The organism is Thiohalocapsa marina, assembly GCF_008632335.1.
Taxonomy (GTDB): Bacteria; Pseudomonadota; Gammaproteobacteria; order Chromatiales; family Chromatiaceae; genus Thiohalocapsa; species Thiohalocapsa marina.
This window is the reverse complement of the sequence record NZ_VWXX01000027.1, coordinates 1-52,778: the sequence shown is the minus strand read 5'-3', so window position 1 is coordinate 52,778 and position 52,778 is coordinate 1. Positions and strand designations below refer to the sequence as shown.

Sequence of the window (52,778 nt, the reverse complement as noted above, 5' to 3'; positions counted from 1 at the left end):
TGAACGACCACATCGCCAAGCCCATCAATGTCGCCGAGCTGTTCTCGACCATGGCGCGCTGGATCAGGCCGTCTGCGTCGACCACCAGCGCACCGATCCAGCCCGCGCCCATCCAGCTCGTGGCGTCAGAGGCGCAGAAACCTGAGCCAGAGCTGCCTGCGCTGCCAGCGCTGGACGGCATCGACACCGCCGCCGGCCTCAAGCGCGTGCAGGGCAACAGTGCGCTGTATCTCAAACTGCTGCGCAAGACCGCCCAGAGCCAAGCGAATAGCCTCGAGCAGTACGACGCCGCCGTCGCCGCGGGCGACTGGACGGCGGCGCAACGCATCATCCACAGCCTCAAGGGCGTGGCGGGCAATATCGGCGCCGTCGACTTGCAGGAGGCCTGCGTCCGGCTCGAGGCGGCGGCCAAGTCACAACGACCCGAACCGCAGGCCAGGGCAGCGGTCCTGCAGGCACTCGGGCAGGTCCTCACGGCCATCGCCAGCCTGCCGCAGGCGCAGCCCCCGGCAAGGGCGCAGCAGGTGCGGACGGCGAAAGCGCAGCAGATCCAGCCCGAGCGTGTCGCGCAGGTGCTCGCCGAGCTCGCGCGCTTGATCGCCGACTCCAGCTTCGCCGCGGCCACCCGTCTTGCGGAGGAACGGGATCTATTCAGTGCGGCCGGACTCTCGGCCGAGCTGGAACAATTACAGGCGGCGCTCGAGGAGTACGATTTCAACGCCGCGGAGTCGCTGCTCGAGCAGCTCAGACAGAGAAGCGCCTTGCGCGAAACAGCGACATAATGATGGCGTCCCAACAGAAGAGCCTCCACCAGCGAGACGCGGACGGCATTTCAGCCCCACTTGAGGGTACCGACCTGTGCGCTCGATGCACACGTCGTCGTCGTTGAGCTGCAGCCACGCTGGACTTTTGGGAGATCCTTTGATGGCCGCGAAACAATCGATGTCGCCTGCCCCACAGGCTCAGCCGTCCAAGTCACGGCTGCTCGCTGAGACTAGGCTACTACGTGGCTGACTGCGGGGCTGACGGGCGTCGGGGCGATGCAGGCGCGCGCGTTCCGGGGTGCTGGCGCGTGCATTTGGGGCATTTGGGGCATTTGGGGCATTTGCGAGGCAGCGTGCCACCGGAGGATTGCCACCTGGCCGATTGAAATCGGCGCCGCGCTGACGTAGGCTCCGGACGTCAGCGGGCGACGCGGCGGTCTTCATCGAACGTACGCACCCCTGAGATAACAACCAGCACCACAAGAGGAGGAGTCGAATGAAACGCAAGATTGCAGCACTCGCGGCCTGTATCGGTGGCCTTAGCGTTAGCGCAGAGGCGGCCGTGTTCATGGATGCCGACTGGGCCGCCCAGGCCTGCAAGGCATGGAACGCCAATGCTACCCTGACCACCGAACTCGGCGGCGACCGCTGGGCCGCCAACGACGCCGGGCGCGGCTTCAAGACCATCCAGATGTACCGCGAGGCCTGCGGCCCCGACAGCAAGGTGGAGATCAGCATCACCAACCAGGACGGCAAGGCCATCTGCAGCCGTGGTGGTGCGGTGGAAAACAAGACCCCTAACTACAAGGTGGACTACCTGATGCATGCCACCGACGAGCACTGGGCCTGCATGGGCAAGGGCGGATTCGGCTGTGGTGCCATGGGGGCCATGATGAGCGGCAAGCTGAAGTTCAGCGGCCCGAAGGGCGAGGCCATGGGGGTCATGGGCCCGTTCAATGGCTTCCTCAAGCTCACGGGCGAGGTCCCTGGCGACATGGAGTCCTGTCCCTAAGGCCGGCCCCTGGCATCAACTGACGTCAGCCCCGCAGCACCCGACCGGTCTGGCCATCGCGGATGGTGGAGGGTCGGGCATCGCCGCCGCAGGCGCCGGTGACGATCAGGTCTGGCCCCGCATGAAGCCCCACATTCGCTCCCAGACACAGTCCTAGCCGTACCTTAAGCGCCCGGCGCGCCGGCGGATGACTGCTGCGGTTGGCGCTGGTGGACACCAGGGCACCGCCGTGTCCTGCGCAGGCCCGACACAAGGCTGCTGCAATCGGGTGTCCTGTGACGCGCACTGCCAGCGTGTCATGACGACCGGTGAGCCAGCGCGGCGTTTCCGCGCGCGCCGGCAGCAGCCAGGTGCTCGGCCCCGGCCAGCTGGCCAGGATCCGCCCCATGCGCACCGGATCCAGGGGCACCACGAACGGTAGCAAGGCCTCGAAGTCCGCGGCGATGACGATCAGCCCCTTGTCCTCGGTGCGCTGCTTCATGGCCAGGATCCGCCGCACCGCAGCCACATCCCGGGGATCGCAACCCAGGCCGTAGACCGCCTCGGTGGGGTAGGCGACGACTTGCCCCGCCCCCAAGGCACGCGCCGCCATGCGCAGGCCATGGGCCGAATGGCCGACGCTCGCGGGCAAGGCCCTGGCGGGCAACCCGGTGGCCGACAAGCAAGCGGCCGGCCGCTCAGCCCGCGGTTTCAACCTCAGCCTCGTCCTCGGCCGCCGCGGTATAGCCGCACTCTTTCTGCGGACAGACCTTCTGCGCCCCCTTGCTCTTGGTCACCTTCAGTGTCAGCACCGGCCAGCCACAGCTTGGACAGGGCTCGTTCAGTGGCTCGTTCCACAGGGCGTAGTCGCACTTGGGATAGGTGGAGCAGGAATAGAAGATCTTGCCGCGCCGCGACTTCTTCTTCTGCAGCGTGCCCTTGCCGCATTGTGGACAGGTCACGCCGGTGTCTTCGGGCTTTTCCAGCGGCTCGATGTACTTGCACTTGGGGTAGCCGGTGCAGCCGATGAACTTGCCGTAGCGGCCGCGTTTCACCGCCAGTTCGGAGTCGCACTCCGGACAACGGCGACCGGCAACGATATCCGGCTCCTCCGCGTCCGCCTTGTCCGCGTGCAGATCACGCGTGTAGTCGCACTCCGGATAATTGGTGCAGCCGATGAACAGCCCGTTTCGCCCCAGTCGCTTGGAGAGCTGCCCGCCACACTTGGGGCACTGCTCGTCGATCAGCTCCTGGGTCACGTCCTTGCGCTCGACATGCTCCTGGGTATGATCGATGCGCTCCTTGAACGGCCGCCAGAACTGCTCCAGCAGCGGGATCCAGTCCTCCTCGCCGCGGGAGACCGCGTCCAGCTCGTCCTCCAGGCGGGCGGTAAAGTCATAGTCCACGTAAGAGGTGAAGTGCTCGGTCAGGAACTTGTTCACCACCCGGCCGACGTCCGTGGGCATGAAACGCTTCTTGTCCAGCACCACGTACTCACGGTCCTGCAAGGTGGAGATGATGGAGGCATAGGTGGACGGCCGGCCGATGCCGAACTCCTCCAGCGCCTTCACCAGCGACGCCTCGCTGTAACGCGGCGGCGGCTCGGTGAAGTGCTGCTCCGGGCGGATCTCACGCAGCGTCACCTGATCGCCCTCCGCCAGCGGCGGCAGCATGCGCTCCTCGTCATCGTCCGCCGAGGTGGGATCGTCGCGCCCCTCCAGGTAGACCCGCATGAAGCCGGGCTCCGCCACTGTCGAACCCGTGGCGCGAAAGCGGTTGCCCGCGCCAGCGCCGAGGTCCACCGCCACCTGATCGATGACCGCGTGGGCCATCTGGCAGGCGATGGTGCGCTTCCAGATCAGCTCGTACAGGCGGAACTGGTCCTGGGTCAGATGCGCCCGGATGTCCGCCGGCAGATGGCGGATGGAGGTCGGGCGCACCGCCTCGTGCGCCTCCTGGGCGTTCTTCGACTTGGTCTTGAACAGCCGCGGCTGGGGCGGCAGGTGGTCGGCGCCGTAGCGCTCGGCGATATAGTCGCGCAGTTCCGCTAGGGCCTCCTGGGCCAGGTTGACCGAGTCGGTTCGCATGTAGGTGATCAGGCCGACGGCCCCGCCGCCGATGTCGACCCCCTCGTAGAGCTGCTGCGCCGTGCGCATGGTGCGCTGGGCGGTGAAACCCAGCTTGCGTGCCGCCTCCTGCTGCAGCGTCGAGGTGATGAAGGGTGGCGCCGGGTTGCGCTTTCGCTGCTTGCGCTCGACCCGGTCCACGCTGAGCCGACCGTCCGCGGCCTGCAGCAACGCCTGCTCCACGGCATGGGCGCGGGCCTCGTCGGTGATGCTGAACTGCTCCAGCTTGTCGCCCTCGAACTCCACCAGCCGGGCCACGAACGGCCGGTCGTCAGCGCTGACATCCGCCTCCACCGACCAGTACTCGCGCCGCTGGAAGGCCTCGATCTCCAGCTCCCGCTCGACGATCAGCCGCAACGCCGGACTCTGCACCCGCCCGGCGGACAGGCCCCGGCGCACCTTCTTCCACAGCAGCGGCGACAGGTTGAACCCCACCAAGTAGTCCAGCGCCCGGCGCGCCTGCTGGGCGTTGACCAGGTGCTGTGACAGCTCTCGCGGGTGGTCCACGGCATCCTTCACCGCGCGCTTGGTGATCTCGTTGAAGACCACCCGGTACACCGGCCGCTCGCCGATCTGCTTGCGCTTGTCCAGCAGCTCGTACAGGTGCCAGGAAATGGCCTCGCCCTCGCGGTCCGGGTCCGTTGCCAGGTACAGGGCATCGGCCTTCTTCAGCAACCGGGAGATCGCCTGCACGTGCTTTTCGTTGCGGTCGATGATCTGGTACTTCATCTCGAAGCCATGATCCGGATCGACCGCCCCCTCCTTCGGGACCAGATCGCGCACATGGCCATAGGACGCAACCACCTCGAACTCGGGTCCGAGATACTTCTTGATGGTCTTGGCCTTGGCAGGGGATTCGACGACGACGAGATTCATGGCACTCCTGGCTGACGCTGTTCCAAGGACCATCTAGGAGATACGAAGCGACCGGCTCGCGTCAAGTCCGTCCGCAGCCACTGCAACTGTGGAGCGGCCGCTCAGTGCAGCACGGCCTCCACGGATTCTGCTGTCAGGATGCGCTCGGACCAGAGCAATAACGTCTCGGCGTCTGCGCCCACAATGCGCGCGCGGACGGCCTCGCTCGGGGTGCCGAACTTGCGCTCGATCAGGCGCAGCAGCATCGCGGCCTCGCCTTGCTGGCGGCCCTGCTCACGGCCCTGCTCACGGCCTTGCTCACGGCCCTGCTCACGGCCCTGCTCGATGTAGCGGTCGATGAAGGTTTGCATGACGGGGTCTCCGGTCGATGTCTGTTGCAGCAGTTGCCGAACCTCGGGCTCATCGAGGCAGCCTGTCCCTTGGACGTAGTAGCGCAGCAATGATTCCAGGATCTCCACCGCCGTCTCGCGGTCTTCGATCCGTTCGATCAGCGCGAGCAGATCGCGCAAGCGTTCACTCGGCGTATCGCTGTAGATCCAGCGCAGTGCCAGTTGTACCAGTCGGCTGAGCACCGTGCCCTTGATCTCGGCATCGGTGCGCTCGGACAGGTCGACCAGATGGTAAGTGAAGCTCGGCACGAAAGGCGCGAGTGCAGCCGGCAGCGGGGCGATGATGTCATGAAACGCGGCCGGCGCCTTCCATGCGCGCTTGCCGTGGTAGATGACCATCGGGTAGACCGGCGGCAGCGTGCGCGCTTGCGGGTGCTGCTTGCGATATTGCTCGCCCTCGGCGCCGATATAGCGGTGCAGTTGCAGCAGCGTCCAGTATTCCGGAACGGACTTGTGCTCGAACAACAGGTAGACGGACAACTCGCCACCTGCCTGCCTGACCCGGTAGACCAGATCCGAGAAGCTCGCGCGAAGCTCCTTGGATACGTAGCTGTCCTTGGCGATCCTGAGGCTGTCCAGTTCGAGTTCGGCGAGCAGTCCCGGCGGTAGCTGCGCGCGCAGGAAATCCAGCGCGACCTCGCGACGGCTGAAACTCTCACGAAAATAGGTTTCGTGCGGCGTGGCGATGTCGTCCATGAGAAAATTTCGCTGCGCTGTTCGCGGCTCGGCTCGATAGAGCGGCCGAAAAGGCTTGCATGACCGCGGTTAACAGCTGGGAGCCGGAGGCTGGTAGCTCGCGGCTGGCCGCTCACTCAGTGCACATACACCGATTGATCGCCGTAGATCAGATCTTCCATCTGACTCAGCGCGGATTCCTTGCCGGGTCGGTTCAACAACACCATCAGCACGATCCACTTCAGCTCTTCCACCGACACCATGGTCTGGTCGATGGCCACCGCGCGGTCGATGACCAGCTCGCGGCTGAGGGGATCGAGGATGCCGCCCTGCTCCAGGAACAGCAGCAGGCCGCGGGCTTCGAGGTCGAGCTTTAGGCACTCGTCATCGGTGTAGATGCGCATGGCGGGCAGCCCGCGCGAGGAATACTCCGTGCTTTCCATGCGGCTGGCCAGTTCGTCCAGCCAGGTGAAGGCCTGGTCGATCTCGGCGCTGGTGAAACCGGCCTGGAACAACTCGTTCTCGAGGGCATCCTGATCCTCGGGGGGCGCACTCTCCCCGTCCATGTACGTCTCGTACAGATAGATCAGGACATCGACCATGTTCTCGTACATGCATCAACCTCGGGCGGCGAGCCTTGGCTGCAACGGCCCGACCGGCCGCTGCGGTGCGCACAGTATATACCCGTTGCCTACGGGATTGCGGTTTCGGCTAACCGCCGCGCAGGCTGTAGCGGCCGCCGGCATGGGCGCTGACCAGGCCCTGCAGCTCCAGCAAGAGCAGCATGGACGACACTGCCTGTGCGCTCAGGCCGGAGCGGGCGATCAGTTCGTCCGGCGCCCTCGGGTCGTACCCCATGCTGGCCAGCAAGCGCGCGTAGTCCGGGTCCAGCCCATCGGCCGCCGCGGGCCGGCTCGCCGCGGCCCCTGCTCCGGCCCCTGCTCCGGCCCCTGCTCCGGCCCCTGCTCCGGCCTCTGCTCCGGACCTGGCGCGGTCCGGCGCCGGCGGCTGCGCCTGGGTGAAGCGACGCAACTGGGGACTCAGCTCCTCCAGGATCTGGTCGGCGCTGTCCACCAGCTTCGCGCCCTGGCGGATCAGGCCGTGGCAGCCGCGCGCCAGGGGGTTGTGGATGGAGCCCGGCATGGCGAACACCTCGCGTCCCTGCTCGGCGGCAAAGCGCGCGGTGATCAGCGAGCCGCTCTTCGGCGCCGCCTCCACCACCAGCGTGCCCAGGCTGAGACCGCTGATGACCCGATTGCGCCGTGGAAAATGGCTGGCCTGGGGGCCGGTGCCGGGCGGAAACTCGGTGACCAGGGCGCCCTCGTCGGCGATCCGCCGTGCCAGCGCGCGGTTGGCGGCGGGATAGACGCGATCCGGGCCGGTGCCGAGCACAGCGATGGTGCAGCCGGAGCACAGCGCGCCCTGATGGGCCGCGGCATCGATGCCGATGGCCAGCCCGCTGGTCACGGTCAGCCCCAGTCCGCCCAGATAGCGGGCGTAGTCATGGGCCGCTTCGATACCGCCCGGCGTCGGATTGCGGCTGCCGACGATGGCCAGCTGCGGCTCCGCCAGCAGGTCCACCCGCCCGCGCACGAACAGCACCGGCGGCGCGGCATCCAGCGCTGCCAGCAATGGCGGATAGCGCGGGTCGTCGCAGGTCAGGATGCTCGCCCCCGGCTGTTCGGACCAGGCCAGCGCCGCTGCCACGGCGGCCTCGTCGGGGTGCAGGGCGGCGTCGATGGCGTCCTGGCCGAGTCCTGCCTCCCGCAAGGCGGCGCGCCCGGCAGACAACACCTGCCGCGGCGTGCCGAAGCGCTGCAGCAACAGGGCGATGGTGCGCGGACCTACCCCCGGCAGCCCGCTCAGCACGAGCCAGTCCTGGGTGTGCTGGCTGTCGGTCATGGCCACTTCAGGAGCCCCGCGGCGCCGACACGGTCTCGCCCACATGCATCGCCTGGGTAGCGCGCATGACCAGGGCGAAGCTCACCCGCGGAAACACCCGGAACACCATGATGTCGCCGGAGTACTGGTCCGGCGCCACATACGTTGCGTCTTCACGCAGCGTGCGCCGGTGCAGCGGCAGCGGCGCATTGGCATCCGGCCGGTCGCGGTTCCAGCCGTCGAACTCCCAGTCGCCGAGCCAGAACTCGGCGTCCAGCGGCGTCTGGTTGCGCCAGTTCCAGTCCGCCCGACGGCGCTTCACCTGGTCGCGTTGCAATTCGCCGCCGCGGTAGACCGACAGCACATGGCCTGGCTCCAGCGCGTCGCGACTGCCCCGGTTCAGCACCACCACGTCGTACTGCCCGATCTGGGTCACGCCATTGAGCACGGCAATGATGCGTCCCCTCAGGCCCCGCGGTGCCGGCCTGGGCGTGAAGCTGCGCAGGGGCTCGGCGTCGCGCGCCGAACGGATGCGATCGCCGATCTGCACCGCCCGCCGGGAGGCGGTCACCTGCAGGATGGCCGGATCACCCACCCGCTCGAGCCGCGCCGAGGCCACGAAGGCCTCCTCGAAGCCGAGCACTTCGCCGGTCTCCGGATCGCGGTAGGCCTGCCCCGGACGCAGCACCTCATAGCGATCACCGTCGGCCACCAGCAGCCTGCGCACATGGATCGCGTCGCCGGCCCCGGCGAGCAGACGACCGGACGGGAAGCCGACCACGTAGGGCGCATCATCGATGTCGCCAGGGTCCGTGACCACCGGCCGCTGCAGAAACGCAGCCACCGCATTCACCGGGATGGCCGGGATGGCGCGGTCCAGCTCCGTGACCCGCACCCGCGGCCGCAGCTTGACCGTGCGCAGTTCCCCGTCCTGGGGGGCAATACCCACCCGCGGGCGACCGTCGCGGTGGGACAGTTGCAGCACGTCGCCCGGATGCAGGCGATCCGGATCGGCGATGTCCGGGTTTCCATCCCAGACCTCGGGCCAGCGCCACGGTTCGCGCAGGAACCGGCCGGCTACGTCCCACAGGGTGTCGCCGGGCCGCACGACGTAGCGCGCCGGCGCATCCGGCGCCAGTTCCACCGCCGGGGCGGCCAATGCCAAGGACGGCACGGCAGACAGCAGCGACGCCAGAAGCAGGAAGGGCATGAGCAAGGGCAGGAGCATGGGCAGCAACGGCGAAAGAAACGGGTACGGTGACAACGCCGGCTCCGGGCGCAGAGCAAACTTGCATCATAGTGTATGATGCCGATATTAGCGCAGAGCACACCGTGCCTACCATACGCGAAACAGTCACACGCAAGATCATGGCCAAACTGGAAATCCTGACCTTCCCGGATCCCCGCCTGCGACGGCGGGCGGACCCCGTGTCGCGGGTCGACGATACCATTCGCCGGCTCGTCGACGACATGCTCGAGACCATGTACGCGGCACCCGGCATTGGGCTTGCCGCGATCCAGGTCAATGTCCCCAGGCGCGTGGTGGTCATCGACATCTCTGATGAGAAAGACCAGCCCCTGTGCCTGATCAACCCGGAGATCCTCGCCAGCGACGGCGAGGAACAAATGGACGAGGGCTGCCTGTCGGTGCCCGGATTCTACGAGACCGTCACCCGCGCCGAGCGCGTGCGGGTGCGCGCTCTGAACCGCGACGGCGAGGCGTTCGAGCTGGACGCCGACGGCCTGCTGGCCGTCTGCATCCAGCACGAGATCGATCACCTGGACGGTCGCCTGTTCGTCGATCACATCTCGTCGCTGAAGCGCCAGCGCATCCGGCGCAGGCTGGAAAAGGAGCAGCGCCACGCACCGCCGGTGGCGGCCGCCGGCGAGCGCAGGCGCGCCATCTGAGCCGGTACCGGCAGCCATATTCGCCAGCCGAACGGGCATCGCACCTGGCCCGCCCGGACGGCGGGCCGGGACCTGAGGAGACGCTGATTTATTGGCCATCCTGGCCAAATCAGAACGCGATTCGAAAACGCGGTTTCCGAATCGCTTCATTTTCAGCGGCTTGCGCCGCTAAAAATGGCGGGGCCTCCTGCCCCGCACGGGAAATGCTGAATAAATCAGCGTTTCCCTGAAGACCCGACTCCGTAAAAGCCGGACCGGACACTGGAATGGAAACTGGCAAACCCCGCATCATATTCGCCGGAACACCCGACTTCGCCGTGCCCGCCCTGACCGGGCTGATCGAGCACGGCCATGCCGTTGTCGCCGTCTACACCCAGCCGGACCGGCCCGCCGGACGCGGACGCAAGCTCACCCCATCGCCGGTGAAACAGGCCGCCCTGGCGGCGGACATCCCGGTGCAGCAACCCGCGACACTGCGCGACGACGACGCCCTGGCACAACTGGCCGCCCTCGACGCAGACCTGATGGTCGTTGCCGCCTACGGCTTGCTGCTGCCCCCGGCGGCGCTGCAGGCCCCCAGGCTCGGTTGCGTCAACATCCACGCCTCACTACTGCCGCGCTGGCGCGGCGCGGCCCCGATCCAGCGCGCCATCTTCGCCGGCGACCCGCAGAGCGGCATCAGCATCATGCAGATGGAGGCTGGCCTGGACACCGGCCCGGTCTACCTGCGGCGCAGCATCGACCTGGCCAAGGATGAGACCGGCGGCAGCCTGCATGATCGCCTCGCGGCCCTGGGCGCGGAGGCGCTGCTGGCCGCGCTGCCGGGCATCCTCGACCAGACCCTGCAGCCGACCCCGCAGGACGACGCCCTGGCCACCTATGCCCGCAAGCTCAGCAAGGACGAGGCCCGCATCGACTGGACTCGCCCCGCCATCGCGCTGGAGCGCCAGGTGCGCGCCTTCGACCCCTGGCCAGTGGCCCAGACCCGTCTCGGTGACGAGGTCCTGCGCATCTGGTCCGCCACCGCGTTGGGGCCGGAGGTCGACACCGCCGTGCCATCAGGAACAGCGCCAGAACCCGGCCGCGTACTGGCAACGGGCAGGGACGGCATCGACGTGGCCACCGGCGACGGCCGGCTGCGTATCACCCGGCTGCAGGCACCAGGCAAACGGCCGATGTCGGCGCTGGACTTCAGCAATGCACGCCACCTCGACGGCGCCCTGCTTGGCTAACGCGGGCAAAAAGGCCGGTGCCAGCGGCGCCGAGGTGCGCGCCGCGGCCGCCAGGGTGGTGCATGCGGTGCGTGTCGACGGACGCTCACTGACCCCGGCCCTTCAATCCGCAACCCGGCAATCCGCAGACGGCAAACCCCGGGCCGTCGGACTCGATCCCCGCGACGATGCCCTGTTGCAGGCGCTGTGCTTCGGTACCCTGCGCGAGTTGCGGCGACTGGAGGCCATCGCGCGACAACTGCTGTCACGCCCCCTGCGACCGGCAGACCGGATCATCGAGGCGCTGATCCTGGTGGGCCTGCATCAGCTCAGCGCCATGCGCACGCCGCCCCACGCCGCCGTCTCGGCCACCGTCGCCGCCGCCCGGCTGCTACAGCGGCCACGGCTGGCCGGCCTGGTCAACGCCGTACTGCGACGCTTCCAGCGCGAACGCGATCAACTGCTGGCGCGGGCCGAGCAGGACGCCGAGGCCGTCTGGCTGTTCCCCAGCTGGCTGCTGAACCGCCTGCAGACCGCCTGGCCGGCGCAGTGGCAGGCCATCGTCACCGCCAGCAACGCCCGCGCACCCATGACACTGCGGGTCAACCGCCTGCGGATCGGTCGCGACGACTACGGCGAACGGCTGCGGCAGCAGGGCATCGAAAGCCAGGCCCTGGCCCACCTCGACGCCGCCCTGCAGCTGCAGCAGCCGGTGTCCACCCGCGACCTGCCCGGCTTCGACGACGGCCTGGTCTCGGTGCAGGACGCCTCCGCGCAACTGGCCGCGGCCCTGCTGGACGCCAGGCCCGGCGAACGGGTACTCGACGCCTGTGCCGCCCCCGGCGGCAAGACCGCCCACATGCTGGAGCGCGCCGGCGGCAAGCTGGAACTGACCGCCGTCGACACCGACCCCGAACGCCTGCAGAGCCTGAGCCAGAACCTGGACCGACTCGGACTCTCGGCGCACTGCCTGGCCGCGGATGCCAGCCGGCCGACGGTGGACTGGCCCGGCGCCCCCTACCACCGCATCCTGCTGGACGCACCCTGTTCCGCCACCGGCGTGATCCGCCGCCATCCCGACATCAAGTGGCTGCGCCGGGACAGCGACATCGCCGCCCTGGTCGCGGCGCAGCGGACCCTGCTCGACGCCCTCTGGCCGCTGCTGCTGCCCGGCGGGCGGCTGCTGTATGCCACCTGTTCCGTGCTGCCGGACGAGAACGCGGAGCAGGTCCGCGCCTTCCTGGCGCGCCATGCCGATGCCCGCGAGCGACCCATCAGGGACGACAGCGTTGGCGCCGGCCCTGATGCCGGCCCTGATGCCGGCCCTGATGCCGGCCCTGGCGCCGGCCCGGCCGACACACCGGGCCGACAACTGCTGCCGCAGCTCGACGGCGGCGACGGCTTCTACTACGCGGTGCTGGAGAAGACCACCGGGGCGAGCCCTTCATGACGCCGTCGACGCGCCCTGCCCGCTTCGGGCTGTTGCTGTCAGTGCTGCTGGCGATGCTGCCGATGGCGGCCCTGCTGGCTGCGGATGCCCGAGCGAATGCGGGTTCCGAAGCGGGCTTCACGGTGTCTTCGGTGATCACGCGGCTAGTTAACGGCACCTACGTGATGGATGCGCAGATCGACTACCGCTTCAGCGAGCGCGCGCTGGAGGCCCTGGACAATGGCGTGCCCCTGACCCTGGAGGTGCACATCCAGGTGCGGCCAAAGGGCGCCTGGATCTGGGGCGAGAGCCTGGTGGACCAGCGCCTGCGCTATCGCATCCGCTACAAGCCCCTGTCCGAGCGCTATCTGGTGTCGCGCCTGCCGGGCGAGAGCGGCCGCACCTACGTGACCCGTGATGCCGCCGTGGCGGCCCTGGGCGAGATCCAGGAGCTGCAACTGCTGGACCACGACCGGCTCGACCCGGACCGGCGCTACGAGGTCCACATCCGCGCCGCGCTGGACATCGAGGAGCTGCCGTTGCCCCTGCGGCCCATGGCCTACCTCTACCCGGCCTGGAAACAATCCACCGAGTGGACCAAGTGGCCGCTGACGCCATGAGCCGCCTGCGCCAGCGGGTCAAGCACCCTGGGGCCATTGGCGTCGGCCTGCTGCTGCTGGCGCTGCTGGTGGCGCTGCACCTGATGAGCAACGCGGTGCAGAACTCCGACACCCTGAGCCGCGCCTTCGTGCCCCTGCTGTCGGTGGTGCTGGTGGGGCTGCTGGTGCTGGTGCTCATCGTCGGCTTCAACGTGGTCAGCCTGGTGCTGCGCTACCGCCGCCAGGCCACCGGCTCGCGGCTGACGGCACGCATCGTGCTGCTGTTCTCGCTGAGCGCACTGCTGCCGCTGGGGGTCGTCTACTACTATTCACTGGGCTTTCTGCTGCGCGGGATCGACAGCTGGTTCGACGTCGAGATCGACAGCGCCATGCAGGACGCGCTGACACTGAACCAGGCCTCGCTGGACCTGAACCAGCGGGTGCTGATGAAGTACAGCGCCCAGATCCTCGCCGGCGTCGAGGACCGCTCCGCCACCGCCCTGACCCTGACCCTGGACGATCTGCGCCGCCAGGCCGGGGCGCTGGAGCTGACCGTCTACGAACCCGGCGGACAGGTGCTGGGCACCGCCATCGACGACCCCACCCAGCTGGTGCCGAATCACCCGGAACGCGAAATCATGCAGGGCGTGCGCATGGGCGTGGACCATGTCGGCCTGGAGACCAGCGAGGACGGTGAGCTGATCGTGCGCGTGCTGGTCAACGACCCGCGCGGACGGCCGCTGCTGATGCAGGCGATCTTTCCCACCTCGGCGCGCATCACCGAGCTGGCGACGCGGCTGGAGACGGCCTACAACCGCTACACCGAGCTGTCGTACCTGCGCCGCTCGCTGAAGTTCAGCTTCTCCCTGACCCTATCCCTGCTGCTGGTGTTCGCACTGATGGCCGCGTTGCTGGCCGCCTTCGCCACCGCCCAGCGGCTGGCGGCGCCGGTGGCCAACATCGCCCGCGGCACCCGCTCGGTGGCCGCCGGTAATTACGAGGAACAGTTACCGCTGCCGGCGCATGACGACGAGCTGGCCTTTCTGGTGGGTTCCTTCAACGCCATGACCCGACGCATCGCCAAGGCCCGCGACCAGCTGGAACGCAGCCAGCGCGCGGTGGAGGAGCAGCGGGCCTATCTGGAAACCGTGCTCGGACGCCTATCCAGCGGCGTCGTCGCCTTCGACACCTCGCTGCGCCTCGGCACCATGAACCACGCCGCCCGGGACATCCTGCGCCTGACCGAGGCGCCGTCCACCGAGCTGTCGCTGGACCGGCTGGAGTCTGCCCATCCGCGGCTCACCCACTGGGGCGAGACCGTGCGCCGGCACATCGGCAGCGGACAGGCCTGGCGCGAAGAGGTGACCCTGTTCGGCAACGAGGGGCGCCAGGTGCTGATGTGCCGGGGCAGCCCGCTGCCCAGCGCCGATGGCGACCCGGTGGGCCATGTGGTGGTGTTCGACGACATCACCACCCTGATCCGCGCCCAGCGCGACGCCGCCTGGGGCGAGGTGGCACGGCGCCTGGCCCACGAGATCAAGAATCCGCTGACGCCGATCCAGCTGTCTGCCGAACGGCTGCGCCACAAGCTGCTGAAGAAGGTGCCCGAGGACGATGCGCGGGTGGTCGACCGCGCCACCCACACCATCGTGCAGCAGGTCGAGGCCATGAAGGCCATGGTCAACGACTTTGCCAACTACGCCCGCTCGCCGCAGATGCAGGCCGAGCCCTTCGCACTGGACGATCTGGTCGCGGAGGTGCTGGAACTCTACCGCGCCGGACCTAACCGTCTGACCGTAGAGCTGGACACCGGCGGCGCGCTGATCAGCGGCGACCCGAAACGCCTGCGGCAGGTATTGCACAATCTGCTGAAGAACGCCAGCGAGGCCCTGGAAGGCGGCACCGACGGTGCCATCGGCGTGCGCACCCGCCGGCTGCCCGACGACGAATCGCCGGCGCTGGAACTGGTCATCGACGACAACGGTGGCGGCATCGCGCCGGAATTGATGGACCGGCTGTTCGAACCCTATGTCACCTCCAAGAGCCGGGGCACCGGACTCGGCCTGGCCATCGTCAAGAAGATTATTGAGGAGCACGGGGGTATCATTCGGGTTGAGAACGCGGACCATGGCGCCCGCTTCACGGCGACACTGCCGGTGTGGCGCGCTGATTCCTCCGCGTCGGCGACGCCGATCCGGCCAGCAGGAGAATCATGAGCGCAACCCATATCCTCGTCGTGGACGACGAGCCAGACATCCGCGAAACGGTACGGGACATCCTCGAAGACGAGGGGTACACCATCGCCAATGCCGAGAACGGCGAGGCCGCCCGGCGTGCCCTGCGCGAGCGCCGACCGGACCTCATTCTGCTCGACATCTGGATGCCCGACCTGGACGGCATCAGCCTGCTGAAGGAATGGGCCGAGGACGATGGCCTGCCCTGCCCGGTGATCATGATGTCCGGCCACGGCAACGTGGAAACGGCGGTGGAGGCCACCCGGCTCGGCGCCTACGACTTTCTTGAAAAGCCGCTGTCCCTGGCCAAGCTGCTGCTCACCGTGGAGCGTGCGCTGGAGGCGGACAAGCTGGTGCGCGAGAACGTCGGCCTGCGTCGGCGCACGCCGCTGGTGCACGAGCCCGCCGGCCGTTCCGCCGCCATGCAGCGGCTGCGCGAACAGGTCAAGCGCATCGCCCAGCACGACACCTGGGTGCTGATCACCGGCGAGCCCGGCACCGGGCGCGAGACCTTTGCCCGCTTCCTGCACTCGCAGAGCGCCCGCCGCGAACGCCCCTTCGTCGACCTGGGCGTGTCCGCCATCGCCCGCGGCAATGCCGCCCGCGAGCTGTTCGGCAGCGAGGAAGGCGGCCATGTGCACTACGGCAGTCTGGAGCAGGCCGCCGGCGGCACGCTGCTGCTGGACGAGGTGGCGGACATGGACCTGGAGGCCCAGAGCCAGTTGCTCGGGGCGCTGGATACCGGCTCGTTCCTGCGCGTCGGCGGCAGCGATCCGGTGGCCATCGACGTGCGCATCATCGCCGCCACCCAGCGCGACCTGAAGGAAGAGGTGCGCGAGGGCCGCTTCCGCGAGGACCTGTTCTACCACCTCAATGTGGTCCCGCTGCACATCCTGCCGCTGCGCGAGCACGCCGAGGACATCCCCGACCTGCTCAACTTCTACGTCGACTACTTCGCCACCCACGAGAAACTGCCCTACCGGCGCTTCAGCGTCGGCGCGCAGAACTTCCTGCGCAACTACAACTGGCCCGGCAACGTGCGCGAGCTCAAGAACCTGGTACAGCGGGTGCTGATCCTGGGCGCCGGCGACGAGATCACCCAGACCGAGGTGGAGACCGCCCTGGGCTCCACCGCGACGGCCCCCGCCCAGCCCCTGGAGGGCCTGGTCTCCTTCGACCAGCCCCTGCGCCAGGCGCGCGAGCAGTTCGAGAAGGCCTACCTCGACTACCAGCTCGACAAGCACGCCGGCAACGTCAGCAAGATGGCCAAGGAGGCCGGCATGGAACGCACCCACCTGTATCGCAAGCTCCGCTCCCTGGGCATCGAGATCAAGGAACGGCGATGAGGGGAAGCAGCCTTCAGCCCGGAGGCGCTCACCCTCCATCGCGCCGGTTTACCGCAGAGGCACAGAGGGCACAGAGAATGCGCAAAGCATTACCGCCTCTGGTTCTTCTCTGCGCACCCTGCGATTACTCCGTGCCTCTGCGGTTTCCAGGTGGACGGCTCTGGCGGCTGGGCGCTGGAGGCTGCTGACCAATGAAAATCCTCATCCTCGGGGCCGGCCAGGTCGGCACCTCGGTGGCCGCCAATCTGGTCAACGAGGCCAACGACATCACGGTGGTGGATACCGACGCCGGGCGCCTGCGGGAGCTGGCCGACCGCTTCGACCTGCGCACGCTGCAGGGCCACGGCGCCCATCCGGACGTGCTGACCCGCGCCGGCGCCGAGGACACGGACATGATCATCGCCGTGACCAACAGCGACGAGACCAACATGGTGGCCTGCCAGGTGGCCTACACCCTGTTCCACACCCCGACCAAGATCGCCCGGGTGCGTGCGCAGAGCTTTCTGGAGCAGGAAAAGCTGTTCGGCACGGAGGCCCTGCCCATCGATGTCCGCATCAGCCCCGAGCAGTTGGTCACCGACTACATCCTGCGGCTGATCGAGAATCCGGGCACGCTGCAGGTGACGGACTTCGCCGCCGGCCGGGTCCGGCTGGTGGCGGTGCGCGCCTACTACGGCGGTCCACTGGTGGGCCATGAACTGCGCACCCTGTACGACCACATGCCCCATGTGGACACCCGGGTCGCGGCCATCTACCGCCACGACCGGGCCATACAGCCCGGCGGCAACACCGTGATCGAGGCGGACGACGAGGTCTTCTTCGTCGCCGCGCCGAAGCATATCCGCTCGGTGATGAGCGAACTGCGCCGCCTGGAAAAGCCCTACAAGCGGCTGATCTTCGCCGGCGGCGGCAACATCGGCACGCGCCTGGCCCGGGCCACGGAGCGCGACTTCCGGGTAAAGGTCATCGAGAGCGACCTGCCCCGCTGCAAGCACATCGCCGAGCAGCTGGAACGCACCATCGTGCTGCACGGCGACGCGGCAGACGAGGAACTGCTGCTGGAAGAGAACATCGAGGATACGGATGTCTTCTGCGCCGTGACCGACGACGACGAGGCCAACATCCTCTCCGCGATGCTGGCCAAGCGGCTCGGTGCGCGCAAGGTCATGGCCCTGATCAACCGCACCGCCTACGTGGACCTGGTGCAGAGCGGCCCCATCGACATCGCCATCTCGCCGCAGCAGGCCACCATCGGCAGCCTGCTCAAGCATGTCCGGCGCGGTGATGTGGTCATGGTGCACTCCCTGCGCCACGGGGCCGCCGAGGCCATCGAGGCCATCGCCCATGGCGACGAGAGCTCGTCCAAGGTGGTGGGCCGCCCGATCGAGGCCATCAACCTGCCCAAGGGGGCCAGCATCGGCGCCATCGTCCGCGGCGAGGAGGTCCTCATCGCCCACCACGACACCGTGATCGAGTCCGAGGATCATGTGATCCTGTTCCTGCAGGACAAGCTGCGGGTGCCTGAGGTGGAAAAGCTGTTCCAGGTCGGCGTGACCTTTTTTTGAGCGGCCAGCCGCCAGCCACTCGGCAGTGCTGATATTGCCCCTCCCGGACGCGGCTGGATGAACCGCCAAGGCGCAGAGAAGAAAACGCGGAGACCAGGAAAGCGGCCTCCACACTTCAAACTTCCGCCCCGGCCCGTGCGTTCAGCGCCGAGCGCGGACGCCTCCTCCGTACTCTGTGTCCTCTGCGCCTCCGCGGTTTCCGGGTGGACGACTCTGGAGGCTGGCGGCTGGAGGCTGTAAGCTTCGCCAATGAAACGCTTCATCGCGGTACAGAAGGTCCTCGGCCTGCTGTTGATGCTGTTCAGCACCACCATGCTGCCGCCGGCGCTGGTGGCGGTGATCTATGGCGACGGCGCCGGCATGCCGTTCATCTACGCCTTTCTGGTGATCCTGGGGGTCGGCTCGCTGATCTGGCTGCCGGTTGCCCGCATGCACCAGGAACTGCGGCTGCGCGACGGTTTCCTGGTGGTGGTGCTGTTCTGGGTCGCCTTGGGCCTGTCCGGCGCGCTGCCGTTCATGTTTTCGCCGGAACCGGACCTGTCGCTGACCGACTCGGTGTTCGAGTCCATGTCCGGGCTCACCACCACCGGGGCGACGGTCATCCTCGGCATCGACGACCTGCCCCACGCCATGCTCTGGTACCGCCAGCAACTGCAGTGGCTCGGCGGCATGGGCATCATCGTGCTGGCGGTGGCGGTGCTGCCGATGCTCGGCATCGGCGGCATGCAGCTGTACCGGGCGGAGATGCCGGGGCCGATGAAAGAGACCAAGCTGACGCCGCGCATCACCGAGACCGCCAAGGCGCTGTGGTACATCTACCTGGGGCTCACCGTGGCCTGCGGCCTGAGCTACTGGGCCGCCGGCATGTCCGCCTTCGATGCCATCTGCCATGCCTTCTCCACCGTGGCCATCGGCGGCTTCTCCACCCACGACACCAGCATCGGCTACTACGACAGCACCCTGATCGAGATGATCGCCGTGGTCTTCATGCTGCTGTCGGGGGTGAACTTTGCGCTGCATTTCGTCGCCGTGCGGCGCATGGACCCGCGGATCTACGCCCAGGACAGCGAGTTTCGCTTCTATCTGTTCCTGATGGCCGTGGTGACCACCATCGTCACCGTCGCGCTGTTCTACAGCAACACCTACATCGACTGGGAGGAGTCCTTCACCAAGGGCCTGTTCCAGGTGGTTTCCATCGGCACCACCACCGGCTTCACCACCGCGGAATTCTACACCTGGCCGCCGTTCACCGAGATCCTGCTGCTGTTTCTCGCCTTCGTCGGCGGCTGCGCCGGCTCCACCGGCGGCGGCATCAAGGTGATCCGCTTCCTGCTGCTGATCAAGCAGGGGCTGCGCGAGATCGGCCGGCTGATCCACCCCAACGCACAACTGCCGGTGCGGGTGGGCGAAAAGGTCATCAACCACCGCATCGTCGATGCGGTCTGGGGCTTCTTCTCGCTGTATGTGGCCGCGTTCACCTTCATGTATCTGGCGCTGGCCGCCACCGGACTGGACCTGCTGACCTCCTTTTCCGCTGTCGCCGCCTGCATGAACAACCTGGGCCCCGGACTGGCCACCGTCGGCGCCCATTACTTCGACATGCACGATCCCGGTATCTGGATCCTCTGCTTTGCCATGCTGCTCGGCCGCCTGGAGGTGTTCACCCTGCTGGTACTGCTGAGCCCCGCCTTCTGGCGGCGGTGAGTGGTTTCAGTCGGGCACACCAAACGCGGAAGCACGACGCGCCCCGTAACGGCCGATTGGTCGCAATCGCAGGAACGCGCGCGGCTGCTCGCGCTCAGCGCAGCAACTGCACCATCAGCGGGAGCGTGACAATGCTCGCCACCGTGGTGGCGAGCACCAGCTTCGAAGCCAAATGGCCGTCGCATCCGTAGGTGTTGGCCAATACCACCGCCAGCAGCGCCGAGGGCATCGCGGCCTCAAGGATCAGGATCTGCGCCTGCGCATCCGCCAGACCCAGTTCGATCGCGCCGATCCCGGTGGCTCCCAGCCCGATCGCCGCCAGCCAGGCCACGCCCGGCTGCAGCAGCAACTTGATCGTCGCCACCAAGACTGTCAGTCCGAAAACGGAGCGGATGCCCTCGAAGTGCAGCAGCGCCCCGACCGTCAGCGTGACCAGGAAGGTGTTGGCCGAACCCAGTACGCCAACACCCTGAAACAGCAGTCCCATCAAAGGCCCGCTGGTAGGCAACCGCAACAGCGACCACGACAGCCCGAGTACCACCGCAACAAAGATCGGCGAGCGGAAGAATTTCAGCGCCTCCAGCAGCCGGCTGTGCACGCTGCCCTCCGCGCGGCCGTGATAGAGCGCGATCATGGTGCCAAGGGTGAACAGCGCCGGCCCGACACCTAGCTCCGAGATGACCACCGCCTCGGCAATGGCCTCGCGGTTGTTCCCGTAGACCGCGCCGATCAGCGCATATCCAAGCATCGAAGAACTGCCGAATGCCGCTGCCAGCAGCACGGCCCCCAGCGCCGGTGCCGACAGACGCAGCAACCGTCCACCCAGCCAGGCCACCGCCAAACACACCAGTTCCGCCAGCAGGATGACCAGTGCCAGCAGCTCAAACCCCCAGCACGGAGCCGATTTGGCCAGGGAGCCGAAGATCAGCGCCGGCAATGTGACCCGCGTCACCAAGGCGCCGAACAACTGCCCGTGCCGGACCTCGATCAGTCCGATCCGCCGCAGTCCCGTCACCAACAGGATCAGGGCCACCAGCAGGACAATGGAGCTAACAACCTGGGTCTGCATGGGCTCACTGATGTCCAAGGTCCACCCGTGCGCCGAGCCAGGGAGAGCAGGGAGGCCATTGAATCAGCATCTCCCCGGGTGCGGAGTGATGGTATGGTCATCTCTCAGTATAGCGATCACGGTCAGGTTTTCGGGTTCAGTGATCGCCAATCGGATGTCGGCCGGGATGCGGGGGCTGAACCATGAGCGGATCAACAACCGCACGCGCCTACTGGCTCTGTCGACCGGGCCACGGCGAGCTGCGGCAGGAACCCCTGCCGCCGCTGGCGCCCGGACAGGCGCGAGTGCGGACGCTATATTCCGCCATCAGTCGGGGCACCGAGACGCTGATCCACCGCGGCGAGGTGCCCCCGTCGCTGTATGCCGACATGCGCGCCCCGTTCCAGCAAGGCGCGTTTCCAGGCCCGCTGAAGTACGGCTACATGACCGTCGGCGTGGTCGAGGCGCTGGGGGATGATCCGGCAGGCGATCCGGCCAACGATCTGCCCGGGCCCCGGCTCAACCAGCCGGTGTTCTGCCTGCACCCACATCAGGATCGGTTCCAGGTCCCGTGGCAGGCCCTGCATCCCGTGCCGACGGAGGTGCCCGCCGCGCGGGCGGTGCTGGCCGCCAACCTGGAGACCGCGGTCAACGCCGTCTGGGATGCCGGCGTGTCCGTCGGCGATCGGGTGCTGGTGGTCGGCGGCGGCGTGGTCGGCCTGCTTGCGGGCTGGCTGTGCGCGCGCATGCCCGGGACCCGGGTGGTGCTGGTGGACCCCCAGGATGCCCGCGCCGGTGTCGCCGCCGCGCTGGGCATGCAGTGGCAACCCCGCATCCAGCCCGCCGATCATCCGCCACCGTTCGACATCGCCATCCACGCCAGCGGCCGCCCCGAGGGACTGGCCGGCGCGCTGCCGCTGCTGGGCGACGAAGGTCGGCTGGTAGACCTGAGCTGGTACGGCACGCGCCCGGTCGAGCTGCCCCTGGGTGCCCATTTCCATCCCCGGCGGCTGCGCCTGATCGCCAGCCAGGTCGGCCAGTTGCCACCGGATCGGCGCCCGCGCTGGAGTCACACCCGGCGACTGCGCCTGGCGCTGGCGCTGCTCGCCGACCCGGTGCTGGACCGGCTGATCACCGACGAAAGCGCATTCGCGTCGCTGCCCGCCGTGCTTGCCGAGCTTGCAACGCCCGGCGCCGCGCCCGACACCCTCTGTCACCGCATCCGCTACCCAACCGCCGAGGGGTTCTGATTTGTACAAGCTCAATGTTCGCGACCACTTCATGATCGCCCATTCCTTTCAAGGCGAGACCTTCGGTCCCGCGCAACGCCTGCATGGGGCAACCTACGTGGTGGACGCCACCTTCGCACGCGCATCCCTGGACGCAGACGGCCTGGTGGTGGACATCGGCCTGGCCGCAGAGGCCCTGAAGGCGGTGCTGGCCGAACTCAACTACCGCAATCTCGACGAACTGCCCGCGTTCCGGGGGGTGAACACCACCACCGAATTCCTCGCCCGCGAGATCCACCGCCGGCTGGTTCAGGCCATCCATGCCGGCCGCCTGGGGCCGAACGCCACCGGCTGCGACGCACTGCAGGTGTGCCTGCACGAGTCGCATCTGGCCTGGGCCAGCTACGAGGGGCCGATTCGAGAGCCGACATGAGCCGCGCATGAGCTGCACCGCGCATCTGTTCGTCGCCGGGGCCCTGGCGCAGCGCACCGGCGGCTATCTATACGACGCGCGCATGGTGCGCGGCCTGCAAGGCCTGGGCTGGACGCTACAGGTGCACGAATTGCCCGGTACCTACCCGCTGCCGGACGCCGATGACCTCGGCATCTTCCGCCAGCGCCTGCAGTCACTGCCGGACGGGACCCTGGCCGTTGTCGACGGGCTGGCCGGCGGGGCGCAGCCGGCGCTGCTACACGCACAGGCCGCCCGCCTGCGCCTGGTCGCGCTGGTGCACCATCCGCTGGGGGACGAGACCGGACTGCCGGCGCCGGAGCGCAGGCGCCTGCTGCAGCTTGAGGCCGACGGCCTGCGGGCACCGCGCGGGGTGATCGTCACCAGCGGCTTCAGCGCAGACCGGCTGGACGCCCTGGGTGTGCGGCGACCGCGTGTCCGGATCGTAGAACCGGGGGTGGATCAACCGCCGCCGCGACAGGGTCCATCACAAGTCCGCGCCGCTGATGCCGGCCCGCGGCTGCTCTGCGTCGGCAGCCTGACACCACGCAAGGGTCAGGATCTGCTGATCGAGGCCCTGGCCGGCCTGCGCGCACGTCCGTGGCAGGCCTGGCTGGTGGGCAGCCGGACCCGCAATCCCGGTTTCGCCGCCGCGCTGGCACGCCGGCTGCGCGAATTGGGCCTGAGCCGGCGCATCGTTCTGACGGGTGAACTGCCGGCGGTGGAACTGGCGGCCCATCTCAGGCAAGCGGATCTGTTCGTGCTGCCCTCCTGGTATGAGGGCTACGGCATGGCGCTCACCGAGGCCCTGGTGCATGGACTACCGGTGATCAGCACCACCGGCGGCGCCATCCCCCACACCCTGCCCGGCGACGCCGGCCTGCTGGTTCCGCCGGGTGACATCGCCGCATTGGGCCAGGCGCTGCGCGTCTTTCTCGACCACCCCGACCGTCGCCGTCACGCCGCCGAACGGGCCCTGGCGCATGCCGCCACCCTGCCGGACTGGCCGACCCAGGCACGCCGCTTTGCCGACGCCCTCACCGAACTGGGGGCACTGAACCCCTTACCTCGCCGGAGGACCGAAGATGCCGACTGAGCGTTTCGCCGCCGAGTGGCTCGCGCTGCGGGAACCCGCGGATCACCGCGCCCGCGCAGCGGCGCTGGAGCAGCGGCTGGCCCTGGCGGGTGCCCGGGCCGGTTGGCGTCGGATCCTCGATCTGGGCTGCGGCACCGGCGCCAACCTGCGTCACCTGGCACCACGGCTGCCCTGGGCCCGCGACTGGACCCTCATCGACCACGATGCGGACCTGCTCGCGCGCCTGACGCCGCCAACAGAGTGCTCGGTCTGCCTGCAGCCGATGCTGGGGGACCTCCACACCGACGGGCTCGCGGCGGTGGCCCGGGCTGAAGTGGTCACCGCGTCGGCGCTGCTGGACCTGGTCAGCGCAGCCTGGCTGGATGACCTGATCGGCCGCATCCATGCCCGGGGGGCCGCGGCGCTGTTCACGCTGAGCTATGACGGCCGCGTGGCCTGGTCCGGTCCGGCCGACGCAGACGACGACTGGATGCGCGCCCTGGTGAACCGCCATCAACGCACCGACAAGGGCCTGGGCGCGGCGCTCGGACCGGATGCCGCCGCCCATGCCTGCACGCGCTTCCGGGCCCTGGGTTACGACTGCACACTGGCGCCCAGTCCCTGGCGGCTGCAGGGCAGCGCCGACACCGCACTGGCGACGGCCTGGCTTGAGGGCTGGGCACAGGCCGCCGCGGCACTGGTACCAACGCAGGGCAGACATCAGGGCGAACGTATCCAGGCCTGGTGCGAACGCCGGCGTGCCGCCTTCACCTCCGGCGGCACGGCACTGGAGGTCGGGCATCTGGACCTGCTGGCGTTGCCGATCTAGGGCTTCGGGTTCCGGTTCTTGATCTTGATCCGGCTCCGGTTATGGCTCCGGTGCTGAGTCCGGCCACCCTCAGGCGTCATCCGGCGTCCATTGCAGATCGAACAGCAGGTCGTCACCAAGCCGATGATGCTGCACCCGCGGCGGGCGCAGCGCCTGTTCCAGGCGCTCGATGCGCGGCAGCGTGATGCCCGGCCGACCGGAGCCGATCAGCAGCGGCGCGACGCTGACATGCAGCCGATCCAGCACCCCCGCCTGCAGGAAGCGGGAGACGGTGATGCCGCCCCCCTCCACCAGCACCCGCCGCAGCCCGCGGTCGCGGAGCACCGCCAGTACCCCTTGGGGCGGGAAGGTCCGCGCCGGGTCTGTTCGCACCGGAATGCGCTCCACCCCCGGCCCGACAACCTGCGATCCGGCCGCCTGCGATCCGGCAGCCGACGCTTCCGCCACCAGATGCAGCGTCGTCGCCTGACCGTCGGTGAAGACGCGGTATCCAGGGGCCAGCCGCGCCGACGGGTCGAGCACCGCGCGCACCGGGTTGGTACCGGACACCAGTCGCACGGTCAGCCGGGGATCGTCGGCAGCAACGGTACCGGCGCCGACGATCACCACATCCGCCAGGGCCCGCAACGCATGCAGCCGCATCAGGTCTAGCGGGCCGCTGATGTCGCGCGACTGTCCGGAATCGGTGGCGATGCGCCCGTCCAGAGACTGCCCCAGTTGCCCGAGCACCCAGCACGCACGATCCCGCAGGGGCGCGAGCAGGGGCTCCAGGGCCTCGACTGCCGTCGCACCCGATCCAGACGCGATCGCGGCGTTCGCGGCCTGGGCGTTGGTGTTCGCAGGTTCGGTGGAGGTCAGCGCGCATCCTCCGTCAGGGGGCGCAGCCCGCGGGTGACCGGCCGCAGGGCCGGCCTGGGCGGATGCGCCCGCGCCGCCGTGTCGATGACCGCGGTGCGGGGCGCCTCCCTAGCGACGGCCAGGGCGTCGAGGCCCAGGGCACGCAGCATCGGCTCGGGTTCCGTCTCGTCGGGGATGCACCACAGGCCTAGCCGCGCCAGCGTCCGCCCCAGTCCGGGCCGGGCACTGATCACCGCCAACGGCACCGCCAGCAGGGCGCCGATGTAGAAGGGCGAGAACAGCAACAGGATTCCGGGTCCGCTCCACGCCAGCCAGCCCAGAGCCAATGCGCCGATCAGCGTCTGTGGCCACAGCCGGCGCAGTGCCGTCGCCGGCTGCACGCCGTGCACCTGTCGGCGCTGGGCGCCCCAGACGATGGCCCGGCCGAACAGCAACCCGCCGATGAACAGGCTGTGGGCAATGGCCATGATCGGCGCGATCAGCGCGGTGAACAGGGTCTCGGCGACACCGCCGAGCAGCAACGCCCCGGTGCCGCCGTAGCGCCGTCGACAGTCCTTGTCGAGCACGGCGTCCAGCAGGCTGGCCAGCTTGGGCGCGAAGATCATGCCCAGCATCAGCCACAGCAGCGCTGCTCCCCAGAGCGGGTCGAACAGCGCCTGCTGCTCGCTGGCGATGCGCCAAGCGCCGTACAGCATGAAGGCGACCCAGGCGGGCGAGGCGACGAACATCAGCACCGCGAGCAGCAGTTGCACGCGGCTCACCGGCGCCAGGCCGCACAGGGGCGACCCGGGGCCGAGCAGGCGCAGGTACTGCAGATTGCCCTGACACCAGCGCAGGTCACGGCGGATGAACTCGATCAGCGTGGTGGGGTTTTCCTCCCAGCTACCGGTTTCCGCCGCCATCACCCGCACCTCGTAGCCGGCCCGACGCATCAGCACCGCCTCCACCTGGTCATGGCTCAGGATCCAGCCCGACAGGGGGCCGTCGCCGCGCAGCCGGGGCAGATGGCAATGGGCGGTGAAGGGCGCCACCCGGATCAGGGCGTTGTGCCCCCAGTAGGGGCCAGCGTCGCCCTGCCACCAGGCGCTGCCGAGACTGTAGCTCTTCATGCCCAGCCGCATGCCGAACTGGAACGGCCGGGCGAAGGCGCTGGCGCTGGGCAGCCCCACCACAAGCGACTGCAGGATGCCGACCTCCGGGCGCTGATCGAGGGTGCGCACCATGCGCAGCAGCGTCGGTGCATCCATCAGGCTGTCGGCGTCCAGCACCAGCATGTAATCGAATGCATGGCCCCAGCGCCGGCAGAATTCCTGCACATTGCCGGCCTTGAAGCCGGGATTGCGCTCGCGCCGCCGGTACGTCAGCGCGATGCGCGACCCCCAGCGCTCCCGCAGGCCATCCATCAGCACCGCTTCCGCTGCGACCACCTCGTCCCAGTCGCTGTCGCTGAGCACGAAGAACGCGAAGTGGTTGGCCGCGCCGCTCTGCAGCAGTTGCCCGATCATGGCATCGAGATTGCGTCGCACCATGGCGACGTCTTCGTTACGGATGCAACACAGGATGGCCGTGCGGCCCCGGATGGCGCTTTGGTCGTCCGCGCGCGCGAGTCCGGCGAAGACCGCCCGCGCCGGGTCGCGGTGACGGCGCATCAGCAGGAAGCCGATGACCGCGTTCCAGAAGCCGATGACCGTCCAGGGCAGGGTCACCAGGAACAGCAGCCCGAGCGCCAGGTCCGCGGCAGTGAAGCCGCCCACCGACAGCGCCCGCCCCATCAGCCCCATGACGCCGACCATGGTCAGCACCACCAGGGCCAGGAACAGCCGCCGTCGCCGCGTCATGTTCGGTAGCGGGCCGGCGGCATGCAGCGGCACCGTCCCCCCATCTGCCGCCAGTTCCTGTTGCCCCGCTTGATCGGCTATCATCGCGCCACCACTCCTGACCATCGCCCAGTTTACGACCGGGCCAAGGCGCCCGATGAACCGATCACGTGGGTCTGCTCACCCGCGCGGGCAACCCTTTGGGCTTGAAATATGTTATCAAGGCTCTTTGTTTTGGCCCAGCGGCCGCCTTGATCGGAAGCTGTGGCGGCCCTTCCTCCGAGTAGTTTGATGGATGAATCTGCGGTAACCAGACCTCGCGCCGGTCGCACACGGCGCCAGGCCCCATCGGCCGGGCTGATTGCCGGCCTGGTGCTGCTTGCGGGCATCGCAACCGCACACAGCGAGGCCCAGGCCCTGAACCAGGCCCCGAACCAGCCCCCGGCCCAAGCCCGGAACGACGCGGCCAGGCTGCAGGACCTGATGGCCCTGCTGGAGCAGGAGACCGAACTGGCCACCCGCAGCGGCATGAACGCCGATTTTGTGCCCGGCATGGCGACCATCCTCATCGGCGAGGACCTGATGGCCCGTGGCGTGCGCACCGTCAGCGAGGCGCTGGCGCTGGTGCCAGGGATCAGCGAAGGGATAGAGATGACCGGCGAGCGCCAGATCCTGAGCCGTGGCGTCGGCTACGGCTACGCCTCCGGCAATCTCAAGATCCTGCTCGACGGCGTGTCCATGAACGCCACCCTCTATGCCACCGCCAACCCGGTGCTGAACATCCCCATCGAGCAGGTGGAGCGCATCGAGGTCATCCGCGGTCCCGGCGCATCGGTCCACGGCGAATACGCCTATGCCGGCGTCATCGACGTCATCACCCGCAAGCGTCAGCGCAGCCTCGGCGCGCAGGTCATGGACGGCGGCGACCGCGGCACTGTCTGGGGCGGCGGCGGTGCCTGGTACTGGCAGGATGGCACGCGCGAGCTCAGCGCCTCGTTCAACGTGCTGGGGCTGGACGGCGACGCCGGCGTGGACGTGGCCCAGGACGGGCTCTACGTCATCGACCTGCCGTCGCTGTCCAATGCGCCCGGACCGTCGAACGAGTCCCGCCGCTATCGCGGGCTGTTCGCCAACCTCAACTGGCGCGACTTCTTCCTGGCCGTGAAGCTGCTGGACGACGACTACGGCGACCATTTCGGCGTCAACCACTTCCTGCCGCCGGACGACGACCGGCTGGCCTCGCGCCAGGGCTACCAGTCGCTGCAGATCGGCGCCGACCTGACGCTGAGCGGTGACCTGAGCACGCGGCTGCGGCTGGAGGCTCTGCGCTACGAACGCGATCGTGACGATCTGTTCGTCTTCCCGGCGGATCTGTTCACAACCGATCCGGTCTACATGAGCCAGAACTACCAGGAGACGCGCTACCTGGCTGCGGCGGACATCCACTGGCGCCCCAACGACCGCCATCAGGTGCTGCTGGGTCTGGAGGCGAGCCATGTGGAGGTGGACGAGGCCACCTGGGACTGGCCCGAGGAGTTCGCCATCGACTATCCCTGGCTCGACGACAGCCTCAACCGTCGCATCCTCAGCCTGGTTGCGCAGGACGTGTACCGGCTGGGCGAGCGCGTCACCCTGACCGGGGCCCTGCGCCTGGACGACTACAGCGATGCCAGCACCTACCTGAACCCGCGGCTGGCGGCGGTTTGGCGCGTGAATGACGAGAACATTCTCAAGCTGCAGTACGCCCGCGCATTCCGGCCGCCCACCTTCTACGAACTGGCGTATCCGGGCGAGTTGACCGACTCCGTCGAGGCCGGCGAGATCGCCACCTATGAGTTGGGCTACATCCTGCGCAAGCACAGCTGGAAGGCGCGGATGATCCTGTTCCATTCCGAACTGACCGATCCGATCATCTTCGACGACGAGCAGAGCGGCTACGCCAACAGCAGCGACGTGCGCCTGCGCGGCGCCGAGCTGGAATACGAGCAGCGGCTCGGCGCGCATCTGCGCCTCGACGCCAACCTCTCCTACGTCGACAGCCTCGACCGCGGCACCGACCGCCCGCTGGCGGGCGGTACCGACCTGCTGGGCAACCTGGCCCTGCTGTGGCAACCGGTGGAGCCCTGGACGGCGGCACTGCAGCTGCGCTACGTCGGCGAGCGCGAGCGACGGCCCGACGACACGCGTCCACCGGTGGACGCCTACACCACGGCGGACCTGACGCTGAGCTACGGTAGCGCCTCGGCCGGCGGGGTCTTTGCCCATCTGGGGGTGAAGAACCTCACCAATGCCGACGTCCGTTATCCGGACCAGCCCGCCGGCTTCCCCGGCCTGCCACTGCCCTACCTGGACGACTACCCCCGCCCTGGGCGACACTGGTGGGCGTCCGTCGGCTTCGCCTTTTGATCCACCGATCGGTCCAGTTCTGGTACACGCGGCGCGGCTTGCGGGCGCTCTGCTGCCTGTTGCTGGTGTTGTTCTGGCTCAGCCCGGTTGGTGCCCTCCCCCTCTGGCAGGAAGAGCAGCAGCGTCTGCGGGTCGGGCTCAAGCTGTTTCCGGCGGTGCTCGATGCACAGCAGGAACTTGCCACGAAGCGTCGTGACGACGGCATGCTGGAGATCGCGGTGGTCTACCGTACCTCCGACCAGGCCGCGCGGCAGGCCGCTGCGGCGCTGGAAGCCCTGGACAAGGTCCAGGACATCCCGATCGCGGTCAGCGTGCTGACGGTCGAACAGCTGCAGGACAATGGCGCACGGCACATCGGAGCGATCTTCGTCGCCAGCTCCGGCCTCGAACCGGAGCTGCTGCGCCGGCTCTCGGAGCACCATCGGGTACTGGTGTTCTCGCCCTTTGCAGGCGACGTGGCCGCCGGCGCCGTGGCCGGCATCCATGTGGCCGACCGCATCCTGCCGGCCATCAATCCGGCCCAGGCCGGGCGCGCCGGCCTGAACTTCAAGCCGTTCTTCCTGCGGGTGGCCCACCATGCGCAATGATGTCGGCTTCAACCACGGGCGCCTGCGGCAACGCCGAAACGCGTTCCGGCTGGAGCGCAGGCTGGCGCTGATCTTCGCCCTGCTCGGCGCGCTCCTGACGGGGCTGATCGCCGGCTACTGGGTACTGACGCTGGAGCCGGCCCTGCGCCAGGACGCAGAAAGCCGCGCGCATGCCCTGGCGCAGGCGCAGGCGCGCGGCATCGAGGATCTGCTCGGCCGCGATCTGCCACCCGCGCTGCTGCTGGACGAGCTGAAGACCCGGCTCGATGCCATCCTGCTGCTGAAAGAGCGCGACAGCGGCCAGCCCCTGACCAATCGTATCCTCCTAGTTCTGAACCCTGACTGGGTCGCGCTGCCGCCGGAGGCCATGACCCTGCAGCAGGGCGATGACCGGCAGCTTCACAGCTTCGTCACCGAGGTGCCGCTCTATCACCCGCAGCGCTATGCGCTGATGGGCATGGCCACCTTCTATGCCAACCGGCACTCGCTGGAGACCCTGCTGGCCGACGTGCGCATCCGGCTGTTCGGCATCGGCGCCCTGGTGCTGCTGTTCATTGTCGCCGCCTGGTTCGGCGTGGCCTGGCTGTTGCGTCGACTAAGCCAGAGCGAGGCCAACCTGCGCAACCTGCTGGAGGTGGCGCCGATCCCGATCTTGCTGCTGGAGCCGGACGGCAACGGCATCCAGCTTGCCAACCAGGCCGCGGCCATCCAGCTTGGGCTGGTGCCCGACGCTGCCGGCGGGCTGCACAGCCCGGCCTGGGCCGAGCTAGTGGAGAGCGGCCTGCCTCGAGCCAAAGACGGCCAGCGCGAGGTACAGCTCAGCACCGGCAACGACGAAACCCACTGGACCATCGTCTCCACCAGCGAGGTCAGCCTGTCCGGCAACGAGCATCGGCTGGTGTCGCTGGTGGACGTGTCCGAACTCAAGGCGGTGCAGCAGCGGCTGCACCAGGCGGCCAACACCGACGAGCTGACCCAGGCCTACAACCGTCGCTACCTGTTCACCCGCCTCAACGAGGAGATCGCCGTGGCGGAGCGCAACGGCACGGCGCTGGCGGTGATCCTGTTCGACCTGGACCGCTTCAAGGGCATCAACGACGGCTTCGGCCACGCGGTCGGCGACGAGGTCCTGGTGCGGAGCGCAGAGATCATGCGCCAATGCATCCGCGGCTCGGACCTCTGCGGCCGCTACGGCGGCGAGGAACTGCTGGTGATCCTGCCGTCGGCCTCGCGCACCGACGCCGTCGAGATCGCCGAGCGCATCCGCCGGGCGATCAAGGCCGAGCGCTGGTCCCGGCCCGCACTGCAGGTCACCATCAGCGGCGGCATCGGCGTCTACCACGGCGATACCGTCGACACCTTGCTCGAGCGCGCCGACCGCTGCCTGTACCGCGCCAAGCGCGAGGGACGCGATCGCATCGTCGCCTCTGACGAGCCGTGACGGGCCTCTTCCCCCAGTGACCGTATGAGTGCTCGCGTGCCTCTTTGGCAGAGGCGCCGTGCTAGGATTCCCTGCCCCGCTTGGACAACAAGCGATCGAGCTGATCGGCAAAGGCCTTTCTGTCGCCTTGGCCGAATGCCGGCGGACCGCCCGTGTCCACGCCGCTGGCGCGCATGCTGTCCAGAAAGTCGCGCATGTTCAGGCGCGCCCGGATATTGTCCCGGGTGAAACGCTCGCCTCGCGGGCTCAGCACATCGCCCCCTTGCTCGATGGCCTCAGCCGCCAGCGGAATGTCGCTGGTCACCACCAGATCGCCGGGCTGCATCCGCTGCACGATCTCATTGTCCGCCACGTCGAACCCCGCGGACACCCGCACCATGGTGATCTGCGGCGAAGGCGGTACCGGCACCTGCTGATTGGCGATCAAGACCAGTCTCACGCCGGTGCGGGCCGACGCCCTGAACAGGATCTCCCGGATCACGACCGGGCAGGCGTCTGCGTCCACAAGAATCTTCATTTGCGCTCCCATAATCCATGGTTCATGCACTGTCACCACAACGTCACCACACTGGGCCCGCAATGGACTGTAAGGAAATGCTGATTTATCCAGCATTTTCCGTGCGGGGCAGGAGGCCCCGCCATTTTTAGCGGCGCAAGCCGCTGAAAATGCAGCGATTCGGAAACCGCGTTTTCGAATCGCGTGCTGATTTTTGGCCAGGATGGCCAATAAATCAGCGTCTCCCAAGGAAATGCTGATTTATCCAGCATTTCCTGCGCAGGGCAGGAAGCCCCGCTATTTTTAGCGGCGCACGCCGCTGAAAATGGAGCGATTCGGAAACCGCGTTTTCGCATCGCGTGCTGATTTTTGGCCAGGAGGCCAATAAATCAGCGCCTCCTTGAAGGCAAATCCCGACAAAGCATACGCCAACCTGATACCATTTAACGGCGTTTGATGGTCGTCGCCTTCAGGCCTTACAGGAACACGCGGGGCTGGCTGCCAGGAAGGACCGCAGGCCAAACGCGGCGCAGGGGCCTGACAGGCGTGCTTTCGGTCGAACATCGACGCCTGGCCTGCGCGGGGCCAGCGGGCCCAATCGATGCCATTGCCTTGATGCGAAGAACGTTAACGCCCATGCTCAAAGATGTATTCAACCTCGGCTCGGCCTCGCCGGATTCTGCCCGCCGCAACACCGGCCACACCGCAGCTCCCGACAAGGCGCCCGCGGTCGGCGCCAAACGGTTCCGCCCCGGCTCGAAGGTGCCGCCCTCGGTTCTCGGGGTAGACCTGCAGATCGTGGGCGATGTGAGAACCACCGGCGAGGTACATATCGAAGGTGCTGTGGACGGGCAGGTGATCGCCGCCGGCATCTCTGTCGGCGAACGCGGGTCCGTCAACGGCGCAATCTCCGGGGACAGCGTCGCAATCGGCGGTCAGGTGAAGGGGCGCATCCGCGCGACCGAACTGTTGCTCGCCGCAGGCGCCGAGATCTTCGGCGATGTCGAATACGACACCGTGCAGGTGCAGAAGGGCGCCAGGATCGAGGGCAACCTGATGCGAACAAACGCCCGCGGCAGACAAAAAGCGCGCACGCCAAACCTGAAGATCCTGAAATCCGGCCCGCCCCCGGGAGCCTACCAGATCCCCCTGGCGAACACCGCAACCGGCCCCGCACAGTTCGCCCGCCCAACCGACGCCCAGGATCCCGACCGCGGACAGGCCGTCGCAGAGGCCTGATCTTCGGGCCGGCGCCGGAGTCGGGGATCCTCCGGCGGCTCGTAGCCCTCGATGACGATCCGCGCATCCAGCTCGTCCACCGCGGCCTCCAGCACCCGGATCAGCAGCAACCAGTGCGACAGGTGCGTCAGCGGCGGCAGGAAGACATGCAGCAGGCCGCCGTCACCGAATCGCCGTCACAGCAGCACCTCCGTGCGCTCGCGCTTGCGCGCGCCCAGCGCCTCGGTATTCCATTCCGCGGAATCCATGTCGTCGATGGAGACGAAGGTGGGCTCGCCGCCCATGGTCAGGCACACGTCGTCTTCGCGCAGGCGGGCATCCACCGCGCCAGTCACCGGAGCTGCGCTGACCGGGTCCGGGGTACAGGCCAGCGGGATGTGCCCCTCACCGGCGAACAGCCCCGAGGTCGGATCCAGTCCGATCCAGCCCGCCCCCGGTACAAAGACCTCCGCCCAGGCGTGCAGGTCGAAAGTCGCGCTCCGGGCCGGACGGGTCGTCGAGGGGTTTCTCGTCCGGCGCCAGTTGCACCAGGTAGCCCGACACGAAACGCGCCGCCAGCCCCAGATGCCGCAGGATCTGCACCAGCAACCAGCCGGAATCGCGGCACGAGCCCCTGGCCAGGGACAGCGTCTCCTCGCAGGTCTGCACCCCCGGCTCCATGCGCCCCACATAGCCGATGTCCTGCGGCAGGCGCTGGTTGAGCCCGACCAGAAAATGGACGATCGGCTGCGGTCGCCGCTCCACCGAGGCCACCCAGTCGCGCAATTGCGGACCGGTCTCGACGCACTCGAAGTAAGGCGCCAGTTCCTTGCGCGCCTGCGGCTCGTACGCGAAGGGAAAGCGTTCCGCCCCGGGCTCGACGAAGAAGTCCAAGGGGTTGATGGTGACCATCTCGGCGAGCAGTTCGACCGTGATCTGCAGCCGGGCGCCTTCTCCGGAAACACGTAGCGCGCGACATATTTGCCGAATCAGTGGGGAGCGCCAGGGAGAGCGCGCGGACGAAGCGGTATTCTGTACGATACCGCTGGAAGAATGGTGCCCAGGGACAGAATCGAACTGCCGACACGAGGATTTTCAGTCCTCTGCTCTACCAACTGAGCTACCTGGGCTTTGGGACAACAGCCGCCGAATTGCTCAACGACTGAGCCGCAAATTAAACCGGATTGGCCGCGGGGCGTCAAGCGCAAATGACGGTACGAGCGGCAAGTCCCTCGGCGCGGCAGCGCGGCCCGGGTCGAGGCCGCGGCCCCACGGGCGATCGAAGGCGGCGGCAGGCAGGGCCCTGGAGACGTCAATAGCGCCTGAAGGGCTGCGTCTGCTCGGCCCAGGCCTGCTCGTCTGGTCGGAGCCGTGCATCGAGATCGGAGGGCGCGGCGGCGGCGTCATCCACCCATTGCCGCAGAAAGGTGCCACCGCTGATCAGGTCGATGGCCAGGCGCTCGGTCTCGTACTCGTAGGCGAAATCGCGCCAGATGGGGTAGTCGGGATATTCCAGACGCAGGGCCTTCAGGAGCAGCGCCACCAGCCGGTAGGGGCTGAACCGGTGATGCTGGTAATGCACGGTGTCGGTATGGATCTGGACGCCGTGGCACAGCTGCCCCTGGTGCTTGTGGAAGGTGGGCTCGAAGGCGCAGCAGCGGATCACCGCCCCCTGCATCCATTCGGCGCACAGGCTCTCCATGCGCTGCAGCAGCCGGCAGATGTCGAGTTCAGGCGCGCCCATGAGCTCCAGCGGCGTGGTGGTGCCGCGCCCCTCCGACAGGGTGGTTCCCTCCAGCAGCACGGTGCCGGGATAGCAGCGCGCCATGTTCAGGCTGGAGGCATTCGGGCTGGGATTGACCCACGGGATCTCGTCCCGCGGCCAGCCGTAGCCGGGCGCGGCCTGCGGCTGGTAGCCGTCCATGTCGATCACCCGGCACTCCAGGTCCAGCCCGCGTTGCGCGACGAACCACAGGGCCAGCTCGCCCAGCGTCAGGCCATGGCGCATCAGCAGCGGGCCGGCACCGACAAAGCTCTCCCAGCCGGGCTCGAGCAGGCTGCCCTCCATCGGCCGGCCGGCGGGGTTGGGCCGGTCCAGGATCCACACCGCCTTGCCCCGCCTGGCGCAGGCGTCGAGCACATAGGCCAGCGTGGTGACATAGGTGTAGATGCGGGTGCCGATGTCCTGCAGATCCACCAGCAGCACGTCGAAGTGGTCCAGCATCGCGTCGGTGGGATGACGCACGTCCCCATAGAGGCTGAACACCGGGATGCCGTGCAGCGGATCGACGTAGTCGCCGGACTCGACCATGTTGTCCTGCTTGTCGCCGCGCATGCCGTGCTGCGGCCCGAAGGCGGCGGTGATGTCCAGCCCGCCCAGCGCCATCAGCGCGTCGAGACTGTGTCGCCCGACATGATTCACCGACGCGGGATGCCCGAGCAGCGCCACCCGGCGCCCCTGCAGCGGTTTGCGCAACGCGCCCTCGGCCAGCAGTCGATCGATTCCCAGTCGCATGACGGATGGGCCTCCGGAAAAGTCTGAAGCTTGAAGGGTGAAGTTTGCAGGGAGATGAGCGCAGAAGGAAGGGCGGCGGCGAATTTCCAGACCGGGGGCGAAGCCGTGAAACTGGACATCAGGTGAGCATGGTCAATTCTGGCGGGCCGTCCGGGCGCTAAGCTGCCGAGGCAGTGAGAGCCGCGAAGAGCGCCATGTCCAGTTCCATCCACAACGCCCATTTCCTGCTGCGTCGCGTCCACTCGTTGCTCGGGTTGCTGCCGGTCGGCGCGTTTCTGGTCTTCCACCTGTGGGAGAACTCCCAGTCGCGCCTCGGCGCGGCGCACTATAACGAGCAGGTGGTCGGCGCGCTGAAGGGCATGAACTATCTGCCGCTGATCGAAATCACCGTCATCGCCCTGCCGCTGCTGTTCCACGCCCTGTACGGGCTGGTCATCATCCGCGCCGGCCGCGCGGAGCCCGCGCAGTACCCCTTTCTGCGCAACCGGCTGTACTGGCTGCAGCGGCTGTCGGGCCTTGGCCTGATCCTGTTCCTGCTGCTGCATGTGGGCCTGACGCGGATCGCCGGGCTGTTCGACCCGAGCATTGCCGATGACCTGTTCGCGCACATGCACGGCGCGCTGTCACAGCCGCTGGTGTTCGCGCTCTATCTGATCGGCCTGCTGCTGGCGGTGTTCCACCTGGCCAACGGACTCGCCACCGCCGCCATCGCCTGGGGCCTGACCACCAGCGCCGAGGCCCAGCGCCAGTTCGGCTGGGTCTGCGCCGGCTTCGGCCTGGCGCTGGCGCTGCTGGGCATCCACGGGCTGCTCGGCTTTCTGACCGCCTCCGGCGCGGGGGCCAGCGCATGATGAACCGGGGCCGGGAAGTCATCGTCATCGGCGGCGGGCTCGGCGGGCTCTGGGCCACGCTGACCATTGCCGAGGCCGGCCACCGGGTGCGGCTGTTCTCGCTGTTCGAGGTCATGCGCTCCCATTCGGTCTGCGCCCAGGGCGGCATCAATGCGGTGTTCGATGCCAAGGGCGAGCACGACAGCGTGCGGCAACACATCGTCGACACCATCAAGGGCGGCAGCTACCTGGCCAATCAGCCGCCAATCCAGTCCATGTGCGAGGATGCCCCGGGCCTGATCCGCACCTTCGAGCGCATGGGCGTCACTTTTTCGCGCACGCCAGAAGGTCAGCTGGATCAGCGCCTGTTCGGCGGCGTCAAGCACCGTCGCACCTGCTTTGCCGGCGCCAGCACCGGGCAACAGCTGTTGCATGGCGTCGATCAGCAGGTCCGCCGGCTGGAGGCAGATGACCGTGTGCACAAGCACGAGTGGTGGGAATTCCTGTCGCTGGTCAAGGACGCCGACGGGGTCTGTCGAGGCATCGTTGCCATGGACCTGCGCAGCCTTGAGGTTCGCGCCTTTCGCGCCGACGCGGTGGTGCTGGCCACCGGCGGGCTGGGACAGATCTACGCGCCCAAGACCACCTGCTCCACCAACTCCACCGGCGCCGCGGCCAGCCGCGTCTACCAGCAGGGCGCGCGGTTCGCCAACGCCGAATTCTTCCAGTTTCACCCCACCGCCATGCTGGGGGAGGACAAGACCCGGCTGATGTCCGAGGCCGCCCGCGGCGAGGGCGGGCGCATCTGGGTGCCGCGGGATCCGGCCGATCGGCGCGAGCCGGCACGCATCCCGGAGGCTGAGCGGTTCTATTTCCTGGAGGACTGGTATCCGGCCTACGGCAACACGGTGCCACGGGACATCGCCTCCCGGGCCATCTGGAAGGTGACCCGCGAGCTCGGGCAAGGCGTCGGCGGCAGCGATCGGGTCTACCTGGACCTGACCCATCTCGACCGGGGCTTCGTTGCCAGCCGCCTCGGTGCCATCCTGTCGATCTACCGCAAGTTTGCCGGCAGCGACCCGCTGCAGGCGCCGATGGAGATCTTCCCGGCGGCCCACTACGCCATGGGCGGGCTCTGGGTGGATTACGAAAAGGACACCAGCACCGGTGGCATGCGGCCCGGCAGCCCGCGCAATCACGCCACCAGCATCCCCGGCCTGTATGCCTGCGGCGAATGCGACTACGCCTACCATGGCGCCAACCGCCTCGGCGCCAATTCGTTGCTGTCGGCCTCCTACTCGGGCCGCGTCGCCGGCGAGGCGGTGGTCAGCTACCTGAACGGGCTCGCCACTGGCGCAGAGGCGATGCCGGCGGAGTACTTCGACGCCGAGATCCGCTACCAGGCACAGATCAACCAGCATTTCATGCACGCACGGGGCGACCAGAACCCCTACCACCTGCACCAGGCCCTGGGCGCGCTGATGACGGCCAAGGTCGGCGTCGTGCGCAACAATGCCGAACTGGATGCCGCCATCGCCGAACTGGCCGAGCTGGAGCAGCGCTTCGCCCGGCTGGACCTGGCGGAGGCCAACGCCTGGGCCAACCAGAGCCTGGCGCACGCCAGGCAGGTGTTCGACATGGTGAAGCTCGCGCAGGTCATGGCCGCCAGCGCCCGCGCCCGGGACGAATGCCGCGGCGCCCACTACAAGCCGGAATTCGCGCTGGAGATGCCGCCGGACAAATACGCCGGTGACCCGGAGTTCGAGGCCTACCGCGCCCGCTGGAAGGCCAACAATGCCGAATGGCTCAAGACCACCGTGGCCGAGTACAGCACCGACAGCCCCCGCATCAGCTTCGAGCCGGTGGACCTGAGCCTGCTGCAACCGGAACAGCCGAGGGACTACCGGTGACCGACGCCCACGAACCCCGGACCATCGAGCTGCGCATCCGCCGGCAGGACAACCCCAACAGCGAGCCCTACTGGCACCACTTCGCGCTGCCGGTGCGCGCGGGTGCGAATGTCGTCTCGGCGCTGATGGACCTGCGCGGCCAGCCGGTCACCACCGACGGCACACGGGTGGACCCGGTGGCGTTCGAGCACAACTGCATGGAAGAGGTCTGCGGCGCCTGCGCGATGCTGATCAACGGCCGCCCGCGACCGGCCTGCTCGGCACTGCTGGCCGACCTGGACAGCCCCGTCACGCTGGAGCCCCTGCCCAAGTTCCCGGTGGTGCGCGACCTGCTGGTGGATCGCTCCCGCCTGCTGGACAACCTCAAGCGCGTGCGCGCCTGGGTGCGCATCGACGGCCCCTGGGACACCCACGAGCACCCGCCGCGGCTGTCGCAGCAGGCCTGGGCCGCCAACTATCTGTACAGCCGTTGCATGAACTGCGGCTGCTGCATGGCCGCCTGCCCGCAGTTCGACCAGGACCGGCCCTTCGTCGGTCCCGCCCCGCTGGCCCAGGTGCGGCTGATGAACGCCCACCCCACCGGCCGCTACGACAAGGCCACGCGCCTGCACGCCATCATGGCCGAAGGCGGCCTGAGCGACTGCGGCAACGCGCAGAACTGCGTGCGCGTGTGCCCCAAGGAGATACCGCTGACCACCGCCATCGGCGAACTGGGCCGACAGACCACGGTGCAGTTGCTGAAGGATCTGTTCGGCGGCGCGTGAAGGGAGGATCCCCGGCGGCGACGCATGGTAGACTGTCGAGCTTTCCACAAAGCATGCGCGTGATGCCGCCGCAGTGCAGCGACCGCGCCACATGAGCAAGATGCAGACAATTCTGGTCACGGGCGGCGCCGGATTCATCGGCGGCAACTTTGTACACATGATGCTTGAGCAGGACGAGGTCCGCATCCTGAACCTGGACAAGCTCACCTATGCGGGTAACCTGGACACCCTCGCCGGGGTCATGCAGCACCCGCGGCACCAGTTCATCGAGGGCGACATCGGTGACGCCGAGCTGATCCCGCGGCTGCTGCGGGAGCATGCGGTGGACGCCGTGGTCAACTTCGCCGCCGAGAGCCACGTGGACCGTTCCATCGACGGCCCCGCGGACTTCATCCAGACCAACGTGCTTGGCACCTTCAATCTGCTGGACGCCGCCCGGGCCTACTGGGCGGGGCTCGATGGCGGGCGCAAAACGGCGTTTCGCTTTCTGCATGTGTCCACCGACGAGGTCTATGGCTCCCTCGGCCCCACCGGCCGGTTCACCGAGACCACGGCCTACGCGCCGAATTCCCCCTACTCCGCCTCCAAGGCCGCGTCCGATCACCTGGTGCGCGCCTGGCATCACACCTACGGGCTGCCGGTGCTGACCACCAACTGCTCGAACAATTACGGGCCTTATCAGTTCCCGGAAAAGCTGATCCCGCTGATGATCGGCAAGGCCATGGCCGGCGAGCCGCTGCCCATCTACGGCGACGGCGGCAATGTGCGCGACTGGCTGTATGTGGGCGACCACTGCCGGGCGATCGCGCGCGTGCTCGAGGCCGGCCGCCCTGGCGAGGTCTACAACGTCGGCGGCGACAGTGAGCGCACAAACCTCGAGGTGGTCGACACCCTCTGCGCACTGCTGGACGAGGCGCTGCCGGATTCTCCGCATCGCCCGCACAGCCAGCTCAAGCAGTTCGTCACCGACCGCCCGGGCCACGACCGGCGCTATGCCATCGATGCCGACAAGCTCAAGACCGAACTCGGCTGGGCGCCGCAGGAGACCTTCGAGACCGGGCTCAAGCGCACGCTGCACTGGTACCTGGCCAACCAGGACTGGTCCCGCCGCGTCACCGACGGCAGTTACCGCGGCCAACGGCTCGGCGCCCATTAAGCAGGAGGCGCGCACCATGAACCGCAAGGGCATCATCCTGGCCGGCGGCTCCGGCACCCGTCTGCACCCGCTGACGCTGTCCATCAGCAAGCAGTTGCTGCCGGTCTACGACAAGCCGATGATCTACTACCCGCTGGCCGTGCTGATGATGGCCGGCATCCGCGAGACCCTGATCATCACCACCCCCCGCGACGCTCAGGCCTTTCGCGACCTGCTGGGCGACGGCCGCCAGTGGGGCATCCGGCTGGACTACGCGGTGCAGCCCGAACCCGGCGGTCTGGCACAGGCCTTCCTCATCGGCCGCGGGTTCGTCGGCTCGGATCCCTCCTGCCTGATCCTGGGCGACAACATCTTCTATGGCGCGGGCCTGACCCACAGCCTCAAGGCCGCCAGCGGCAGCACCGAGGGCGCCACGGTGTTCGGCTACTGGGTCAATGATCCCGAGCGCTACGGCGTCGCCGAGTTCGATGCCAACGGCGCGGTGCTCAGCCTGGAGGAGAAGCCGGCCCGCCCCCGCTCCAACTATGCCGTCACCGGGCTCTACTTCTACGACGGCCAGGTCTGCGACATGGTGCAGGAGCTGCGTCCCTCGCCGCGCGGCGAGCTGGAGATCACGGACCTGAACAACCTGTATCTGCAGCAGGGCCGGTTGCGGCTCGAACGACTCGGCCGCGGCGTGGCCTGGCTCGACACCGGCACCCACGAGTCGCTGATGCAGGCGGCGAGCTTCATCGAGATCATCGAGCGCCGCCAGGGGCTGAAGATCTGCGCCCCAGAGGAGATCGCCTACATGAACGGCTGGATCAACGCCGACGCCCTGCGCGCCGTTGCAGCGCCGTTGCAGAAGAGCGGCTATGGCGACTATCTGCTGAGCCTGCTCGAGCGGGAGGCCGTGCCATGAAGGTCATACCCACCGAGATACCGGAGGTGCTGATCATCGAGCCACAGGTCTTCGGCGACGCGCGCGGCTACTTCCTCGAGACCTGGCAGCAGGAGCGCTATGCACAGGCCGGCATCGACCGCCCCTTCGTGCAGGACAACCAGGCCTATTCCGGTCGCGGCACGCTGCGCGGGCTGCACGTGCAGAACCCCTACCCCCAGGGAAAGCTGGTGCAGGTCAGCCTCGGCGAGGTGTTCGATGTCGCCGTCGACATCCGGCGCGGCTCGCCCACCTTCGGCCGCTGGGTCGGCGTCTTCCTGAGCGGCGAGAACAAGCGCCAGCTCTGGGTACCCGAGGGCTTTCTGCACGGTTACCTGGTCACCAGCGATGAGGCCCTGTTCAGCTACAAGTGCACCGATCTCTACCATCCGGAGACCCAGTTCGCCGTGCGCTGGGACGACCCGGAGATCGGCATCGCGTGGCCCGAGGTCGGCCCGCCGGTATTGTCGGACAAGGATCGGCAAGCGCCGCGGCTGCGCGACTTGCCTGAATCCTGTCTGCCGGAATACGCACAATGATGACTGGAGCCGGTACCCAAGGGCCCATCTACGTCGCCGGTCACCGGGGCATGGTGGGCGCCGCCATCCTGCGCGCGCTGCAGGCCGCCGGCCGGCAAGACATCCTGACCCGCACCCATGCGGAGCTCGATCTGACCGACCAGGCGGCGGTGGAGGCCTTCTTCGCCGAGCAGCGCCCGGCCCAGGTCTATCTTGCCGCCGCCCGGGTCGGTGGCATCCATGCCAATGACAGCTATCCGGCCGAGTTCATCTATCAGAACCTGATGATCGAGGCCAATATCATCCACGCCGCCTGGCGCCAGGGCGTTGAGCGGCTGCTGTTCCTGGGCAGCTCCTGTATCTATCCGCGGCTGGCCGAGCAGCCGATGGCCGAATCGGCCCTGCTCACCGGCACGCTGGAGCCCACCAACGAGCCCTATGCCATCGCCAAGATCGCCGGCATCAAGCTCTGCGAGAGCTACAACCGCCAGTACGGCATCGACTTCCGCAGCGTCATGCCGACCAATCTCTACGGGCCCGGCGACAACTTCGATCTGGCCAACAGCCACGTGATCCCGGCGCTGCTGCGCAAGGTCCACCAGGCAAAGCAGACTGGCGCCGCCGAGGTGGAGGTCTGGGGCAGCGGGCGCCCGCGGCGAGAATTCCTGCATGTCGACGACATGGCGGCGGCCTGCCTGCATGTGATGGGCCTGGACCGAGAGACCTGGCGCGACCATACCGATCCGCGCTGCTCGCATATTAACGTCGGCACCGGCGAGGATGTGACCATCGCCGAACTCGCCCGCGCCATCGCGGACGTGGTGGGGTTCGACGGCCAGATCCGCTTCGACCCTGCCAAGCCCGACGGCGCCCCGCGCAAGCTGCTGGATGTCTCACGGCTGCGCGCCCTTGGCTGGCAGGCCGTCATCGGCCTGCGCGAGGGCCTGAAACACACCTATGACTGGTTCCTGAACAATCAGGACCGGCTAAGAGGAAGTTTGAAGGGTGAAGTTTGAAGTTTGAAGATCTTCTCCAACCGCCTGGCCCTGACAACCGACAACTGACAACTGACAACTGACAACTGACAACTGACAACTGACCACATGAAAAAGGCATTGATCACTGGCGTCACCGGCCAGGACGGGGCCTATCTGGCAGAACTGCTGCTGGAGAAGGGCTACGAGGTGCACGGCATCAAGCGGCGCAGCTCGCTGTTCAACACCGACCGCATCGATCATCTGTACCAGGACCCGCACGAGGCGGATCGGCGCTTCATCCTGCACCATGGCGACCTCACCGACTCCTCGAGCCTGATCCGCATCATGCAGCAGGTGCAGCCGGACGAGCTCTACAACCTGGCCGCCCAGAGCCATGTGGCCGTCTCCTTCGAAGAGCCGGAGTACACCGCCAACTCCGACGCGCTGGGCACCCTGCGCCTGCTCGAGGCCATCCGCATCCTTGGCCTGGAGCAGAAGACCCGTTTCTATCAGGCCTCCACCTCCGAGCTCTATGGCAAGGTGCAGGAGATCCCGCAGACCGAGACCACGCCCTTCTACCCGCGCTCGCCCTATGCCGCGGCCAAGCTCTATGCCTACTGGATCACGGTCAACTACCGCGAGGCCTACGGCATCTATGCCTGCAACGGCATCCTGTTCAACCACGAGAGCCCGCTGCGTGGCGAGACCTTCGTCACGCGCAAGATCACGCGGGCGCTGGCGCGCATCAAGCTCGGCCTTCAGGATCGACTCTATCTGGGCAACCTGGATGCCAAGCGCGACTGGGGTCACGCCCGAGACTATGTGGAGATGCAATGGCTGATGCTGCAGCAGCAGGCGCCCGAAGACTTCGTGATCGCCACCGGCCAGCAGTACAGCGTGCGCGACTTCGTGGCCGCCGCAGCCGAGTCGGTGGGCATCACCATCCGCTGGGAAGGCAGCGGCGTGGACGAGAAGGGCTACGATGCCGCCAGCGGCGCCTGCCTGGTGGCCGTGGACCCGCGCTATTTCCGCCCCACCGAGGTGGAGACCCTGCTCGGCGACCCCACCAAGGCCCGCGAGAAACTGGGCTGGGTGCCGAAGATCGGCTTCCAGGCACTGGTGGAGGAGATGATGCGCGAGGACCTCAAGGAGGCCGAACGCGATGCGCTGTGCGCCCGCGAAGGCTTCCGAGTGCTGGACAGGAATGAGTAGAGCCGCCAGCCGCTGAAAGCTTCCAGCACGCCTAAAGCACGCGCAGTTATCTAATGCCGGAAAATGGCTCCGAAAAAGCTGAAAGCTGGCGGCTGGAGGCTCATATCACCCCTACCCGAGGATTTCCTTTCAATGACCGACAAAGGTTTGAGCTACCGCGATGCCGGGGTCGACATCGATGCCGGCGACGCGCTGGTGCGGCGCATCAAGCCCGCCGTTGCCAGCACGCACCGGCCAGGCGTGCTGGGGGGTATCGGCGGCTTCGGCGGCCTGTTCGAGCTGCCGGCGGGTTATCGGCAGCCGGTGCTGGTGTCCGGCACCGATGGCGTCGGCACCAAGCTGAAGCTGGCCATCGAGCTCGGCCGGCATGACAGCATCGGCATCGATCTGGTGGCCATGTGCGCCAACGACATCGTCGTCTGCGGCGCCGAGCCTTTGTTCTTCCTGGACTACTATGCCACCGGCAAGCTGGACGTCGACACCGCGGCAGACGTGGTGGCCGGCATCGCCGAAGGCTGTCGCCAGGCCGGCTGCGCCCTGATCGGCGGTGAGACAGCGGAGATGCCGGGCATGTACCAGGGCGGCGACTACGACCTGGCCGGTTTCTGCGTCGGCGTCGTCGAGAAGGAGGCCATCCTGACGCCGGAGCGCATCCGGGTGGGCGACGTGCTGGTGGCGCTGGCAGCATCGGGCCCGCATTCCAACGGCTACTCGCTGATCCGCAAGGTGCTGGAGGTGAGCGCCACGGATCCGTCGCGGACCAGCATCCACGGCGGCAATACGCTGGCGGACGCCCTGCTGCAACCCACACGCATCTACACCCGCAGCCTGCTGGCGCTGATGGGCGCCCTGACGCCGCACGGCCTGGCTCACATCACCGGCGGCGGCATCACGGAGAATCTGCCGCGCGTGCTACCGGAGGGCGTCGCCGCCGTGATCGACCTGGACACCTGGCAACTGCCGCCGGTATTCCAGTGGCTGCAGCAGGCCGGGGGCATCGCCGAGGCGGAGATGCTGCGCACCTTCAACTGTGGTGTCGGCATGATCATCGCCCTGCCGGCCGACCAGGCAGACGCGGCCTGCGAGCGACTCAATGCCGCCGGCGAGCAGGCCTGGGTCGTCGGCCGGATCGACGCCGCCGAGGGATCTCCAAGGATTAGCTATGCCGGACGCCTGACCGAGGCCGGACGGGGATAAGCGGCAGGACAAGAAGGGCCATCATGCACTCAGCACACCACCGGCTGCCCGTCGTCGTCCTGATTTCCGGCGGCGGCAGCAACCTGCAGGCCCTGATCGACGGCCAACTGGACGGCAGCCTGCCCGTCGACATCCGCGCCGTCATCAGCAATCGCGCCGATGCCTTCGGCCTGGAGCGGGCGCGGCGGGCCGGCCTGGCGGCGCGGGTCCTGAACCACCGCGACTTTGTCTCCCGCGAGGCCTACGATACCGCGCTGGCCGCCCTGATCGACGAATACGCACCGCAGCTGGTGGTACTGGCGGGCTTCATGCGCATCCTGACGCCGGCCTTCGTGACACATTACCAGGGCCGGATGCTCAACATCCACCCATCGCTATTGCCCAAGTTCCGCGGGCTGCACACCCACCAGCGCGCCATCGACGCTGGCGAACAGGAGCACGGCGCCACCGTGCATTTCGTGACCGAGGATCTCGACGGCGGGCCGGCTGTGCTCCAGGCTCGAGTACCCGTTCTGCCGGAAGACGACGCAGACACCCTGGCGGCGCGGGTGCTGCAGAAGGAACACCTGATCTATCCGCTGGCGGTTGGCTGGGTCGCCGAGGGCCGTCTGAAGCTCGGCAGCGATGGCCGCCCGCTGCTGGACGCCTCGCCGCTGCAGCAGCCCCTGCAGCTGGAACAAGTTCAGTCGTCCGGCTTCCAGTCCTGATCCAGGATGCCTTATGTGAGGAAGCGATTCGAAACCCCTGGCTTCGAATCGCTTGGTGCTCTTTGGCCCCCCCATTTCAGAACAGGTTAGAACAGGTTAGAACAGGCTCAGACCAGGTTCCGATCAGGGGGCAGAAACGCGGTGACTTAGTCGGCGCGGAACTGGTCGTGGCAGGCCTTGCAGGACTTGCCGACGGCGCCGAAGGCGCTCTTGACCTCGGCCTCGTCGCCCAAGGCGGCGACCTCGGCCAGTTCGTTGGCAGCATTGATGAAGTTCATCGCCAGGCGCCCGACCTCTTCGCGCTCGGTGAACATGGACGGCTTCACGCGGGTCTTCACATCGCCGATGTTCTGGTCGGTGCCCGGACCGTACAGGGCGCCCATGCCGGAATTGGCAATGGCACGGATGGTCTCGGCGGCGGCCTGGACCTGTGGCTGGCTGTAGTTACCGTCCAGGTTGGCCTTGATCTTGCCCATGTTCCACGCCATGAAGGCGTAACCCGCCTGGCGGTACTGGATCTGCTCCTCGGGCTTCAGTTCCGCAGCGGTTGCGGTGCCAGCCAGGCCCAGGGCGAGCAGGCCGACGGTTGCGGTACGGATCATTCGGTACATCGTCTATCTCCATGTCATGTCTTAACGAGACGGGTGTTAGGATAATCAACTCGGCGCGCAATTGCACGAACGCGGTCCCGGACCAGGACACTGATTATGTCGGCTGGCCCAGCAGCGAACACCCACCACCCACCCCCGGGTGCGGCCTCGGCGGATTTCCGTCCAGACCCGGCTGAAAGTGGCACCAGCACCCCGGCTGCCAACGCCCAATCTGCCAATGCAGGCGCAACCGGCGCCGTGATCCACTTCGCCGGCTCCTGGCGTCTGGAGCGCCCGCTGCCATCGCTGGACACCCTGCGTGCAACGCTGCAGCGGCACGGGGCGCTGCAGCAACTGCGCTTCGACACCTCCCGCCTTGCGGACTGGGACTCCGGACTGGCGGCTTATGTCGCCGCACTGCAACGGTTGTGCGAGCAACAGGGCATCCACTGCGAACTCGACGGCCTGCCCGCCGGCTTGCGCGCCCTGCTGGCGCTGACCGGCGGTGGGCAAAGGCGCAACGCGGAGGAGGGCATCGCCGGGGAGCACGTCGAAGAATCGCGCTCCACCTTCGTGCGGCGCTTCGGCCTCGACATCATCGACCTGTTCCGCTCCACCGGCGAGATCATGGCCTTCTTCGGCGAAGGGGTCATCGCCCTGCGCCGCTTCCTGCACGGCCGCGCGCGCTTCCGCCGCTCTGAACTGTGGCTGATCATCCAGGAGTCTGGCGCCGATGCCCTGCCCATCGTCGGCCTGGTCAGTTTCCTGGTCGGCATGATCCTGGGCTATATCGGCGACCAGCAACTCGCCCAGTTCGGCGTGCGCATCTACGTGGCCGACCTGGTAGGGCTCGGCACCGTGATCCAGATGGGGGCGCTGATCACGGCGATTGTCATGGCCGGGCGCACCGGCGCGGCCTTTGCCGCCCAGATCGGCACCATGCAGGTCAACGAGGAGATCGACGCACTGCGCACCCTGGGCATTTCGCCAATGGAGTTTCTGGTGCTGCCGCGGATGCTGGCGCTGATCCTGATGACCCCGCTGCTGGCCATCTACGCCGACCTGCTGGGGATCCTGGGCGGGGCCTTTGTCGGCACCACCATCGGCGGCCTGACCCTGACCGCCTACCTGATCCAGACCCAGTCGGCCATCGCCTGGAACCACATCGCCCAGGGCCTGATCAGCGCCACCGTCTACGGTGCCATCGTCGCCGCGTCCGGCTGCCTGCGGGGCATGCAATGCGGGCGCAGTGCCGCGGCGGTGGGCCAGGCCACCACGTCGGCGGTGGTCACGGCCATCGTCTTCATCACCATCGCCGCGGCGGTGCTCACCATCCTGTTCGACGCTGTGGGGCTGTCATGACGGCCCCGGGTGACATGCCCGCAGACGGCGCACCGGATCGGGATCCGGCTCGGGACGGGGCCCAGGTCCAGATCGGCCTGCGGGACGTGGAGTTGCGCTACGGCGACACCCTGGTCCAGCGGGGTCTCAGCTTCGACATCCACCGCGGTGACGTCTTCGTGGTCATGGGTGGCAGCGGCTGCGGCAAGAGCACGGTCATGCGCTGCATCACCGGCCTGCTGGAGCCCCGTGCCGGCCGCGTGCTGATGCAGGCCGTCAGCCTGTGGGAACTGCCACCGGGTCGGCGCACCCGGCTGATGCGTCGCAACGGCGTGATGTACCAGAGCGGCGCCCTGTGGAGTTCCATGACCCTGGCGGAGAATGTCGCCCTGCCGCTGGAGCAGTACACGGCGCTGGACGCCGCCCAGATCCGCGACATCGCCGAGTACAAGCTGGCCCTGGTCGGTCTGGCGGACTATGGCGCGTATTATCCGGCGGAGATCAGCGGCGGCATGCGCAAGCGCGCGGGCGTGGCGCGGGCCATGGCGCTGGACCCCGACACCCTGTTCTTCGACGAACCCTCCGCCGGACTGGACCCGATCTCCGCGCGACGGCTGGATGAACTGATCCTGGAACTGCGCGACAGCCTGGGCACGACCATGGTGGTGATCAGCCACGACCTCGACAGCATCTTTGCCATCGGTGACGATTCGGTCTTCCTCGACGGCATCAGCAAGACCATGCTCGCCACCGGCAACCCGCGCCGGCTGCGCGATCACAGCGACATCGAACAGGTGCGCGCCTTTCTCAACCGGGGCCGGGAGCGAACATGAGCAAACAGGCCAATCCGACGGTCATCGGCGGGTTCGTCCTCGGCGCCCTGGGCCTAGTGGTGCTGGCAATCATCGTCTTCAGCAGTGGCGCACTGCTGCGCGAGCGTGTGCCCATGGTGACCTACTTTCCGGGCTCGGTGCAGGGCCTCAGCGTCGGCGCCCAGGTCCAGTTCCAGGGTGTGCCCATCGGCCAGGTGACGCAGATCGGTGTCGACTACCTGACCGATCGCGAGAGCTTCCGCATCCCGGTGCGCTACGAAATCTGGCCGCAGAACGTGCGCGTGATCAGCGGCCCCGACGACGCCGAGGCGGATGTACGCCAGGTGCTGCAGCGGCTGGTGAACGAGAAGGGGCTGCGCGCCCGGCTGGAGTCGGTCAGCTTCGTCACCGGACAATACCTGGTGAGCCTGAGCCTGAATCCGGACCTGCCCGCGCGCAGCCATGCGCATACACCGGACGGCCCGATCCGGGTGCCGGCGCTGCCGGCAACCCGCGACCGCATGGAAGAGCTGCTGACCAACCTGGACCTGGATTCGCTGGTCAACACCGCCAACGACACCCTGGCGGCACTGCGAGACCTGGCCCAGTCCCGCGCCCTGACCTCCGCCGTGGAGGGTCTCAGCGCCACGCTGAACGAGTCCAGCGAACTGCTGGCCAAGCTCAATGCCAGCTTCGCGCCCCTGCTGGAGCGCGCAGACATGGCGCTGGGCAATTATGCCGAGCTCGCCGCACGCCTGTCCCGGGAGGTGGAGCCGCTGTCGAGCCAGCTGCAACAGACGGCACAGGACCTGAGCGACCTGACCCGCCGGCTCGACGCCCGGGTCGGCCCGGTGGCGGATGCCGCCACCGACGCCCTGCGCGAGACCGGCAACGCCATGCGCGCCCTCGAAGGCCTGGCCGGCGAGGGTTCCTCGACCCGTGCCGCCCTCGACGGCCTGCTCGGTGAGGCGACCCGTGCCGCCCGCGCCCTGTATCAGTTGGCGGACTACCTGGAGCGCCATCCGGAGGCCATGGTCCAGGGCAAGCGCTGAGGAGACGGCGGCGTTTGAACAACCGTCACCCAACGGTCATTGCATGATCCCGGTCTATCCGCCACGGCGCCCGAACTGGCACACTACCCGCACCGTGCGGCCCCGGCAGGGGCGCAACGCGGTGGAATCCGCATCGCCCCGGCCCTGCCGCAGATAGGGTTGCGCTGGCGTCCCCGGCGATCCGATCGCGCCACAGGGACGCCGGCTGCTCGATGACATCATCCCGGAGACAAGAGAGTGAGCGACAGCGTCAAATATCTGCTCGACGAAGAGCACCTCCCCAAGCATTGGTACAACATCAACGCCGACCTGCCCGAGCCCCTGGCGCCGGTGCTGCATCCGGGCACCAAGCAGCCCATCACGCCCGACGACCTGGCGCCCATCTTCCCGCGCGCCGTCATCGAGCAGGAAATGAGCACCGAGCGCGAGATCGAGATCCCCGAGCCGGTGCGTGACGTCTATCGCCAGTGGCGCCCGTCGCCGCTGTTCCGTGCCCGCCGCCTGGAAAAGGCCCTGGATACCCCGGCGCGCATCTACTACAAGTACGAGGGCGTCAGCCCCGCCGGCAGCCACAAGCCCAACACCGCCATCCCCCAGGCCTTCTACAACAAGGAAGAGGGCGTCAAACGCATCACCACCGAGACCGGCGCCGGTCAGTGGGGCTCGTCACTGTCGCTGGCGGGCTCCATGTTCGGACTGGAGATCCTGGTCTACATGGTCAAGGTCAGCTTCAATCACAAACCCTATCGGCGCGCCTTCATGGAGACCTTCGGCGCCCAGTGCATCGCCAGTCCCAGTGACACCACCGAGGCCGGCCGCGCCGTGCTGGCCGAGCATCCGGACAGTACCGGCAGCCTGGGCATCGCCATCAGCGAGGCGGTCGAGGCGGCGGTGCAGCGCGATGACACCAAATACGCCCTGGGCAGCGTGCTCAACCACGTGCTATTGCATCAGACCGTCACCGGGCTCGAGGCCATCGAGCAACTGCAGATGGCCGACGACTATCCCGATCTGGTCATCGGCTGCACCGGCGGCGGCAGCAACTTCGCCGGCCTGGCCTTCCCCTTCCTGCACCAGAAGTTGCGCGACGACCTCAAGACCGAGTTCATCGCCGTCGAGCCCTCGGCCTGCCCGACCCTGACCAAGGGCCAGTTCGCCTACGACTTCGGTGATACCGCGCATCTGACCCCGTTGGTCAAGATGTACACCCTGGGCTCAGGCTTCGTGCCGCCCGGCTTCCATGCCGGCGGGCTGCGCTATCACGGCATGGCGCCGCAGATCAGCCATCTGGCCAGGCTCGGCATGATCTCGCCGCGCTCCTACAATCAGCTGGAATGCTTCGATGCCGGCATCCGCTTCGCCAAGGCCGAGGGCATCCTGCCGGCGCCCGAGGCCAACCATGCCGTGCGCGCCGCCATCCACGAGGCCGAGAAGTGCCGGGAGACCGGCGAGTCGAAGGCGATCCTGTTCAACCTCTGCGGTCACGGCCATTTCGACATGCAGGCCTACATGGACTACAAGGCCGGCAAGCTGAAAGACCTGCAATACGACGAGGGCGAGGCCGCGATGGCCCTGGCCGGGCTGCCCTCGGGCTGCTGACGCAAGCACCGATCCACCGCCGTCGCCCACCATAAGACCCCATAACAGGGCGCGGCGGTGAACAGAACGAGGAGGAGGAACGACACATGGTTTGCCCAACCACCCACGACCGACGCCCCGGCGTCCACCGATCCGGCGCCGTCGCGGCCGGCATCGTCCTGATCCTGGCCGGCGCCGCCTTCAGTGCCGCCGTGATGGCGGAGCCGGCACCGAACCCAGCGCGACAACCGGTACCGGCGAGTGCGGCACCGTCCGCCGCCGATCCGGAGCACCAACCGGAGCAACAGGTGCAGGCGCTGCAGGCCACCGTGGACGCATTGCGCCGCGCCCTCGAACAGCGGGATCAGGAGATCGCCTCCCTGCGGGCCCGCCTCGACGCCCAGCTCGACGCAGAGGCCCGGCTGACCGAGCATCTGCAGCGGCTGCGTGCCCGCCTGCCCGCCATAGAAGGCGGCAGCCTCACCGCGGCCGAGGCCCGCGCACGGGCACAGGATGATGCACGTCGCCTGCTGGAGCTGGTTCGCCAGGGCCAGGGGATCAACAATCCGCAATTGCGGCGGCAGCAGCTGGAGGCCGAGATCGCGCTGCACCGCAGCCAGTTCCAGCTGGCCAGGGCGGACGATGCCCGCACTGTCTACCGGGTGCGTCCGGGCGACTCGCTGAACCAGCTCAGCCTGATGTTCTATGGCGACGCGGACCGCTGGGACGGGCTGTTCGATGCCAACCGGCACGTGCTGGAAGACCCGTACCAGTTGCCGCCCGGCGTGACGCTGGTGGTGCCCTGACGGATTACCGAGTCAGCCAAACCGAAAGCTCAGGAGCAGCGCTCTTGGCGCGCCGGATGCTGACAGCCCAAGACGGGGGCAGCATCCTTCGCCAGCCAAGGTTCGGGTCAATCAGGGTCGAGTAGATCACTGCGACCATTTGCAGCGCGTTCCATGTGACGCCGGCCGGAATACATGCAGCGTTCGCGGAGAGATTGATGACGTATGCCGAAAGAATTGTGATTGAACCAGGCAAGCGCGCGGGGCGTCCGGTCATTCGTGGCCTGCGCATCACCGTTTACGATGTGCTCGGCTGGCTTTCCAGCGGCATGAGCGCGGAGGACATCATCGAGGATTTCCCTGAGCTCGAGCGAGAAGACATCCAGGCCTGTCTCGGCTACGCTGCAGATCGTGAGCGAATGGCTGCAACGATCAGTGGCGACTGACCCAGGCATGAAGTTGCTGCTCGACGAAAATCTCTCACGGCGCGTCGTACCTTTCCTGCAGGCTGATTTTCCTGGATCAAGTCAGGTCGCGCTGGAGGGGCTTGAGCGAGCCGATGATGCTGCAATTTGGGATTACGCGAAGATCTAGCCAGTCTCATCAGCTTGTTGATATCGAACAAGCGCGAGATCGTGCGCGTACTGGGCGACGCGTCGACAAACTGTCTCGAGTTGAAGTAAGACACGATTCAGAAATAACCTACACGGATGCACGGTAGGGCGGATAAGCGAAGCGCATCCGCCACAGGCCACAACGGCG

General features: G+C 67.6%; 48 protein-coding genes, 1 tRNA gene and 1 pseudogene. 35 read left to right on the top strand and 15 right to left on the bottom strand.

Features of this window, described 5'->3' with window-relative positions; genetic code table 11:
• On the top strand, nucleotides 1-782 hold a 782-nt coding region (locus F2Q65_RS14525), incomplete at its 5' end, for an Hpt domain-containing protein (protein WP_211354048.1).
• Nucleotides 783-1,260: 478 nt separating this feature from the next.
• Nucleotides 1,261-1,776 (top strand): SCP2 sterol-binding domain-containing protein, encoded by a 516-nt coding sequence (locus F2Q65_RS14520; RefSeq protein WP_150094126.1) that lies wholly within the window; start codon nucleotides 1,261-1,263, stop codon nucleotides 1,774-1,776.
• Nucleotides 1,777-1,801: 25 nt separating this feature from the next.
• On the opposite strand, the gene tsaC is transcribed toward F2Q65_RS14520, so the two are convergent.
• The 6 genes from tsaC to F2Q65_RS14490 form a co-directional block, all read right to left on the bottom strand.
• Nucleotides 1,802-2,368: an L-threonylcarbamoyladenylate synthase type 1 TsaC gene (gene tsaC, locus F2Q65_RS14515; protein ID WP_150094136.1), complete on the bottom strand. Its 567-nt coding sequence runs from the start codon at nucleotides 2,366-2,368 to the stop codon at nucleotides 1,802-1,804.
• An 85-nt stretch (nucleotides 2,369-2,453) separates the two neighbouring features.
• Nucleotides 2,454-4,757 (bottom strand): type I DNA topoisomerase, encoded by a 2,304-nt coding sequence (gene topA / locus F2Q65_RS14510; protein ID WP_150094125.1) that lies wholly within the window; start codon nucleotides 4,755-4,757, stop codon nucleotides 2,454-2,456.
• Between the two features lie 101 nt (nucleotides 4,758-4,858).
• A complete protein-coding gene (locus F2Q65_RS14505; RefSeq protein ID WP_150094124.1) occupies nucleotides 4,859-5,842 on the bottom strand; it encodes an Rpn family recombination-promoting nuclease/putative transposase in 984 nt (327 codons plus the stop codon).
• Nucleotides 5,843-5,958: 116 nt separating this feature from the next.
• Nucleotides 5,959-6,435, bottom strand: a complete 477-nt coding sequence (locus F2Q65_RS14500; protein WP_150094123.1) for a Smg family protein — start codon at nucleotides 6,433-6,435, stop codon at nucleotides 5,959-5,961.
• 97 nt (nucleotides 6,436-6,532) lie between these two features.
• Nucleotides 6,533-7,723 (bottom strand): DNA-processing protein DprA, encoded by a 1,191-nt coding sequence (gene dprA, locus F2Q65_RS14495; protein WP_150094122.1) that lies wholly within the window; start codon nucleotides 7,721-7,723, stop codon nucleotides 6,533-6,535.
• 7 nt (nucleotides 7,724-7,730) lie between these two features.
• On the bottom strand, nucleotides 7,731-8,930 hold the full coding sequence (locus tag F2Q65_RS14490; protein WP_422664605.1) for a LysM peptidoglycan-binding domain-containing protein: 1,200 nt from the start codon (nucleotides 8,928-8,930) through the stop codon (nucleotides 7,731-7,733).
• 140 nt (nucleotides 8,931-9,070) lie between these two features.
• On the opposite strand from F2Q65_RS14490, the gene def reads away from it, so the two are divergent.
• The 8 genes from def (at nucleotide 9,071) to F2Q65_RS14450 (ending at nucleotide 19,698) form a co-directional block, all read left to right on the top strand.
• Entirely contained in the window at nucleotides 9,071-9,610 is a 540-nt protein-coding gene (gene def / locus F2Q65_RS14485) for a peptide deformylase (protein ID WP_150094121.1), read from the top strand.
• 266 nt (nucleotides 9,611-9,876) lie between these two features.
• Nucleotides 9,877-10,842 carry a methionyl-tRNA formyltransferase gene (fmt, locus tag F2Q65_RS14480; RefSeq protein WP_150094120.1) on the top strand — a complete coding sequence of 322 codons (966 nt, stop codon included), beginning with the start codon at nucleotides 9,877-9,879 and terminating at the stop codon, nucleotides 10,840-10,842.
• Entirely contained in the window at nucleotides 10,835-12,271 is a 1,437-nt protein-coding gene (gene rsmB, locus F2Q65_RS14475) for a 16S rRNA (cytosine(967)-C(5))-methyltransferase RsmB (RefSeq protein WP_246156248.1), read from the top strand. Before fmt ends, rsmB begins: the two co-directional genes overlap by 8 nt.
• On the top strand, nucleotides 12,268-12,870 hold the full coding sequence (locus F2Q65_RS14470) for a DUF4390 domain-containing protein (RefSeq protein ID WP_150094118.1): 603 nt from the start codon (nucleotides 12,268-12,270) through the stop codon (nucleotides 12,868-12,870). Before rsmB ends, F2Q65_RS14470 begins: the two co-directional genes overlap by 4 nt.
• Nucleotides 12,867-15,065 (top strand): sensor histidine kinase, encoded by a 2,199-nt coding sequence (locus F2Q65_RS14465; protein ID WP_150094134.1) that lies wholly within the window; start codon nucleotides 12,867-12,869, stop codon nucleotides 15,063-15,065. The genes F2Q65_RS14470 and F2Q65_RS14465 overlap by 4 nt, the downstream gene beginning before the upstream one ends.
• A complete protein-coding gene (locus F2Q65_RS14460) occupies nucleotides 15,062-16,429 on the top strand; it encodes a sigma-54-dependent transcriptional regulator (protein WP_150094117.1) in 1,368 nt (455 codons plus the stop codon). The genes F2Q65_RS14465 and F2Q65_RS14460 overlap by 4 nt, the downstream gene beginning before the upstream one ends.
• A 191-nt stretch (nucleotides 16,430-16,620) precedes the next feature.
• Nucleotides 16,621-17,994, top strand: a complete 1,374-nt coding sequence (trkA, locus tag F2Q65_RS14455; RefSeq protein WP_150094116.1) for a Trk system potassium transporter TrkA — start codon at nucleotides 16,621-16,623, stop codon at nucleotides 17,992-17,994.
• Between the two features lie 249 nt (nucleotides 17,995-18,243).
• Nucleotides 18,244-19,698 (top strand): TrkH family potassium uptake protein, encoded by a 1,455-nt coding sequence (locus F2Q65_RS14450; RefSeq protein ID WP_150094115.1) that lies wholly within the window; start codon nucleotides 18,244-18,246, stop codon nucleotides 19,696-19,698.
• A 94-nt stretch (nucleotides 19,699-19,792) separates the two neighbouring features.
• On the opposite strand, the gene F2Q65_RS14445 is transcribed toward F2Q65_RS14450, so the two are convergent.
• Nucleotides 19,793-20,767: an AEC family transporter gene (locus tag F2Q65_RS14445; protein WP_150094114.1), complete on the bottom strand. Its 975-nt coding sequence runs from the start codon at nucleotides 20,765-20,767 to the stop codon at nucleotides 19,793-19,795.
• 182 nt (nucleotides 20,768-20,949) lie between these two features.
• Here F2Q65_RS14445 and F2Q65_RS14440 point away from each other — a divergent pair, with 182 nt between their 5' ends.
• From F2Q65_RS14440 to F2Q65_RS14425, 4 genes are read left to right on the top strand one after another with little or no spacing between them, the layout of a single operon-like run.
• Nucleotides 20,950-21,996 carry a zinc-dependent alcohol dehydrogenase gene (locus tag F2Q65_RS14440; protein WP_150094113.1) on the top strand — a complete coding sequence of 349 codons (1,047 nt, stop codon included), beginning with the start codon at nucleotides 20,950-20,952 and terminating at the stop codon, nucleotides 21,994-21,996.
• Nucleotide 21,997: 1 nt separating this feature from the next.
• Nucleotides 21,998-22,408, top strand: coding sequence for a 6-pyruvoyl trahydropterin synthase family protein (locus tag F2Q65_RS14435; protein ID WP_150094112.1), 411 nt, complete (start codon nucleotides 21,998-22,000; stop codon nucleotides 22,406-22,408).
• 7 nt (nucleotides 22,409-22,415) lie between these two features.
• Nucleotides 22,416-23,522, top strand: coding sequence for a glycosyltransferase family 4 protein (locus F2Q65_RS14430; protein ID WP_150094111.1), 1,107 nt, complete (start codon nucleotides 22,416-22,418; stop codon nucleotides 23,520-23,522).
• Nucleotides 23,512-24,330: a class I SAM-dependent methyltransferase gene (locus F2Q65_RS14425; protein ID WP_150094110.1), complete on the top strand. Its 819-nt coding sequence runs from the start codon at nucleotides 23,512-23,514 to the stop codon at nucleotides 24,328-24,330. Before F2Q65_RS14430 ends, F2Q65_RS14425 begins: the two co-directional genes overlap by 11 nt.
• 69 nt (nucleotides 24,331-24,399) lie before the next feature.
• Here the strand turns inward: F2Q65_RS14425 and F2Q65_RS14420 are convergent, their stop codons facing one another.
• Nucleotides 24,400-25,188 carry a RibD family protein gene (locus F2Q65_RS14420; RefSeq protein ID WP_386113666.1) on the bottom strand — a complete coding sequence of 263 codons (789 nt, stop codon included), beginning with the start codon at nucleotides 25,186-25,188 and terminating at the stop codon, nucleotides 24,400-24,402.
• Nucleotides 25,185-27,110, bottom strand: coding sequence for a glucans biosynthesis glucosyltransferase MdoH (mdoH, locus tag F2Q65_RS14415; protein ID WP_246156246.1), 1,926 nt, complete (start codon nucleotides 27,108-27,110; stop codon nucleotides 25,185-25,187). Before mdoH ends, F2Q65_RS14420 begins: the two co-directional genes overlap by 4 nt.
• A gap of 186 nt (nucleotides 27,111-27,296) precedes the next feature.
• Here mdoH and F2Q65_RS14410 point away from each other — a divergent pair, with 186 nt between their 5' ends.
• Genes F2Q65_RS14410 through F2Q65_RS14400 form a run of 3 tightly spaced genes read left to right on the top strand, consistent with a single transcriptional unit; the run spans nucleotide 27,297 to nucleotide 31,439 of the window.
• On the top strand, nucleotides 27,297-29,411 hold the full coding sequence (locus tag F2Q65_RS14410) for a TonB-dependent receptor plug domain-containing protein (protein ID WP_150094108.1): 2,115 nt from the start codon (nucleotides 27,297-27,299) through the stop codon (nucleotides 29,409-29,411).
• On the top strand, nucleotides 29,408-29,998 hold the full coding sequence (locus F2Q65_RS14405) for a hypothetical protein (RefSeq protein WP_150094107.1): 591 nt from the start codon (nucleotides 29,408-29,410) through the stop codon (nucleotides 29,996-29,998). The genes F2Q65_RS14410 and F2Q65_RS14405 overlap by 4 nt, the downstream gene beginning before the upstream one ends.
• Nucleotides 29,988-31,439, top strand: coding sequence for a GGDEF domain-containing protein (locus F2Q65_RS14400; protein WP_150094106.1), 1,452 nt, complete (start codon nucleotides 29,988-29,990; stop codon nucleotides 31,437-31,439). Before F2Q65_RS14405 ends, F2Q65_RS14400 begins: the two co-directional genes overlap by 11 nt.
• A 61-nt stretch (nucleotides 31,440-31,500) precedes the next feature.
• Here F2Q65_RS14400 and F2Q65_RS14395 read toward each other — a convergent pair whose 3' ends face one another.
• Nucleotides 31,501-31,956, bottom strand: coding sequence for a YaiI/YqxD family protein (locus F2Q65_RS14395; protein ID WP_150094132.1), 456 nt, complete (start codon nucleotides 31,954-31,956; stop codon nucleotides 31,501-31,503).
• Between the two features lie 615 nt (nucleotides 31,957-32,571).
• Between F2Q65_RS14395 and F2Q65_RS14390 the strand changes: the two genes are divergently transcribed.
• Nucleotides 32,572-33,174 (top strand): bactofilin family protein, encoded by a 603-nt coding sequence (locus F2Q65_RS14390; protein ID WP_170265745.1) that lies wholly within the window; start codon nucleotides 32,572-32,574, stop codon nucleotides 33,172-33,174.
• Here the strand turns inward: F2Q65_RS14390 and F2Q65_RS14385 are convergent.
• The 4 genes and pseudogenes from F2Q65_RS14385 to F2Q65_RS14370 all read right to left on the bottom strand — a co-directional run bounded on the left by F2Q65_RS14385 (nucleotide 33,072) and on the right by F2Q65_RS14370 (nucleotide 35,668).
• The gene (locus F2Q65_RS14385) at nucleotides 33,072-33,326 is read right to left on the bottom strand and encodes a transglutaminase family protein (protein ID WP_386113663.1); all 255 of its coding nucleotides are present in this window, start codon (nucleotides 33,324-33,326) and stop codon (nucleotides 33,072-33,074) included. The genes F2Q65_RS14390 and F2Q65_RS14385 overlap by 103 nt on opposite strands.
• Before the next feature lie 27 nt (nucleotides 33,327-33,353).
• Nucleotides 33,354-34,142 (bottom strand): annotated as a pseudogene (locus F2Q65_RS20455) (transglutaminase family protein); the annotation flags it as partial.
• A 65-nt stretch (nucleotides 34,143-34,207) separates the two neighbouring features.
• Nucleotides 34,208-34,283, bottom strand: a tRNA-Phe gene (locus tag F2Q65_RS14375).
• Nucleotides 34,284-34,465: 182 nt separating this feature from the next.
• The gene (locus F2Q65_RS14370; RefSeq protein WP_150094104.1) at nucleotides 34,466-35,668 is read right to left on the bottom strand and encodes an exo-beta-N-acetylmuramidase NamZ family protein; all 1,203 of its coding nucleotides are present in this window, start codon (nucleotides 35,666-35,668) and stop codon (nucleotides 34,466-34,468) included.
• Between the two features lie 194 nt (nucleotides 35,669-35,862).
• Between F2Q65_RS14370 and F2Q65_RS14365 the strand changes: the two genes are divergently transcribed.
• The 10 genes from F2Q65_RS14365 to purN all read left to right on the top strand — a co-directional run bounded on the left by F2Q65_RS14365 (nucleotide 35,863) and on the right by purN (nucleotide 45,858).
• Nucleotides 35,863-36,519 carry a succinate dehydrogenase/fumarate reductase transmembrane subunit gene (locus F2Q65_RS14365; protein ID WP_150094103.1) on the top strand — a complete coding sequence of 219 codons (657 nt, stop codon included), beginning with the start codon at nucleotides 35,863-35,865 and terminating at the stop codon, nucleotides 36,517-36,519.
• The gene (gene sdhA, locus F2Q65_RS14360; RefSeq protein ID WP_281291045.1) at nucleotides 36,516-38,408 is read left to right on the top strand and encodes a succinate dehydrogenase (quinone) flavoprotein subunit; all 1,893 of its coding nucleotides are present in this window, start codon (nucleotides 36,516-36,518) and stop codon (nucleotides 38,406-38,408) included. Before F2Q65_RS14365 ends, sdhA begins: the two co-directional genes overlap by 4 nt.
• The gene (gene sdhB, locus F2Q65_RS14355) at nucleotides 38,405-39,172 is read left to right on the top strand and encodes a succinate dehydrogenase iron-sulfur subunit (protein ID WP_246156239.1); all 768 of its coding nucleotides are present in this window, start codon (nucleotides 38,405-38,407) and stop codon (nucleotides 39,170-39,172) included. Before sdhA ends, sdhB begins: the two co-directional genes overlap by 4 nt.
• Before the next feature lie 100 nt (nucleotides 39,173-39,272).
• Nucleotides 39,273-40,328, top strand: a complete 1,056-nt coding sequence (gene rfbB / locus F2Q65_RS14350) for a dTDP-glucose 4,6-dehydratase (RefSeq protein WP_150094129.1) — start codon at nucleotides 39,273-39,275, stop codon at nucleotides 40,326-40,328.
• 16 nt (nucleotides 40,329-40,344) lie between these two features.
• Nucleotides 40,345-41,229: a glucose-1-phosphate thymidylyltransferase RfbA gene (gene rfbA / locus F2Q65_RS14345; protein ID WP_150094101.1), complete on the top strand. Its 885-nt coding sequence runs from the start codon at nucleotides 40,345-40,347 to the stop codon at nucleotides 41,227-41,229.
• Nucleotides 41,226-41,786 (top strand): dTDP-4-dehydrorhamnose 3,5-epimerase, encoded by a 561-nt coding sequence (rfbC, locus tag F2Q65_RS14340; RefSeq protein WP_150094100.1) that lies wholly within the window; start codon nucleotides 41,226-41,228, stop codon nucleotides 41,784-41,786. The genes rfbA and rfbC overlap by 4 nt, the downstream gene beginning before the upstream one ends.
• Complete coding sequence (gene fcl, locus F2Q65_RS14335) at nucleotides 41,783-42,781, top strand: GDP-L-fucose synthase (RefSeq protein WP_281291044.1); 999 nt, start codon at nucleotides 41,783-41,785, stop codon at nucleotides 42,779-42,781. Before rfbC ends, fcl begins: the two co-directional genes overlap by 4 nt.
• Before the next feature lie 87 nt (nucleotides 42,782-42,868).
• Nucleotides 42,869-43,954 (top strand): GDP-mannose 4,6-dehydratase, encoded by a 1,086-nt coding sequence (gene gmd, locus F2Q65_RS14330; protein WP_150094099.1) that lies wholly within the window; start codon nucleotides 42,869-42,871, stop codon nucleotides 43,952-43,954.
• Between the two features lie 132 nt (nucleotides 43,955-44,086).
• A complete protein-coding gene (gene purM / locus F2Q65_RS14325) occupies nucleotides 44,087-45,151 on the top strand; it encodes a phosphoribosylformylglycinamidine cyclo-ligase (RefSeq protein ID WP_150094098.1) in 1,065 nt (354 codons plus the stop codon).
• Between the two features lie 23 nt (nucleotides 45,152-45,174).
• Complete coding sequence (gene purN / locus F2Q65_RS14320; RefSeq protein WP_150094097.1) at nucleotides 45,175-45,858, top strand: phosphoribosylglycinamide formyltransferase; 684 nt, start codon at nucleotides 45,175-45,177, stop codon at nucleotides 45,856-45,858.
• 146 nt (nucleotides 45,859-46,004) lie between these two features.
• Here the strand turns inward: purN and F2Q65_RS14315 are convergent, their stop codons facing one another.
• The gene (locus tag F2Q65_RS14315) at nucleotides 46,005-46,460 is read right to left on the bottom strand and encodes a c-type cytochrome (protein ID WP_342782246.1); all 456 of its coding nucleotides are present in this window, start codon (nucleotides 46,458-46,460) and stop codon (nucleotides 46,005-46,007) included.
• Between the two features lie 246 nt (nucleotides 46,461-46,706).
• On the opposite strand from F2Q65_RS14315, the gene F2Q65_RS14310 reads away from it, so the two are divergent.
• From F2Q65_RS14310 to F2Q65_RS19525, 7 genes are all read left to right on the top strand, one after another.
• Nucleotides 46,707-47,810, top strand: coding sequence for an ABC transporter permease (locus tag F2Q65_RS14310; RefSeq protein ID WP_246156238.1), 1,104 nt, complete (start codon nucleotides 46,707-46,709; stop codon nucleotides 47,808-47,810).
• Nucleotides 47,807-48,622, top strand: coding sequence for an ABC transporter ATP-binding protein (locus F2Q65_RS14305; RefSeq protein WP_246156237.1), 816 nt, complete (start codon nucleotides 47,807-47,809; stop codon nucleotides 48,620-48,622). The genes F2Q65_RS14310 and F2Q65_RS14305 overlap by 4 nt, the downstream gene beginning before the upstream one ends.
• Nucleotides 48,619-49,653, top strand: coding sequence for an MlaD family protein (locus F2Q65_RS14300; RefSeq protein WP_150094094.1), 1,035 nt, complete (start codon nucleotides 48,619-48,621; stop codon nucleotides 49,651-49,653). The genes F2Q65_RS14305 and F2Q65_RS14300 overlap by 4 nt, the downstream gene beginning before the upstream one ends.
• Nucleotides 49,654-49,890: 237 nt before the next feature.
• Nucleotides 49,891-51,252, top strand: coding sequence for a TrpB-like pyridoxal phosphate-dependent enzyme (locus tag F2Q65_RS14295; RefSeq protein ID WP_150094093.1), 1,362 nt, complete (start codon nucleotides 49,891-49,893; stop codon nucleotides 51,250-51,252).
• An 86-nt stretch (nucleotides 51,253-51,338) separates the two neighbouring features.
• A complete protein-coding gene (locus F2Q65_RS14290) occupies nucleotides 51,339-52,037 on the top strand; it encodes a LysM peptidoglycan-binding domain-containing protein (RefSeq protein ID WP_150094092.1) in 699 nt (232 codons plus the stop codon).
• A 197-nt stretch (nucleotides 52,038-52,234) separates the two neighbouring features.
• Nucleotides 52,235-52,462: a DUF433 domain-containing protein gene (locus tag F2Q65_RS14285; protein ID WP_150094091.1), complete on the top strand. Its 228-nt coding sequence runs from the start codon at nucleotides 52,235-52,237 to the stop codon at nucleotides 52,460-52,462.
• Nucleotides 52,463-52,469: 7 nt separating this feature from the next.
• Entirely contained in the window at nucleotides 52,470-52,610 is a 141-nt protein-coding gene (locus F2Q65_RS19525; protein WP_170265743.1) for a DUF5615 family PIN-like protein, read from the top strand.
• Nucleotides 52,611-52,778: the final 168 nt, after the last annotated feature.

What these genes read in the sequence shown, in the direction of transcription:
- F2Q65_RS14520 (WP_150094126.1), top strand. Translation starts at nt 1,261, where the DNA reads ATGAAACGCAAGATTGCAGCACTCGCGGCCTGTATCGGTGGCCTTAGC.
- tsaC (WP_150094136.1), bottom strand. Translation starts at nt 2,368, where the DNA reads ATGGCGGCGCGTGCCTTGGGGGCGGGGCAAGTCGTCGCCTACCCCACC.
- topA (WP_150094125.1), bottom strand. Translation starts at nt 4,757, where the DNA reads ATGAATCTCGTCGTCGTCGAATCCCCTGCCAAGGCCAAGACCATCAAG.
- F2Q65_RS14505 (WP_150094124.1), bottom strand. Translation starts at nt 5,842, where the DNA reads ATGGACGACATCGCCACGCCGCACGAAACCTATTTTCGTGAGAGTTTC.
- F2Q65_RS14500 (WP_150094123.1), bottom strand. Translation starts at nt 6,435, where the DNA reads ATGTACGAGAACATGGTCGATGTCCTGATCTATCTGTACGAGACGTAC.
- dprA (WP_150094122.1), bottom strand. Translation starts at nt 7,723, where the DNA reads ATGACCGACAGCCAGCACACCCAGGACTGGCTCGTGCTGAGCGGGCTG.
- F2Q65_RS14490 (WP_422664605.1), bottom strand. Translation starts at nt 8,930, where the DNA reads ATGCTCCTGCCCTTGCTCATGCCCTTCCTGCTTCTGGCGTCGCTGCTG.
- def (WP_150094121.1), top strand. Translation starts at nt 9,071, where the DNA reads ATGGCCAAACTGGAAATCCTGACCTTCCCGGATCCCCGCCTGCGACGG.
- fmt (WP_150094120.1), top strand. Translation starts at nt 9,877, where the DNA reads ATGGAAACTGGCAAACCCCGCATCATATTCGCCGGAACACCCGACTTC.
- F2Q65_RS14470 (WP_150094118.1), top strand. Translation starts at nt 12,268, where the DNA reads ATGACGCCGTCGACGCGCCCTGCCCGCTTCGGGCTGTTGCTGTCAGTG.
- F2Q65_RS14465 (WP_150094134.1), top strand. Translation starts at nt 12,867, where the DNA reads ATGAGCCGCCTGCGCCAGCGGGTCAAGCACCCTGGGGCCATTGGCGTC.
- F2Q65_RS14460 (WP_150094117.1), top strand. Translation starts at nt 15,062, where the DNA reads ATGAGCGCAACCCATATCCTCGTCGTGGACGACGAGCCAGACATCCGC.
- trkA (WP_150094116.1), top strand. Translation starts at nt 16,621, where the DNA reads ATGAAAATCCTCATCCTCGGGGCCGGCCAGGTCGGCACCTCGGTGGCC.
- F2Q65_RS14450 (WP_150094115.1), top strand. Translation starts at nt 18,244, where the DNA reads ATGAAACGCTTCATCGCGGTACAGAAGGTCCTCGGCCTGCTGTTGATG.
- F2Q65_RS14445 (WP_150094114.1), bottom strand. Translation starts at nt 20,767, where the DNA reads ATGCAGACCCAGGTTGTTAGCTCCATTGTCCTGCTGGTGGCCCTGATC.
- F2Q65_RS14440 (WP_150094113.1), top strand. Translation starts at nt 20,950, where the DNA reads ATGAGCGGATCAACAACCGCACGCGCCTACTGGCTCTGTCGACCGGGC.
- F2Q65_RS14430 (WP_150094111.1), top strand. Translation starts at nt 22,416, where the DNA reads ATGAGCTGCACCGCGCATCTGTTCGTCGCCGGGGCCCTGGCGCAGCGC.
- F2Q65_RS14425 (WP_150094110.1), top strand. Translation starts at nt 23,512, where the DNA reads ATGCCGACTGAGCGTTTCGCCGCCGAGTGGCTCGCGCTGCGGGAACCC.
- mdoH (WP_246156246.1), bottom strand. Translation starts at nt 27,110, where the DNA reads ATGATAGCCGATCAAGCGGGGCAACAGGAACTGGCGGCAGATGGGGGG.
- F2Q65_RS14410 (WP_150094108.1), top strand. Translation starts at nt 27,297, where the DNA reads ATGGATGAATCTGCGGTAACCAGACCTCGCGCCGGTCGCACACGGCGC.
- F2Q65_RS14400 (WP_150094106.1), top strand. Translation starts at nt 29,988, where the DNA reads ATGCGCAATGATGTCGGCTTCAACCACGGGCGCCTGCGGCAACGCCGA.
- F2Q65_RS14395 (WP_150094132.1), bottom strand. Translation starts at nt 31,956, where the DNA reads ATGAAGATTCTTGTGGACGCAGACGCCTGCCCGGTCGTGATCCGGGAG.
- F2Q65_RS14390 (WP_170265745.1), top strand. Translation starts at nt 32,572, where the DNA reads ATGCTCAAAGATGTATTCAACCTCGGCTCGGCCTCGCCGGATTCTGCC.
- F2Q65_RS14370 (WP_150094104.1), bottom strand. Translation starts at nt 35,668, where the DNA reads ATGCGACTGGGAATCGATCGACTGCTGGCCGAGGGCGCGTTGCGCAAA.
- F2Q65_RS14365 (WP_150094103.1), top strand. Translation starts at nt 35,863, where the DNA reads ATGTCCAGTTCCATCCACAACGCCCATTTCCTGCTGCGTCGCGTCCAC.
- sdhA (WP_281291045.1), top strand. Translation starts at nt 36,516, where the DNA reads ATGATGAACCGGGGCCGGGAAGTCATCGTCATCGGCGGCGGGCTCGGC.
- rfbB (WP_150094129.1), top strand. Translation starts at nt 39,273, where the DNA reads ATGCAGACAATTCTGGTCACGGGCGGCGCCGGATTCATCGGCGGCAAC.
- rfbA (WP_150094101.1), top strand. Translation starts at nt 40,345, where the DNA reads ATGAACCGCAAGGGCATCATCCTGGCCGGCGGCTCCGGCACCCGTCTG.
- rfbC (WP_150094100.1), top strand. Translation starts at nt 41,226, where the DNA reads ATGAAGGTCATACCCACCGAGATACCGGAGGTGCTGATCATCGAGCCA.
- fcl (WP_281291044.1), top strand. Translation starts at nt 41,783, where the DNA reads ATGATGACTGGAGCCGGTACCCAAGGGCCCATCTACGTCGCCGGTCAC.
- gmd (WP_150094099.1), top strand. Translation starts at nt 42,869, where the DNA reads ATGAAAAAGGCATTGATCACTGGCGTCACCGGCCAGGACGGGGCCTAT.
- purM (WP_150094098.1), top strand. Translation starts at nt 44,087, where the DNA reads ATGACCGACAAAGGTTTGAGCTACCGCGATGCCGGGGTCGACATCGAT.
- purN (WP_150094097.1), top strand. Translation starts at nt 45,175, where the DNA reads ATGCACTCAGCACACCACCGGCTGCCCGTCGTCGTCCTGATTTCCGGC.
- F2Q65_RS14315 (WP_342782246.1), bottom strand. Translation starts at nt 46,460, where the DNA reads ATGATCCGTACCGCAACCGTCGGCCTGCTCGCCCTGGGCCTGGCTGGC.
- F2Q65_RS14305 (WP_246156237.1), top strand. Translation starts at nt 47,807, where the DNA reads ATGACGGCCCCGGGTGACATGCCCGCAGACGGCGCACCGGATCGGGAT.
- F2Q65_RS14300 (WP_150094094.1), top strand. Translation starts at nt 48,619, where the DNA reads ATGAGCAAACAGGCCAATCCGACGGTCATCGGCGGGTTCGTCCTCGGC.
- F2Q65_RS14290 (WP_150094092.1), top strand. Translation starts at nt 51,339, where the DNA reads ATGGTTTGCCCAACCACCCACGACCGACGCCCCGGCGTCCACCGATCC.
- F2Q65_RS14285 (WP_150094091.1), top strand. Translation starts at nt 52,235, where the DNA reads ATGACGTATGCCGAAAGAATTGTGATTGAACCAGGCAAGCGCGCGGGG.
- F2Q65_RS19525 (WP_170265743.1), top strand. Translation starts at nt 52,470, where the DNA reads ATGAAGTTGCTGCTCGACGAAAATCTCTCACGGCGCGTCGTACCTTTC.